The sequence below is a fragment of the Pantoea sp. CFCC18177 genome, from assembly GCF_059412425.1.
This window is the reverse complement of sequence record NZ_JBNBPL010000006.1, coordinates 115,344-173,014: the sequence shown is the minus strand read 5'-3', so window position 1 is coordinate 173,014 and position 57,671 is coordinate 115,344. Positions and strand designations below refer to the sequence as shown.

Below are 57,671 nucleotides of genomic sequence, written 5' to 3'. Positions count from 1 at the left end.
TTAATGCATTGGGGCTGTTTAAGTTGGCGGTGAGTCTGGGCGGCACTGAATCGCTCGCCAGCCATCCGGGCAGCACCACCCACTCAGGAGTGCCGCAGGAGGTGCGGCAGCGCATTGGCATTACGGATGCCACGGTACGTTTGTCGATTGGTATCGAGCACGCCGAGGATCTGATCGAGGATATCCGGCTGGCGCTGGAGGCGGCTCAATCAGCGTAATGTTTTCCAGTGCGCATAAATGCGCACCCTACGGTAAATCACACCGATTTTCGTAGGGTCGCCATTTATGGCGACCGAGACGTGCGCAATGATGAAACGGTGTTAGTTAACTGACCGTAAACCCGAGCATCATGCCGGTATCTTCATGCTCCAACAGATGACAGTGGGCCATATAGGCATTATCGGCATTAGCGACATAGTTGAACTGCACCAGCACTTCGCTGCGCCAGCCGTTGACGCTGACCATATCTTTCCAGCCGGCACGATGCGCTGCAGGCGGCTTGCCGTTTTCTGACAGAATGCGGAACTGTGCGCCGTGAATATGGAAAGGATGTAGCATCGCATCGCCTTCACCGGAAATCGTCCACTTCTCCAGCTTGCCCAGTTCGGCATTAAACATCGGCTTGGTCATGTTGAATGCCTGGCCGTTGATTTTATTGCCGTTGTGGAAATCGTATCCGGCGGTTTTGCTCTCGCTGCCGTGGTCCATCGGCTTACTGCCATGGTCCATCTTCATCGCGCCGTCACCCATGTCCATGCTGCCATGGTCCATTTTCGTACCATGATCCATCTTCATGTCGCCCATGGCTTTATGACCGTAACGATCCATCAACGCCTGCATCCCTTGTTGATCCAGTTGCGGGTCCATCATCAGCTGCAGCCAGCGGTTTTGCACCCCTTCGGCTGAAGGTAATGGCGGCAGATTCACCAGCTTATCCGGCAGGGAACCGCTCGCCATCACGCGCAGTGGCAAGATCTGCACCAGCGGTAACGGCTGGTCAAACGGGGCCAGCGTCATGCCCATCTGCGTCACCGGCAGCGTCACCATATCGAAGGTTTTGCCATCGGAAGTATCAATCATCACTTCAAAGCGCTCACCCGGCAGCAGCGGCAGGTGATCAACCTTCACCGGCTCGGCCAGTAGCCCACCATCGCTGGCAATCACATACATCGCACGGCGATCGCTGGTGGCGATATCCAGTGAACGCGCATTACATCCATTGAGCAAACGCAGACGTAACCAGCCGCGCGGCACCGCCTGCTGCGGATACTGCACGCCGTTGGTCAGCATCATGTCGCCAAACCAGCCCACCGCCGCACGCATGATATCGAGTTGATAATCGATGCGGGTGCCATCTTTGGTCAATTGTTTGTCCTGGAAAATCAACGGGACATCGTCTTCGCCCCACTGCATCGGCAGGCGCAATTTGCCGGAGTCTTCATCCTCCAGCAGCACCAACCCCGCTAATCCTTGCGCCACCTGATTGCCGGTTTTGCCATGCTGATGGGGATGGAACCAGCACGTTGCGGCGGGCTGGTCTGGAGTAAAAGTCACTTGTCGTGATGCACCAGGCGCGATCACCGCCTGCGGGCCGCCATCCACGTCGCCGGGTATTTCCAGCCCATGCCAGTGCACCGTGGTGCCTTCAGCCAGACGGTTATGAATATTGACGGTCACCGCTTTCTCACGCTGCAAGCGCAGTGCTGGACCAAGCAGATTACCGTTGTAGCCCCAGGTGGGGACCGCTTTGCCGTTCCATTGGCTGGTGCCGCTCATCGCCGTGAGCGTGTACTGCCCGTGGGCATCAGGCTGTAAAATAGAGGGAATCGGTAAGAGCGGGCGCGTAGCCGCCATTAGCGAGCGACTCCACAGCGGCAGCGCACCCGCAGCGCTGAGCGCAGCGGTCAACTTTAGAAAATGACGACGTTGCATATTCTTATCCTTGTCGTGAATAAGGGCACAGCGTAAACCTTTCCCCTGTGGGAGGGTCAAGCCCTGAAACAGAATGCACTGATAAAAACCGTGGGAATGGCCCATTTCGGCAAATTTAGCGGAATCCCTGCAATAACTGTGCTAACGTCAATAAATTGTCCCTTGTTGAGAATGATTATGACGAAAAGCATCAAGATCCTGCTGCTGGCGGGACTCCTTGGCTTCTCCTCCACCAGTTTTGCGCTGAGCGAATCCGAAGCAGAAGATCTGGCTGACCTCACCGCGGTGTTTGTCTACCTGAAGAATGATTGCGGTTATCAGGATTTACCGGATGCGCAGATTCGTAAAGCACTGGTGTTTTTCGCCCAGCAGAACCGTTGGGATCTGAGCAACTACAGTAACTACAATATGAAATCCCTCGGCGAAGAGAGCTATAAAGATTTGAGCGGTATCGCCATCACCAACGACAAGAAATGTAAGTCGCTGGCGCGTGATTCGCTGAGTCTGCTCGCTTACGTCAAATAGCCCGCTACACCGCTCTCCTGCTGAAGATTTGACCGTGCAACCACGGTCATAATTCGCTATCCTTTTTTGTTCCATTTTCATGGCGATGACATTAGAGGAGAGCCCCATCATGGCCCAAAATGAAATGTGGTATGAGACGCTTCATGCCGGATTTGGACAGTATTTCACGGTAGATAAACTGCTTTATCGCGATAAGACCGCGCATCAAGATCTGGTGATCTTTGAAAATGCCGCCTTTGGGCGAGTGATGGCGCTGGATGGCGTGGTGCAAACCACCGAACGCGATGAGTTCATCTACCACGAAATGATGACCCACGTGCCGATTCTGGCGCACGGCAAAGCAAAACGTGTGCTGATTATTGGCGGTGGCGACGGTGCTATGCTGCGTGAAGTTTCACGCCACTCATCGGTTGAACAGATCACCATGGTGGAAATCGATGCGGGCGTGGTGAGTTTCTGCAAAGAGTACCTGCCGAATCACAGCGCAGGGGCTTTTGACGATACGCGATTGAACCTGGTGATTGATGATGGCGTCAATTTCGTTAATCAGACCGAAGAGAAGTTCGACGTCATTATCTCTGACTGCACCGATCCTATTGGGCCAGGTGAGAGTCTGTTCACCTCCGAGTTCTATGCGGGCTGTAAAAATGCCTTAAATCCAGGCGGCATCTTCGTCGCGCAAAATGGGGTCTGCTTCCTGCAACAAGAAGAAGCCATTAACAGCCATCGTAAACTCAGCCACTACTTCTCAGACGTCAGTTTTTATCAGGCGGCGATCCCTACTTATTATGGCGGCATCATGACCTTCGCCTGGGCCACGGACAACGAAACCCTGCGCCAGTGGGATGCAGCCACTTTGCAATCGCGCTTGGACGATGCGGACCTGCGCTGCCGTTACTACAATCCTGCGATTCATGTCGGTAGCTTCGCCCTGCCGCAGTACCTGCTGAATGCTTTGTCGTGTGAGGAGTGACGAAATTGCAAAAGCTGAAACTACACGGCTTCAATAATCTGACGAAAAGCCTGAGTTTTTGTATTTACGATATTTGCTACGCCAACAGCGAAGCCGAGCGTGATGGTTATATCGCGTATATTGATGAGCAATACAATGCCAACCGCCTCACGGAAATCCTGACGGAGACCTGTTCGATTATTGGTGCCAACGTGTTGAATATTGCGCGTCAGGATTATGAACCTCAGGGAGCCAGCGTCACGATTTTGGTGAGTGAGGAGCCGATCAACCCGCAGGATATTGATCAATCAGAAATCCCAGGTCCGTTGCCCAATTCGGTGGTAGCGCACTTAGATAAAAGCCATATATGCGTACACACCTATCCGGAAAGTCATCCTGAAGGGGGTTTATGTACTTTCCGCGCCGATATCGAAGTCTCCACTTGTGGCGTGATTTCACCGCTCAAAGCGTTGAATTACCTGATACACCAGCTGGAATCTGACATCGTCACCATTGATTATCGCGTACGCGGTTTTACCCGCGATGTGAACGGCGTTAAGCACTTCATCGACCATGAGATCAATTCGATTCAGAACTTTATGTCCGAAGATATGAAGGCAATGTACGACATGGTGGATGTGAACGTTTATCAGGAAAATATCTTCCACACCAAGATGTTGCTGAAGGAATTTGACCTGAAATATTATCTGTTCAACACCAAGCCTGAAGAGCTGAGTCCGCAGGAACACAAGCGGATTACCAATCTGCTGTGGAAAGAGATGCGCGAGATTTATTACGGCCGCAATATTCCGGCGACGGGGTTGAAGCTGTTGTAGTTCGGTGGGTGCTAATACCCTCACCCCGCCCTCTCTCAATGGGAGAGGGAGTAAAACGTGTGAAATTTGGCATGTTCTGCGGGCGGTCCCCTCGCCCGCTTGCGGGAGAGGGTTAGGGTGAGGGAAATAGTCAGGCAGTCAGTTGCAGCCCTATCCCGCGCTCGCGCAGATCGCGGCATACCACTTCATCCAGACGGGCATCGGTCACCACATCGGTCAGGCTATCAATCGGCGCGGCGCAATACAGCGACCAGGAGCCATACTTACTGCTATCGGCCAGCAAAATCCGGCGACGTGCATTGGCCAACAGATCCATCTTCAGCCCGGCTTTATCTTCCGTCGGCGTGGTAATACCGCGTTCGATACTCCACGAGTTACAGCTGACAAAAGCGATATCCGGATTGATACTGCGTAACAGACGGCGACCGTGTTCCCCAATGCAAGACTGGCTGGAATCATCAATACGGCCACCAATAATGGTGGTTTCAATCTGCTTAAATTCAGACAGGAATAACGCGATATGCAGGTCTGCGGTGATGACGCGCAACTGCAGATGGGTCAATTGACGCGCCAGCTCCAGCATGGTGGTGCCCGCATCCAGCACCACAGAATCGCCCGTCTTGACATAGCTGGCGGCAAACTGCGCGATGGCTTGCTTCTCAGCCAGATTACGCTGCATCTTCTCCAGCGTGGTGGGCTGGGCAGGAATGAAGCGATTAAGCGTCACACCGCCATGGCTGCGGCTAATGACGCCTTCCTTGTCGAGCTTGATCAGATCGCGGCGGATCGTCGCAGGCGAGGCAGAAATCGCACTCACCAGCTGTTCTACAGTGACCAGATTATGACTTTTCAAATAGTCCATAATCTGGTCGAGACGGCTTTGTCCCTTCATATTTCCCTATGCTAGCTGCATCGCGAGTTTAATGGAGATCGCCATGCTCGCAGAGTTCGCTTTACCTGTCCAGGCGATATCAAACGCCGTGCCATGGTCCGCCGAAGTACGGATAAAAGGCAATCCCGCAGTGATGTTGACGCCGTCATAAAAGCCTAATAGTTTCAGTGGGATATGACCTTGATCGTGATACATCGCCACCACCATATCGTACTGCCCCTGCTGACACTGCAGGAACACGGTATCCGGCGGGCAAGGGCCATAGACATCAATCCCCTTCTCTTTCATCACTTTGATTGCCGGCGCGACGGTAGTGATCTCTTCATCACCAAACAGACCGTTCTCACCTGCATGCGGATTCACACCGGCCACGGCAATACGAGGATTGTCAAAGCCGACGCGGCGCAGGAAACTATCCGCCATACCAATTACCGTCTGAATACGTTCGCCATTCAGGGTGTCGAGGAACTTACGCAGCGCAATGTGGGTGGTCACGTGAATCACCTTGAGGTGATCGGTGTACAGCACCATCGCGTAATTTTTGGTGTTGGTGAGTTGCGCCAACAGCTCAGTGTGCCCCGGATAAATATGCCCTGCTGAGTGCAGCGCTTCTTTATTCAGCGGTGCTGTGGCAATCGCATGGACGTCACCCGCCAGCGCCAGTTCAGTGGCACGCTTCACACATCGCCAGGCCAAATCGCCCGCTTCTTTCTGCACGACACCTGGCTTAAGGGCTTCAGGATTTGCCAGAGGTTCGTCAATCACGTTAATAATGCCGGGTGCAAAATGCGCATCTTTCACTTGATCCAGCACGCGCAGTTCAGCCTGCGGCGTAATATTCAATCCCATCACCCGACGCAGCGTGCTGGCGCAGCCGATCACCACCGCGGGAATACCCGCCAGCTCGCCTTCTGCTAACGCTTTAATGATGATCTCCGGGCTGATGCCCGCCGGATCGCCCATGGTCACCGCAATAATTTTATTCACTCGACTTCTCCTCAATGAAACGGATGGCTTCTACCAGGGTGTTTACGTCGCCAAAGCCACCCGCTTTGGTCATCACCGGCAGGTGTAATTCGCTATTAAGCAGAACCCCGTGCGGCACACAGCCTGCCACCAAGCCCTGAATCTGGAAACCGCTGGCACCTAGCGCCTGTGCTACGGCAATCGCAACGTCGCCGCCAGAGAGGTACAACCCGGCGGGCAATGCGTGACGACAAACTTTGCTGGTTAACTGCGCCAGGAGCTGGCAAATGCGTTCACCTAATTCCTGGCGTGAAACCTGATGCTGCTGGCAGAGCTGTTCAATATCGTGACGCTGATCGGCATGCTGTGTGGTGCGCACTACACAATGCGCCCCGGCACTTATTGCTTGTTGCATGGCCTGTTGCCACACGTTAGCTTGCGGCCATGCGGGCTGCGCAAACAGCTGGCGAATATCGATGTCGATAATGCGGATCTCTCGCTGAGTAGCGAGACGGGCAATCTGCTGCTGGGCAATCGCGCTCATCGACCCCACCACCGCTAACACCGGCCGTGCCGGACGTGCAGCCATATACTCTCCCAGCGCGTCGCCCAGTCCCGATGCCCCCGCCAGTAGCGGTCGAACGGGCAAGGTCGCTGCTGCCGCCATCAGTAACGCGATGTCCGCATCCTGTTCGGCATCCACCACCACCAGGCCCTGTTTTGTGGCGAGAATCTGTGCCAGTTGACCACTGCGTACGGTGTCCAGATCGAGCGTTTCGCCCGCCATTGCACTCTGCATTTGTAGCCGGGTTAGCACATGGCTGCTGGTGACGGGCGTTTTAGGATCGCTGGCAAATTCGGTATCGGTCAGACGCTGCTGATTGATCCACACCTCTCCCTGGCGGGTGGTGCGTCCCAACCTGGGTACCGCAGGCACCACCAACGCCAGGGTTTTCCCGCTGGCTGTTAATGCCGCTTCAATTTCAGCGCCTGGATTGCCGCGCAGTGTGGAATCGATCTTTTTAAACAGCCAACCATCCTGGGCAATCGCCTGATGCTGCTGTACGGCAAGCGTTGTACGATGCGCAGCATCTGCGGCGCTCACCGCTCGGCTATCGGTGCTGATCACCAGTACATCCGCACTGTTGGCATCATGTGGCGTGCTGCTATCAAACAGCACATGCACTTTTGCGCCCGCTCGCGCCAATCCGCTACCGGCATCATTGGCCCCGGTAAAATCATCGGCGATCACTAAGACTGGCGTTTTCCATGGCTGTGAAGTCATTCTCTTTCCTCTACCGGCAGCTCGCCGTGTTGAGATTGATTATATTCAATCATGATTGATTATATGTGAGCAAGATCAAATTATTTGAAATCAATTTGCCCTATAAATTTAGGCACTGTAGTGACAGAACCTGCACTGATTGAGCAAAGTTAATCATTCAGTACGAAAAAACCGCAATAAGGGTATGAAATGAATATCAACAGCACCGTGATCAGTGGCTTTCAGGCGCTTAATGACCTTAGCTATTTGCTGCAAGGTAAAGAAAAAGCGCTTCTGGTAACCGATAAGAATATTGAAGGCATTCCAGCGGTTCAGACGCTGATCGCGCAGCTGAAGCAGCAGATCAGCAGTTTAAGCATTGTAAACAGCGTCCCACCAGAACCGAGCCAGCATGATGTTGCTGCCATTGTTGCTGCGTTGCCCTCTACAGATGTGGACCTGGTGATCGGCGTCGGCGGAGGCAGCGTACTGGATGTCGCAAAGCTGCTGTCGATCCTGTGCGTTGACGGCGCACCCACGCTGGATGCGCTGCTGGCCGGTGAAAAACCACAAACCCGTACCACATCCCTGTTGATCCCGACCACTGCGGGTACAGGATCGGAAGCCACGCCTAATGCGATCCTGGCGATCCCTGAGAAAGAGACTAAGGTGGGCATTATCACACCGGTGATGCTGCCAGATTATGTCGCACTGGTCCCCGAGCTGACCACCAGCATGCCGCCTCACATCGCTTCTTCAACCGGTATCGATGCGTTGTGCCATCTGATCGAGTGCTTTACCGCCACCGTGTCCAACCCGGTAAGCGATAACTATGCACTGATCGGCATGAAAAAGTTGTTCGCCAGTCTTGAGACCACCATTGCCGAGCCGGGCAACCTTGAGGCGCGCCTCAATATGCTGTGGGCCTCCTATTATGGCGGCGCGTCCATTGCTCATGCCGGGACGCATCTGGTCCATGCAATGTCTTATCCTCTGGGCGGCAAATATCACCTGCCACACGGCGTGGCGAATGCCATTCTGCTGGCCCCTTGCATGCGCTTCGTCCGCCCTGCTGCGGTGAGCAAATTCGCGCAAGCCTACGATTTACTGCCAGATGCCGATACCACACTGGATGAAGAAGCCAAATCTCACGCGCTGGTGGAGTATTTCGCCGCGCTGGTGAAGCGTCTCAAATTACCGGCCAGTCTGGAAGAACTGGGCATTGGCCCAGATCATCTGCCGTATCTGGTTGAAGCCGCGCTCGACGTGCAGCGTCTGATGAAGAATGTGCCGATGAAAGTCAGCGCCGATGACGTGAGAAACGTCTACCTGACGCTGTTTCCGGCTTTGAATCACTAAGGATTAATGAGGGAATCATGAGCAAGAAAATTCAGGGCGTATTAACCGCCATCGTCACCACTTTTGATAGCGAAGGTGCATTCAACCCAGCCGCGCAACGCGTGCAGGTACAACGCCAGCTGAGCGCAGGCAACGGTATTTTCTGCGGCGGCACCAACGGTGAATTCTTCGTGCTGAACGAGCAGGAGAAACTGGCGGTGACGGAAACCTGTGTCGAAGAAGTGAACGGTGCGGCACCGGTTGTGGCGCACATTGGTGAGATCTCCACCCGTGAAACTATCCGTCTGGGCAAGCAGATTGCCAAACTGGGCGTCGATGCCGTTTCGGTGATCACACCCTATTTCGTGCCGCTGAAGCAGGAAGAGCTGATTGCTCACTACCGCGCGGTAGCCGACGCGATTGATGTGCCGCTTTATCTGTACAACATCCCTGCGCGTACCGGCAACACCCTGCAGCCGGAGACTGTGCGCACGCTGGCCGCGCACCCGAACATCATCGGCATTAAAGACAGTGCGGGCAGCTACGAAAGCCTGAGCGGCTTCCTGCAAGCAGCAGAAGGCATGGAAAACTTTAACGTGCTGACTGGCCCAGACTCGCTGATCCATCGCGGCTTTGTCGAAGGTTGCACCGCCTGTATTTCTGGTCTGGCCAACGTGGCACCGAAAGAGATCAACGCCATCTGGGCACGTTTCCACGCGGGCGATATTGAAGGTTCACGCCAGGCGCAAGAGAACATCACCGGTCTGCGTACCGATCTCTACAGCGTCGGTTTCCCACCGGCCACCGTGAAACGTGCGGTTTCACTGCTGGGTTCTGATGTAGGCAACAGCCGCTATGCAGTGAGCTTCTCTGCCGAAGAAGAGCAGAAGATCCGCCAGATCGTGAATCAGTATTTGCAGTAATGATTTTGGGCAGTCTTTTTGCCTTTTTACCACCTAAATACCCTAAATAATTCGAGCTGCAGGACAAATATGCCGCAGGCTTATTTGAACAGCGCTAGCGCTGGCCCGCAGGGTGAGGCTTTAGCCGAATCACGCGGCAAGTGAGTTAATCCCCAGGAGCTTACTGAAGTAAGTGACTGGGGTTAGCTCACGCAGCCAACGCACCTGCAGCTTGAAGTATGACGGGTATTAACACCGGGAAGAATCATGAAAGTCATCTGTACCTCACCTTCATTCGCCAAATACGACGCTGCCCCCATCGACACCCTGCAGCAGCACGGTTTTGAGCTGATTACCCTGCCCGCTGATGCACCGCTCAGCGCGCTGGAACCGCATCTGGCCGATACCGTGGCGATGATCGTTGCGTTCACTGACGTCAACGAAGCACTGCTGGAGAAAGCGCCACATCTGAAGATCGTGTGTAAGCACGGCGTTGGCGTTGACAACATCAATCTGGATGCCACCCGCGCGCGCGGCATTTATGTCACCAACGTGCCGGATGCCAATAAACATGCGGTGGCTGATTTTGCCTTTGCGCTGATCCTCAACAGCGCGCGCCAGATTACTCAGGCGGCGATTGAAACCCGGGCGGGCAACTGGCCACGCATCTTTGCCACCGACGTGTATGGCAAGACGTTGGGCATTATCGGCCTTGGCAATATTGGCAAGCAGGTGGCGTTGCGCGCCAAAGGTTTCAACATGCGCGTTATCGCTTTTGATTTTTATCCGGATGAGAAATTCGCCGCAGAACACGGTATCGAATTTGTCAGTCTCGACCAACTGACTGAAAGCAGTGATTTTATCACGCTGCATAAGCCGCTCACCGATAAAACCCAAAACCTGTTTGATGCTGCGCGCATCAAGCGCATGAAGAAAAGCGCTTTCCTGATCAACGCGTCACGCGGTGGCATCGTTAATGAGCAGGACCTCTATCAGGCGTTGCTGGATAACGTGATTGCCGGCGCGGCTGCCGATGTGTTCGAACAGGAGCCGCTGGTGGAGCATCCGCTGTTTACGCTGAGCAACTTTATCCCGACCTCGCATATCGCGGGATATACCGACGGTGCCATCAGCGCTATTGGTGAACGCTGCGTGATGCAAATAGTGCAGTGCATTAAACAGGGCGAACGCCCAGTAAATATCATGAACGGGCTGGATTAACTTTTTCAAACCCCTATTTAATCCATTTTATATCCCAAGTCATTGGTGTTGTAGCAAGGCGGTAAATTCATTCATCCTCAGGAGCTTATTCCAGGGGGGAATGAATGCAGCCAACGCCGCTACAGCGCGAAGGACGCCGGGAAGGTGAAAATAATATGAATAACACCTCTCGCTCTACCCGTATTCGCTGGTGGATTGCAGGCCTGATGTGGCTGGCAATCGCCATTAACTATATTGACCGAACTGTACTCTCTGCGGCCGCTCCGCACCTGATTAAAGAACTTGATATAAACCCAGAGATGATGGGTTTTATTATGGCGGCATTTTTCTGGTCCTATGCACTCTTGCAGATCCCGGCCGGCTGGTTCGCCGATCGCTTTGGACAGAAAAAAGGTCTGGGTATTGCTGTTGCCTGGTGGTCGATTGCCACCATGGCGATGGGCCTGGCGACCGGCTTTAAATCCCTACTGGCGCTGCGTTTAGCGCTGGGTGTCGGTGAAGCCGCAGCTTACCCGAGCAACGCCGGTATTACCGCGCGCTGGTTCCCGGATCGCGAACGTGCCACGGTTTCAGGCCTGTTCGACAGCGCGTCGAAGTTTGGTGGTGCCGTTGCCATGCCGTTGATCGTGTTTATGATCGCCATGTTCGACTGGCGCATCACCTTCCTGGTGATTGGCTCACTCGGTGTGTTCTGGGTGATCGCCTGGTACTTCATCTATTCCGAGAACCCGGAAGATCATAAATCGATCAGCCAGGATGAAGTGCGATTCATTCGTGATGGCCAGGCGCAGAAACACGGCGATAAAAGCGTGAAACCGATGAAGTGGTATAAGCTGCTGCGCTACCGCAATATCTGGGCGATGTGCATTGGCTTCTTCACCATCAACTACACCTCCTACTTCTTTATCACCTGGCTGCCAACTTACCTGGTGAAAGATAAAGGCATGGATTTCCTCAAAATGGGGATGGTCGCTGCACTGCCACTGATTTGCGGCATGGTGATTGAAGTGCTGGCGGGTTGGGCATCCGATCGCATGGTACACAATAAAGTGCTGTCACTGACCGCCACCCGTAAGCTGTTCCTGACCATCGGTCTGCTGATGGCACTGTGTATCGGTTTTGCGCCGTTCACGGATTCCGTATTTATGACCGTGCTGCTGCTGTGTATCGCCAAATCCGGTACCACGGTAGCGGCCTCTCAGGTCTGGGCTCTGCCGGGTGATGTGGCACCACAAAACAGCGTGTCGATTGTGGCGGGCCTGCAGAATACCGTCTCAAACATGGGCGGCGCAGTCGGCCCAATTATTACCGGCGCTATCGTTGGCGCAACCGGCCACTTTACCTGGGCACTGGTGTTTTCTGCCGTGCTGGTGGTGATTGGTATTCTTAACTACCTGTTCCTGATGGGCAAAGTTGAACCTATCGTGGATGAGGAGCAGGTGCATCATTCACATTCCGTTGTGAGCGGCGCGTAAGTGCCAAACCCGCCGCATCGTCCTGATGCGGCGTTTCCCCTACAGAAAATAAAAAACAATTGGAGGCGACATGTCGCTGAATTCCAATGGATCACCTGCTGCAATTGAGGCAAGTAAAGCGAAAGGGAAATTTCGTTTCGTCATTCTCACGGTGCTGTCCGTCGGCATCGCCATTAACTATATCGATCGCGCCGCCATGAGTGTCGCCATGCCGTTTATGAGCCAGGAGTTGCACTTCTCGCCCACTGACAGCGGCTTGTTACTCTCGGCGTTTTTCTGGAGCTATGTGCTGTTCCAACTGCCCGGCGGCTGGTTAGTCGATAAGCTGGGACCCCGCATCACTTTTGCAGTCAGCAGCCTCGGATGGGGATTAGCCACCGCGGCTTGCGGCCTCGCCAGTTCGATTGCGGCGCTGGTGGGTTTCCGGTTTGTGCTGGGCGCAGTGGAAGCCCCCAGCTATCCCGCCAGCTCCTCAACGGTGACGCGTTGGTTCCCGCGCCAAGAGCGCAGCTTTGCCGCTGCCACCTTTAACAACGGCAGCAAAATCGGTGGCACGCTGGCGATTCCGATCATCTCCTTCCTGATTGCCTTGGTCGGCTGGCGCATGACGTTTGTCATTTCGGGTGTGGTGGCGGTGGTTTGGGCGCTGGCCTGGTATCTGTGGTATCGCGATCCACGCGATCATAAAACCGTTTCGCGTGAAGAAGTCGAATTCATTGAAGCGAATCAGGATCCGCAAACCGGAGAACCGATGAGCGTGCGACAGTTGCTGGGCCAGCGCGCCGTGCAGGCGATGATGGCGGGCTTCTTCTGCATCAACTTTGTTTCTTACTTCTTCTTCACCTGGTTCCCCACCTATTTAGTGGAAACCTTCCATCTGTCACTGATGAAGTTTGGCTTACTGGGCATGCTGCCAGGACTGGCGGCGATTGTCGGCGGCTGGTGCGGCGGGTTGCTATCCGATTCCCTGGTGCGTCGCGGTTATTCCCTCAGCGTGGCCCGCAAGATCCCCTTGGTGGGCGGCATGCTGGGCAGTGCGACCATCGGCCTGGCGGCGTTTTCACCGACGGTGGGATTAGCGCTGGCGGCACTCTGTTTTGCGAATTTCGCCGCCACCTTTGCCTCCGCAGCCTTGTGGGCGTTGCCTTCTGATGTCGCGCCGAACCGCGCTAATGTGGCCACCATTGGCGGTATTCAGAACATGGCCGCCAATCTGGCAGGCATCATTTCGCCGGTGATGATCGGCGTGATCATGCAGTACACCCACTCCTTTGTCATCCCGCTGGAGATTGCCGGTGTGATTGGTGTGGTCGGTGCATTGATTTATGCCTTCTGGTTACCGCGTGTGCAGCCGATGGGCATGGACACCGCTACCGCATTGGATGGAAATTTAAGGAGAGAGGTATGAATCCTCGCTGGAAGCAACGCCCGACACATTCAACCTGGGGCGATTTTGGCCCGGACGATCAACTGGGTCGGCTGAATCTGCTGACTGCGCAGAAGGTGCTGGAAGGGGTGACGGAAGTCAAAACCGGACAAACTTTCTGCCTGAGTTTGCCGCTTGATTTGCCAGGAGGGACGGCGATGAATCCACGCCGTCCACCACCGCAACTCAATGCCACACGGCGCGGCGAACACGCCAACATGACCTATCCGTTATCGCGTGATAATCCGTTGCTCACCGATGTGATCTGCGATGATACCGTGACCCTGGCGCTGCAATATTCGACCCAGTGGGACAGTCTGGCGCACATGGGGCAGTGGTTTGACGTTAACGGCAACGGCGAACCGGAGATGGTGTTCTACAACGGCTATAAAGCGAATGTGGATATCGTCGGTGAAACCGATTATCGCGGTGGTTGTGGCTGCAATCACGGCAGTCATTTAGGGGCCAGGAAACTCGGTATTGAGAATGTGGCGCAACATGGCATGCAGGGCCGCGCGGTGATGATTGATATCAAACGCCATTTCGGTACTGAGCGGTTTGCCTTTGGTTATCAGCATCTGCAACAGATTCTGCAAGCGGATGCGATTGAAGTCCGTCCTGGCGACATGGTCTGTTTCCGCACTGGCATGGATGAAGCAATTCTGGCCATGCAGGGTGAGCCGGATATGACCTTCCTCAATAGCCATTTTGCCGGACTGGATGGCAGTGATGAGCAGTTGCGCAATTGGGTGGTGGAGAGTGGTGTGGTGGCATTGATTGCCGATAATCCGGCGGTAGAAATTCTACCGGCGCGCCCGATGAACGATGATTTTTATCCGTCTCATCCACTGCATGATTTGTGCCTGTTCCGTTTAGGCGTATATCTCGGCGAGCTGATGTTGCTAAGCCCGCTGGCCGACTGGCTGGCACAGCATCAACGCCATGCGTTTCTGCTCACGGCACCGCCGCTGCGTTTACCTGGCGCGGTAGGATCGCCCGCCACGCCGATTGCCACNGTTGCTAAGCCCGCTGGCCGACTGGCTGGCACAGCATCAACGCCATGCGTTTCTGCTCACGGCACCGCCGCTGCGTTTACCTGGCGCGGTAGGATCGCCCGCCACGCCGATTGCCACGGTGTAAACCGCCACATACCGTAGCGGCGCGATTTATTGCGCGGATGTTTAAACATGCGCAATTAATTGCGCCGCTACGGGACCTGCGATAAAGGCGGCTATTTGCCCGCCATAAATTGCCGGTACGCTGCGATCACCGCGAGAAAATCTTCCACCCCGCAAAAGGAGAGGCTCTCTTCGTCGTAATAAGTCATCCCTTCTTCGAGACCGTCATCTTCCAGCGCCAGCTGATTGGCGCGGATCATCACCTCTTCCTCATCCAGCCAGATCGTGTACTCGTGCCCGACACGCTGCCACTGGTTGATGGTGCCCTTCACCTCGCGAGCAGCGACCTCGACCTCATCCAACAGGGCCAAATTATCTTTCACTTCTTCGTTGAACCAGTGCCCCACCGCTTCGTGGTCCATCGACATACGGACTTTGACCTGACCCGTCAAATCACGCAGAAATTCATACTCCATGGGGTTCGCCTCGTGTAGCTAATGGCGCAACTTACAGCACCGAATAAGTGCATTTTGTGCGTAGCGCGCTGAATAAAGTGGGATCACGCTCGCATTATGCCAGAAGCTACCGCTCAATAGGTGACGGTGACCGTCACAGTATCGCTATAACTGCCCGCAGGCTGGTTGGTCTGATCCGGATTTACCTTGGCGGTGTAATTGATGCTTTGCGTTGCCCCCGTGCCGGTTTCGCTCAAGTCATTACTGGCGGTCCAGGCTGAGCCATCAGGCTGATAAAGCTGATATTGCAACAGCGAGGTGCCATTGATCATTTGTCGCCAGTCACCGCTGGTGGCATTACTGCTGGCAAGATTGACGCTGTAGGCCGCATTCAAGGTGCAGCGTATGCCCAGTGTCGAGGAGATCGTGCCAAAACTGGCTGGCAGTGAGGCACTGCCAAAATCCACATCGGGCGCGCTGTCGATGGCACAGTCATTAGTAACTGCAAACTGTAGCTGGATAGTCGAGGTTACCGTGCCCGTGGTGTAAGAACATATCCCCAATACGCCGACAAAACAGATACTGTAGTTCCAGGTGATCGTCAGTGTGTCGGTGTAGGTTCCCGCAGGCACATTGGTGCCGGTGGTGGTTTTTAAGTAGAGCGGCAGTGTGCCGTCGCTGGCGTTGAACAATCCCAGCAGCCCCAGCAATGAAGTCGAACTCCAGGTTTTGCTGCTACCAATGCTGTAGACCGTACTACAGCCACTGTCACCGCAAATGCTGTAAGGCACATAACTGCCCGTGCTGCTGTTATAAAATTGTGGCGTGGTCCCCGACGCATTGGCTGAACGGGTCATGGTGCCTGTCACCGTATTGGTGCTGAGAAGTGATAGCGCACTGCCCGAACAGGTGAAGCCGGTACCGGTTTCCACCACCTGAGCGGTGCTGGCCAGCGTAAACGAACTCAGACTGCCAAAGTCCGTGCTGCTGGAACTGGCAGTGCACGCTGCCCACAGCGAACTGCTCCAGCCTGCCAGCAGTACCACCAGGCTAATCAGTATCCTTTTCATTGCTGCCTCTCCTGTTTATCACGCATCGCACATACCAGCGGTCCAACGAGGTACTGGGCTTGCTTACCGTCCAGGACTAGCGCGTGACGACACTGGCCACCGGGGAGCGAAACCGCGATATCACTGTGCTCCGGCACATCGTCAAACCACGCCTGACCGCCATAGCCCATCTGCGTGGTTTGACCGCTGTGAATTTCCGTCACCAGGGTGCCGGGGGGTAAAGGATGATATTGGCCATCGACCAACGTCAGTAGCAGCGGCCGGGTTTTACGCAGTGGAAAATTCACCAGTGCGCCGCTGGCCTCGCGCACCGCCACCCGTTGCTCCACTTGGGGTGTATTAATATCCGCCGGTAAATTCAGGGGATCGATAGTCAGTTTGGCGGGATACCATGCGCTCACCCACGGCACCAAAATGTGGCCTCCGCTGTCCGTCTCACCCAATAACTGATTTTCATAACGTACAGGCACGCCGCTGTAACCCGAGGTGCTGACCACGATAAAGGCATCATTGATTTTGCTGCTGGCAAACAAGGCATTATCCATCCACACCAAGGCACCACTGGCATCAAACCATTGGCTACGATCGCCGGATGATCCATAGATACCGCCACTCAACACGCTATAGCGATTCTTCCAGGTCAGATCGGCCTGACGATAGCCTTCAGCGTTAGGGGATGCCGCCAGATTCCAGCCCAGTCCCCCCCCGGCGGGCGCGGCGCGGCTGTAACTCATTGTCTGTGTCGTCTCGCCGTTGCTATCCCGCTGGCTGGAGAGGGAGAGCGATCCAGACTGATCAAAAGGAATGAGCAACTGGATTTGCGCCGCCATTCCCCGATCTCCCAGGGTGTTATTCAGTGTCAGATGCAGGCTGCTGTTCGCCCACAAGCCATGGCTCCAGGAGAGATTGGCTAACCGGGTGCGCGTGCCATCATGCGCGGTGATATCAAAATAACCCACGCCAAAGGTACCCGCCCAGCGACCAAAAGGGGCCAGGCTGAGGGTGGCTTGTTCAGCACGGCGGCTCAGCGTGGCACTGGTGTGATAGACCGACAGATCGCTAAACCCCGCAGTGCGTTGTACATGGCTGACACTGAGGCTGAAGCTGGGTGCATACCAAGAGTAACCGGCGGAATATTGCTGCCCGCTCTGCCCGGATTGAGACTGACTGGCGCTTAGCGAAAGTGTGCCTAAACGTGCAACGGCCATATCCGCACCCGCGCCCATACGCGCCAGGCCGCCACGGCCCTCGCCTTGCAGCGCCAACGTCAGATGATCATTAAAGCCATAGCGATAAAACCCGCTGACCGCTGCTGCGTCATAATCCGCACTGCGTATGCCATAGTTTTGCCGCAACGCCCCCGCACTGAAATCAAAATCACTCAATCCGCTGCGCAACAGTTGATTCGAGACATAAAACGGAATGCTGGTCTCGGCCTGCCGGCCCAAAGCATCCGTGGTCACCAGCGTGGCTTCACCTGCACCGTTGATATAGGGCGTACTGGTGAGTGTCCAGGGACCGGCATTCAGGCTGTTGCTGCTGGCTTTATAGCCATTAATAAACACGTCCACGCTGCCGGGAACGGCTGCGGTCCCCGACCAGTTCAGCATCGGATAGGTCACCAGGTCGGGACGCACCGCAAAACTGCGGCTGATACGCAGGCCACCTAATCGCACCGAATTACTCCAGCTGAGCGAGTTGCTGATCACATCGCCCATCTGATAACTCACCATGCGATCAACATCACTGTATTTCCAGGTGGTGTCGTAACGCAGATAGCCCTCACGGCTATCGCTGTCACCTTTCGACTGCCAGTCTTGTCGCCAGGTGCCGGTATTGGAGAGATAGCCCGAAGCCGAAAACACACGCTGTTCCAGCCAGACCGCGCTGTAGCCGCTGCTATTCGCGCTTTTTACGCTGTAAGCGTCGTAATTGAGCAGCATTCCGGGGGAACTGGTCGCCCGGAATGCCGCATTTTTCTGCTCGCCGAGCACTTGCCGGGGTAACCAACTGTCCGGCACCTGCAACTGCAATATCTGATGCACGCTGTCATAGCGGGCAGTGATCTGCGCCAGAGCACTCACATCCTGCATGCCGCTGGCGGTGTCGGCTAACCGGATGTGATTGCGCCTCAGTACTGCCGCATCCAACAGATAGTGCGTACCCTGCACCGTCACCGGCACCACGCTGCCGTCATTACGACCATTGACACTCAGCGTCAGCCACAGCATGTATTCCGTCGGCGCACTCTGTAACGCACGTGGCGGAGGCAAACCATCGTAAACTTCCGCGTTAGCCTCCATCACGCCGCACAACAGCAGGCCAGGCAGCAGCGCCAGCCTTCGCGTTGGCGCTGAAATCATTGGCTGATGGCTACCGCTGGGCCATTATCGGTGAGTTTGGTATACAGCGAGATCCCCATTGGCACCGTTTTCCCCGGCGGCAGAGGGAACTGCATACTCTGACCCGCTAGCACATAGCCGAGAAAACCTTTTGCCAGCGTGAACGACGCTGTATTGATATCCGCATCGCGGCCCCAAAATACCTGGCTCAAACGTGCATGCACTTTGCCGGTGTTGCGAATGCGCAGCACGGTTTTACCCTGCACATTGATCAGCTGCCAGCTTAGATTTGGCTGACTTGCCGAGGCGGGATCGCGCCGAATATCACTGCGTGTCTGGGTCCAGACGCCTTGGCTATCGAGAAACAGAGGCAGTACATATCGCATCTGCAAACGCAGGCCTGCGCTGTTTTTCACCACGGGAACATTCGCATCTGGGATCTCATCCAGAATGATACGGTAGGCTTTTTCACCCTCAGCTGGCGCTGGGCCAGTGCGAATTAAGCGCACCAGTTGTCGCTGTTGCGGCGGCACAGTGGCAAACGGTGGACTGGCGATAACGTCACTTTGATCGGCGTAGCGGTCGCGATAATCCTGTTGTTGCCAACTTAACAGACGAATTTGCAAACGCACCGGCTGGCTTCCCCGATTCTCCAGCCACAAGGCACTGCCGTGTTGGTCAGCTTCAATGACCTGGAAAATCGGCCAGACTAACACCGAGCTTGCTGCATGGGACACACAACTCTGTAACGCCAGCAACGCGATAACGATCAGTTTTTTCATGATTCAGTAGGTCAAGGTGACAGTTACGGTATCGCTGTAAGTGCCAGAAGCGGGCAAGCCCGACGTGGCAAACAGGCGTCCATAAATGGTGTAAGTTTGTGTGCTATCAGGAAACGACGACACGCTATACGCCAGCGCATCGCTGCCCCACACCGTGGTGTGTGCCGCATCCTGATACAGTTGATAAGCCAGAGTGGCGCTGCCATTGCTCAGGTAGCGTGTACTGGCACTGCCGCCATGTTCGCCGTAGTCCAAAGCCAGCGTAATGGCAGTGCCCGGCGTGCAGGTCACCACTATCGATCCCGCCCCACTGCTGCTCGACACATCAACAGGCGTGCTGATGGCAGACATCGTGCCAAAATCCAGCGTGCCGAAGTCTGCACTGGCGCTGCTATTGCTGCCAAAAGCGCAGCCGCTGGTGATGGCAGCCATCACCTGGAAACTATCAGTGGTGCTGCTGGCAAAGCAGGGCCACGAACTCCATAAGCAGAGGCATGCGATAAGGTGCCGTCCCATGGCGCTCGCCGTGTTACCAGGCTAACGTCGCCGTGACCGTATCAACATAGGTGCCGGAAGCCGGTGAAGTGGTGCTTTGGTCCGAAGGCAAAATGCGGCCGTAAATCGGTACATCCTGTTCGGTACCGTCGGCAGTTAATGACACGCTGCCGTTCACAGCAATTTCAGTGCTGCGTGAGGAGTCAGAATAGAGGCGATAAGGAATTAACGTGGTGCCCGATGTCATATTACGCAGGGTACTGCTGCCGTTGAGGCCGCCATCCAGCGTTAATGTCGGAGATAATCCACTGGTACAGGTGACCGTCACGCTGCTGCTGCCGTCAGACCCTAATACACTGCCATCAATAATATTGGCGAGATCGGCATAGGTGCCAAAATTAATTGAGCCCCAGTTGTTGGTTGACCCGCTTGAGTCATTATTCCCGACGGTACAACCGTCGCTAATCACCACTTGAATCCCCACCTGGCCCGTGAGCGTACCGGCGGCACTGGCCGCCAAGGGTGTTGTTAATACAGTTGCGATAGTAAGTGCATAGATGGCGGTTTTGAATTCCATTTTGACCCCACACAATGACAGCATTGTTGTTGAGCCCGCGATATCTGGAAACAATTAAACAATCTTAAACATGACCCAATCGCAACCGATCGAGCTTTAAACAAGCATTAAGATTTGATTATTGAATATCGGGACGTTATGCAAGTGAAGCGTGCATAAGCCAAATGGCCGCTGTCACTTTTTTTAAACATAACCGTGTGATGAAAAATAAGATAGCGAGGAGATAGGAATATTCTTAAAACGCATTTATACCCTTAATTTGATCTTATCCATGGCATTTAATCTGCGCTAAATCGATTTTAAGTAGAATTTTTCTTTGTTAATTCGATTCATTAAAAAAAAGCCCTTTGCACCCAACCAATAAAACTTAACAATAAACAAGCAATATCCTTAATTAAAACTGCTTACATTGATAAATTATAACGGAAATGACGAAACCAATTAATGAAATAACACAATAAAACTAATCATGATGAGTTATTATTAATCATTCGAAAAAGTATGATGAAATTGACGTTTTCGGAAAATTATCCAGAAAAGAACCAATAAAAAAGGGACGATTCACATCGCCCCTTTTTCTCATTCCTGCCGCTGATTAAACTGCGGTCTGGAAGATCACACCATCAGCTTTCTCAGTGTACTGACCGAGTTGGTCAAAGTTGAGGTAGCGGTAGGTATCAGCCGCCGTCTTATCAACCTGCACCATGAACTGCTGGTATTCGTCTGGCGTTGGCAGTTTGCCGAGCAGTGAAGCCACTGCCGCCAGTTCTGCTGACGCCAGGAAGACGTTCGCGCCGGTACCCAAACGGTTCGGGAAGTTACGGGTTGAGGTGGAAACCACCGTTGCACCGTCTTTCACGCGCGCCTGGTTACCCATGCACAGTGAACAACCTGGGATTTCGATACGCGCACCACTTTTACCAAAGACGCTGTAGTAGCCCTCTTCAGTCAGCTGTGCGGCATCCATCTTGGTCGGTGGCGCAACCCACAGGCGAGTTGGCAACTGACCTTTGTGCGCATCCAGCAGTTTACCTGCTGCACGGAAGTGACCGATGTTGGTCATGCAAGAACCGATAAACACTTCATCGATCTTCTCGCCCTGCACATCAGACAACCAGCGCGCATCATCTGGGTCGTTCGGCGCACATAGAATTGGCTCTTTGATTTCTGCCAGATCGATCTCGATCACCGCAGCGTATTCCGCATCCGCATCGCCTTCCAGCAATTGCGGATCCGCCAACCATTTCTGCATGCCTTCAACGCGGCGCTCTAGCGTACGACGATCGCCGTAACCTTCAGAGATCATCCACTTCAGCAGCACGATGTTTGAGTTCAGATACTCAATAATCGGCTCCTGATCCAGCTTGATGGTACAACCTGCAGCAGAACGCTCTGCAGACGCATCGGTCAGTTCGAAAGCCTGCTCAACTTTGAGTTTTGGCAGACCTTCAATTTCCAGCACGCGGCCAGAGAAGATGTTTTTCTTCCCTTTCTTCTCAACGGTCAGCAAGCCCGCTTTAATCGCATACAGTGGAATTGCATGCACCAGATCACGCAGAGTGATACCTGGCTGCATTTCACCCTTAAAGCGCACCAATACTGATTCTGGCATATCCAGTGGCATCACGCCGGTGGCAGCAGCAAACGCCACCAGACCTGAACCCGCCGGGAAGGAGATACCGATTGGGAAACGGGTATGTGAGTCACCACCGGTACCAACGGTATCTGGCAGCAGCATCCGGTTCAGCCAGCTGTGGATAACGCCATCGCCCGGACGCAGTGAGACACCGCCACGGTTCATGATGAAGTCAGGCAGCGTATGGTGAGTGGTCACATCCACTGGCTTCGGATAAGCAGCGGTATGGCAGAATGACTGCATTACCAGATCAGAAGAGAAGCCCAGGCACGCCAGGTCTTTCAGTTCATCACGGGTCATTGGACCGGTGGTATCCTGAGAACCCACCGAGGTCATTTTCGGCTCGCAGTATGCGCCAGGACGAATCCCTTCTACGCCGCACGCACGGCCAACCATTTTCTGCGCCAGCGAGTAACCGCGGGTGCTTTCCGCCACATCTTTGGCTTTTACAAACACATCGCTGTGCGGCAGACCCAGCGACTCACGCGCTTTGGTGGTCAGGCCACGGCCGATGATCAGGGGAATACGGCCACCGGCACGCACTTCATCCAGCAGGACTTCGGTCTTCAGCTCGAAGCTCGCCAGCAGTTCGTTGGTTTCATGATTGCGCACTTCACCTTTGTACGGGTAAACGTCAATCACATCGCCCATTTCCAGACGATCAACGTCGACTTCGATCGGCAGCGCGCCAGCATCTTCCATGGTGTTGAAGAAGATAGGTGCAATTTTACCGCCGAGACACAGACCGCCGCCTTTTTTGTTTGGCACGTACGGAATGTCATCGCCCATGAACCACAACACCGAGTTGGTCGCGGATTTACGGGAAGAACCGGTGCCGACCACGTCACCAACGTACGTCAGCGGGAAGCCTTTTTTCTGCAATGCTTCGATCTGTTTGATCGGCCCAATGTTGCCAGCATCGTCGGGTTCGATACCATCACGTGGGTTTTTCAACATCGCCAGTGCGTGCAGTGGAATATCCGGGCGAGACCATGCATCCGGTGCCGGAGAGAGGTCATCGGTGTTGGTTTCGCCGGTCACTTTAAACACGGTGGTGGTGATTTTTTCTGCCAGCTTAGGACGCTTAAGGAACCACTCTGCATCAGCCCATGACTGGATGATTTTTTTCGCGTGTGGGTTGCCTGCTTTGGCTTTCTCTTCGACGTCGTAGAAGTTATCGAACATCAGCAGCGTGTGGGACAGGGCTTCTGCGGCAATTGGGGCCAGCGCTTCGTCATCCAGTGCTTCAATCAACGCATGGATGTTATAGCCGCCTTGCATGGTACCCAGCAGTTCAACTGCTTTTTCACGAGTTACCAGAGGAGAGAGGGCTTCGCCCTTAACTACTGCGGCCAGGAATCCGGCTTTGACATACGCCGCTTCATCAACACCTGGCGGGACACGGTTGACCAATAAGTCGGTCAGGAATTCTTCTTCACCCGCTGGCGGGTTTTTCAGCAGTTCAACCAGCGCGGCCATTTGGGATGCATCTAACGGCTTAGGTACGATTCCCTGGGCAGCACGCTCGGCAACGTGCTTACGGTATTCTTCTAGCACGACGTTCTCCTCGCTCTCATTGTATAGCTTTCCGGTGCACCCCTTGAGCTGTCAAACAGTAGGGTGAGGTGCCCGGTTCCGCGTCGGCCAGCATAGCAGCATTTCGGCTGATTGTTAATCTGTTTACAAAAAAGCAACATCCGCGCGTTAATTAGCAGATTTATCTGCCTGTTGAGCGGGATCACATAAAAAAAGCAGGCAACCGGTGCCTGCTTTTGATCAGTGCAGAGAGAAAGATTAGCGATCGACCATGCTGAATTCGTTGGCGGTGTAGCGCTCGCCTTGAATATTTTTCGCATCAAACAGCGCATCCAGCGCCGTGATATCCGTTGCTTGCAACACCAATGACGCCGCAGCACAGTTTTGTTCCAGGTTGACAATTTTGCTGGCACCTGGAATCGGCACAATATCATCACCTTTCGCCAGTACCCATGCCAGCGCCAACTGTGCCGCCGTAGCGTCATAACCTGCAGCCATCTCTGATAACTGGTTCACCAACTTTTGGTTATGTGCCTGTGCATCCTGCTGGAAACGCGGTAATCCGCGACGAAAATCATCCTCTGCCAACGTGGCTGCGGCCGGGAATTTTCCGGTGAGGAAGCCACGACCCAGCGGGCTATAAGGTACAAATCCAATATTGAGTTCACGGCAGGTGGCGAGGATCTCTTCTTCCGGATCGCGTGTCCACAGCGAATATTCACTCTGCAAAGCCGAAATAGGATGCACTGACTGTGCCCGACGCAACGTGGCAGAGGAGACTTCGGACAATCCGAGATATTTCACTTTGCCTTCCCGCACCAAATCGGCCATCACACCGACAACGTCTTCAATCGGCACGGCGGGATCGATACGATGCTGATAGAGCAGTTCAATGGTTTCAACGCCCAGTCGCTGTAGTGAACCTTCAACGGCACGGCGAATATGCGCCGGTTCGCTGTTTGCACCGGTAATGCGCTCCCAGCCCTCGCCATGTTCAGTAATGCGAAAACCAAATTTGGTCGCCACTTTAATATCGTGACGTCCCTTAATCGCTTTCGCCAGCAGTGTCTCATTGGTGAAAGGACCGTAAACTTCTGCGGTATCGAGGAAATTCACCCCCAACTCAAACGCCCTTGCCAAGGTATCCAGCGCCTGTTTTTCGTCATTTTGCCCATAGGCGAAACTCATGCCCATGCATCCCAAACCCAGTGCTGAAACCATTAATCCCTGACTGCCCAATTGACGCTGTTGCATTGTTCCATCCTCTTTGCTTTCGGTGTTAATGTTATAAACCTCAGCAATTACCACAACAATTGCGCTATTTTCGTTGATTTAGTGAGTAAAACTCAGCAATGAATAAATACCGAGCCACCCTGCAGGAACTGGAGATGTTTGCCGCAATTGCACAGCATCTCAGCTTTCGCAAAGCCGCCGAGGAGCGCAACGTCACGCCCTCCAGCTTGAGCCATGCCATGCGCCATTTTGAAGCGCGCCTGGGCGTCCGCTTACTCACGCGCACCACGCGCAAAGTCGCGCTGACAACAGCAGGCGAGCGCTTTTTGCTGCGCATTCAGCCCGCGTTAGCCGATTTGTCGCAGGCGGTGGATGAGTTGAATGACTGGCGTGAAGAACCGGGCGGGATACTGCGTATCAGTATGCCACGATCAGCAGAAGCACTGTTCTTCCCGTCTTTGATACTGCCGTTTGTGCAACGCTATCCCGAGATTACGCTGGAGATCGACAGCAATGACGCGTTGGTCGATATCGTGGAAGCGGGCTTTGATGCCGGTGTACGCTATGGTGATGTGCTGGCGCAGGACATGATCGCCGTGCCCTTTGGCCACCCCATGCGCGCGCTGGCCGTCGCCAGCCCGGATTTCCTTGCTCAGCATGGCATCCCCCAATCCCCTGCCGAGTTATTACACTTCCCCTGCATTGAGCGACGCTTTCCCAGCGGGCGGCGTTATCGTTGGGAATTTTGGCAGGACGGCCGTAAACAGGAAGTCGCGGTAAAAGGCTCGCTGGTACTGGATAATAATGATCGCATTCTACAAGCAGCACGGGCTGGATTGGGCATCGCTTTTATACATCAGGATGCCGTCAATAATGCGCTGGCGAGTGGAGAGTTAATTGAGATTCTCACTGAATATACGCAAGTTGAAGAGGGATTCTGGCTTTACTACCCCAGCAGGAAATATATTTCAGCGCCACTCAGGCATTTTATAGACTGGATAAAAAACAACGAAAACATATTAAGATAAATATTTAAAAAAACAAATAACAGAAACCACTAACAATGAAGTAATAAATTAAAAATAAACAAAATGGATGCGTGAAATATAAATAAAATCGCGTAGACTGCCTGCGGGCGCTTGAGGCAATCTGCCTTAAGCATAGTTATTTAGAGGTAGGTTGTGGAGAGTTTGCTCGCAGAGTCAATGTTAATTAACCCTGCGAGCGAGCCGACTACCCTACACGTAAGAAATGTCAGGTTAGTCGCTCGCTCGTGCTAATGCAAGAGGTAAGTGACTATGAAGTCGATATTCAAAATACATTGTTCTTATAATAAAAAACGGCTCCTAAAAGGAGCCGTTTTTCTATTTACCGCAAAAACTTATTTCTTTTTCGCTTTAGGGTTTGGCAGGTCAGTAATGCTACCTTCAAACACTTCAGCCGCCAGGCCAACAGACTCATGCAGCGTTGGGTGGGCATGAATGGTCAGTGCGATGTCTTCTGCATCACAGCCCATTTCGATCGCCAGACCGATCTCACCCAACAGCTCGCCGCCGTTGGTGCCGACAATTGCACCACCGATCACACGGTGAGTCTCTTTGTCGAAGATCAGTTTGGTCATGCCATCTGCACAGTCAGAAGCAATCGCACGGCCAGAGGCTGCCCACGGGAAGGTGGACACTTCGTAGCTGATGCCTTTCTCTTTAGCTTCTTTCTCGGTCAAACCTACCCATGCAACTTCTGGCTCGGTGTACGCGATAGAAGGAATCACTTTCGGGTCGAAGTAGTGCTTCAGACCAGAGATAACTTCTGCCGCCACGTGGCCTTCGTGCACACCTTTGTGCGCCAGCATTGGCTGACCAACGATATCGCCGATTGCAAAGATGTGAGGCACGTTAGTGCGCAGCTGCTTGTCGACACGGATGAAACCGCGATCGTCCACTTCAACGCCCGCTTTACCCGCATCCAGGCCTTTACCGTTTGGTACACGGCCAATGGCCACCAGCACGGCGTCGTAACGCTGCGCTTCTGCAGGGGCTTTTTTACCTTCCATTGATACGTAGATACCATCATCTTTCGCTTCAACAGCGGTGACTTTGGTCTCCAGCATCAGGTTGAATTTCTTGCTGATACGTTTGGTGAACACTTTCACTACGTCTTTATCAGCAGCAGGGATAACCTGGTCAAACATCTCAACCACGTCGATCTCTGAACCCAGCGCATGGTAAACGGTACCCATCTCCAGGCCGATAATCCCACCACCCATCACCAGCAGGCGCTTAGGCACTTCTTTCAGTTCCAGCGCGTCAGTTGAATCCCATACACGTGGATCATGGTGTGGGATGAATGGCAGTTCGATTGGGCGAGAACCCGCCGCGATAATCGCGTTGTCGAAGTTGATGGTGGTTGCGCCACCCTCACCTTCCACCACCAGCGTATTCGCACCGGTGAATTTACCCAGACCGGTAACCACTTTCACTTTACGGCCTTTGGCCATACCGGCCAGACCGCCAGTCAGTTGGGTGATAACCTTCTCTTTCCAGGAACGAATTTTGTTGATGTCAGTTTGCGGCTGGCCAAACACGATACCGTGCTCTTCCAGCGCTTTCGCTTCTTCAATCACTTTCGCAACGTGCAGCAGCGCTTTTGACGGGATACAGCCCACGTTCAGACAAACACCACCGAGGGTGCTGTAACGCTCAACGATTACGGTTTCCAGACCTAAATCAGCGCAACGGAAGGCTGCAGAGTAACCTGCAGGACCTGCCCCAAGTACCACGACTTGAGTTTTAATCTCTGTACTCATCATGACCTCTTATTAGATTGCCGGCGGTCAAAAGCGAGCCCGTCCCAGGCTCCGCATGCCCTTTATCCACCGGGACATTTCACCGCAAGAGTTTACAGAATTGTTAATAAACTGCCAACCGCGGCAACTCTGAATGCTTACAACAAGGCCGGCATTTGCCGGCCTTGGTTAACTTCACATCACCAGACGGCGAATGTCGGACAGTGTGTTATTGATGATGGTGATAAAGCGCGCACCATCTGCACCGTCGATCACGCGGTGGTCGAAGGAGAGTGAGATTGGCATCATCAGACGCGGTTCAAACTCTTTACCGTTCCACACCGGCTCCATCGCTGACTTGGAAACACCGAGGATAGCCACTTCCGGCGCATTAACAATTGGCGCAAAGTGCGTGGTACCCAAGCCACCCAGGCTGGAGATGGTGAAGCAACCGCCCTGCATATCGCTGGCGGTCAGCTTGCCATCACGCGCTTTCTTAGAAATCGCCATCAGTTCACGCGACAGTTCAGTGATGCCTTTCTTATTCACATCTTTGAACACTGGAACCACCAGACCGTTTGGCGTATCCACCGCCACACCGATGTTGATGTATTTCTTCAGCGTCAGTTTCTGTGCATCTTCAGACAGAGAACTGTTGAAACGTGGCATCTGCTCCAGCGCGGCCGCAACAGCTTTCATGATGAACACCACCGGGGTGAACTTCACATCCAGCTTACGTTTTTCCGCTTCAGCGTTCTGCTGCTTACGGAATGCTTCCAGATCGGTGATATCGGTCTTATCGAAGTGCGTAACGTGTGGGATAACCACCCAGTTACGGCTCAGGTTGGCACCCGAGATTTTCTGGATACGGCCCAGTTCCACTTCTTCAACTTCACCAAACTTGCTGAAGTCTACTTTCGGCCAAGGCAGCAAGCCTGGCAGGCTTCCGCCGCTTGCCGCAGCAGCCGGTGCTGCTTCCGCACGTTTCACCGCATCTTTCACGTAAGACTGCACGTCTTCTTTCAGAATACGACCTTTACGGCCAGTGCCTTTGACTTTCGCCAGGTTGACACCGAACTCGCGTGCCAGACGACGAATCACTGGCGTGGCGTGCACGTAAGCATCGTTCTCAGCAAACTCGCCTTTCGCGTCCGCTTTAGCCGCTGGAGCAGCCGCAGGTTTCGCCGCTGCCGGTGCTGGAGCCGCTTCCTGTTTCGCCGCAGGTGCCGCAGCAGCAGGCGCAGCGCCTTCGACTTCAAACACCATGATCAGTGAACCGGTGCTGACTTTGTCGCCCGTGGACACTTTCAGTTCTTTTACAGTACCGGCGAATGGCGCAGGCACTTCCATCGATGCTTTGTCGCCTTCAACCACGATCAGTGACTGTTCAGCGGTGACTTTGTCGCCCACTTTTACCAGCACTTCAGTGACTTCAACTTCATCGCCGCCGATGTCAGGCACATTCACGTCTTTCGCACCACCCGCAGCTGCAGGGGCTGCAGCTGGAGCCGCTTCCTGCTTCGCTGCTGGAGCGGCAGCCGGAGCGGCTCCTTCCGCTTCGAAGATCATGATCAGCGAACCGGTATTCACTTTATCGCCAGTGGTGATTTTGATCTCTTTCACCACGCCCGCGAACGGTGCAGGCACTTCCATTGAAGCCTTGTCGCCTTCAACGGTGATCAGTGATTGTTCCGCTTCAACTTTGTCGCCAACTTTCACCAGGATCTCAGTGACTTCAACTTCATCACCGCCGATGTCAGGCACGTTGACTTCTTTGCTGACCGCAGCCGCCGCTGGGGCTGGCGCCGCTTCGGCTTTTTTCTCTTCTGCTGCCGGTGCAGCCGCCGCGCCTTCTGCGTCGAAGATCATGATCAGTGAACCGGTATTCACTTTGTCACCGGTGGCGATCTTGATCTCTTTCACTACGCCAGCCTTCGGCGAAGGGACTTCCATTGAGGCTTTATCGCCTTCCACGGTGATGAGCGACTGTTCAGCTTCAACTTTGTCGCCTACCTTCACCAGGATTTCGGTGACTTCAACTTCGTCTGACCCGATATCTGGTACGTTAATTTCGATAGCCATTACTCTCTTACCTCTTAAGCCAGACGCGGGTTAACTTTATCGGCATCGATATTGAACTTAGTGATCGCATCCGCCACCACTTTCTTATCGATTTCGCCGCGTTTAGCCAGTTCACCCAGTGCAGCAACAACCACGTATGATGCATCCACTTCGAAGTGGTGACGCAGGTTTTCACGGCTGTCAGAACGACCGAAGCCATCCGTACCCAGTACGCGATAGTCGCTGGCTGGAACGTAGCTGCGAACCTGTTCAGCGAACAGCTTCATGTAGTCGGTTGAGGCCACTGCAGGCGCTTCGTTCATCACCTGAGCGATGTAAGGAACGCGCGGTGCTTCAGTCGGATGCAGCATGTTCCAGCGCTCACAATCCTGGCCATCACGTGCCAGTTCAGTGAACGAGGTGACGCTATACACATCAGAACCGATGCCGTAGTCGTTAGCCAGAATCTGTGCCGCTTCACGCACGTGACGCAGGATAGAACCTGAACCCAGCAGCTGCACTTTACCTTTGCTACCTGCTACCGTTTCCAGCTTGTAGATACCCTTACGGATACCCTCTTCCGCACCCTGCGGCATCGCAGGCATGTGGTAGTTTTCGTTCAGCGTGGTGATGTAGTAGTAGATGTTTTCCTGCGCTTCGCCATACATACGCACCAGGCCATCCTGCATGATGACAGCCACTTCGTACGCGTAAGACGGATCGTAAGAGATACAGTTCGGGATAGTCAGCGACTGAATGTGGCTGTGACCATCTTCATGCTGCAGACCTTCGCCGTTCAGCGTCGTACGACCAGAGGTACCGCCGACCAGGAAGCCGCGTGCCTGTTGGTCGCCCGCCAGCCACATCAGATCGCCGATACGCTGGAAGCCGAACATTGAGTAATAGATGTAGAACGGAATCATCGGCAGGTTGTTGGTGCTGTAAGAGGTCGCCGCCGCCAGCCAGGATGAACCTGCGCCCAGCTCGTTGATCCCTTCCTGCAGAATCTGGCCTTTCTCGTCTTCTTTATAGTAAGCAACCTGCTCACGGTCCTGCGGGGTGTATTGCTGGCCGTTCGGGCTGTAGATACCAATCTGACGGAACAGACCTTCCATACCGAAGGTACGTGCTTCATCCGCAAGGATTGGCACCAGACGATCTTTGATCGACTTGTTCTTCAGCATCACGTTCAACGCACGCACGAAGGCAATGGTGGTCGAGATCTCTTTGTTCTGCTCTTCCAGCAGCGGCTTGAACTCTTCCAGCGTCGGCATTTCCAGCTTCTCGCTGAATTCCGCCTGACGCGTTGGCAGATAGCCACCCAGCTTCTCGCGCTGACCGTGCAGATAGTTGTACTCGTCGGAACCTTTCTCGAAGGTGACGTAAGGCAGGGATTCGATCTTATCGTCAGCCACTGGCACATTGAAGCGATCGCGGATGTAGCGAACGCCATCCATGTTCATCTTCTTCACCTGGTGCGCGATGTTTTTACCTTCCGCGGTGTCACCCATACCATAACCTTTGATGGTATGTGCCAGGATCAGAGTCGGCTGACCTTTGGTGTCCTGCGCTTTTTTCAGTGCCGCGTAGATTTTCTTCGGATCGTGACCGCCACGGTTCAGGGCGAAGATCTCTTCGTCTGACCAGTCTTTTACCAGCGCAGCCGTTTCCGGATATTTACCGAAGAAGTGTTCACGCACGTATGCGCCATCACGGGATTTGAAGGTCTGGTAATCGCCATCAACGGTTTCGTTCATCAGCTGGATCAGCTTGCCGCTGGTGTCCTGCTTCAGCAGTTCATCCCAACGCGCGCCCCAGATCACTTTGATCACGTTCCAGCCTGCACCCGCGAAGATGCCTTCCAGCTCGTTGATGATCTTACCGTTACCGGTGACCGGACCATCCAGACGCTGCAGGTTACAGTTGATGATGAACACCAGGTTGTCCAGCTTCTCACGGGTGGCGATGGTGATCGCACCTTTAGATTCTGGCTCATCCATTTCACCGTCACCCAGGAAGGCATAAACGGTCTGGTTTGAGGTGTCTTTCAGGCCACGGTGTTCCAGATACTTCAGGAACTTCGCCTGATAGATCGCATTCAACGGACCCAGACCCATTGATACGGTCGGGAACTGCCAGAAATCTGGCATCAGTTTCGGGTGCGGGTAAGAAGACAGACCTTTACCGTGAACTTCCTGACGGAAGTTGTTCATCTGCTCTTCAGTCAGACGGCCTTCAAGGAAAGCACGTGAGTAGATGCCCGGAGAAATGTGACCCTGGAAGTAAACCAGATCGCCGCCGTCTTTATCACTGCGCGCACGGAAGAAGTGGTTAAAACACACTTCATAAATGGTGGCAGAAGACTGGAAAGATGAGAGGTGACCGCCCAGCTCCAGATCTTTCTTCGACGCACGCAGCACCGACATGATGGCGTTCCAGCGAATTGCGGAACGGATACGACGTTCAAGAGAGGTGTTGCCCGGATAGTCCGGTTCATCTTCAACAGCAATAGAGTTAATGTAGTTGCTGATTGCAGAAGCACCGCCAGCGACTTTAACGCCACCTTTGCGTGCTGTGTTCAATACCTGATCAAGCAGATACTGCGCACGCTCAACACCTTCTTCACGGATGACCGATTCGATCGCCTGTAGCCAGTCACGAGTTTCGATCGGATCCACGTCATTCTGTAAACGTTCTGACATGGGGTGTGTTCCTTATCTGTGTCTAATACGTTGAATTATCAGGAGCCTGTCTGCTTGTGCTTTGCTTCTTATTCACAGCACAAGAAGACAGGTCCGTCGTTTGTTTTCCGCACGTTCGTTGCCGTGCGTTATTCCTTACGTTGCTGTAAACGACGCAGGGAGCGTTCACGACGACTCTGCTCCCGACTTCTGTCCAGCAAGATTTCCTCAATGAACGCCAGGTGACGATGAGATGCCTCGCGCGCTTGTTCTGGCTCACGAGCCACAATCGCCTCAAAAATACTGGCGCGGTGACCACTCACTTTCGCCAGCATTTCCCGGCGAGCGTAGAGCAATTCAAAATTCTGGCGAACGTTTTGTTCCAGCATAGGGCCCATAGAGCGCAGCAAATGCAACAGCACCACATTATGAGCGGCTTCTGTGACAGCGATCTGATACTTCATCACTGCATCGGCCTCGGCATCCAGATCGCCACTGTCCTGTGCCTGCTGAATATGAACATGGCAGTCACGGATACGCTGCAAATCTTCATCTGTGCCACGCAGCGCGGCGTAATACGCAGCCACACCTTCCAGTGCGTGACGGGTTTCCAACAGGTCAAACTGAGATTCTGGATGCTCAGCAAGCAGACTGACCAGCGGGTCACTCATGCTCTGCCAGAGATTCGTTTGCACGAAGGTACCACCGCCCTGACGGCGCAGCAGCAGGCCTTTGGCTTCAAGGCTCTGGATCGCTTCGCGCAGGGATGGACGTGAGACATCGAACTGTTTCGCCAGTTCGCGTTCGGGGAGCAGCTTTTCACCCGGCTGAAGTGTCCCCTCCATAATGAGGGACTCCAGCTGTTGCTCAATCGCATCGGAGAGCTTGGGTTGGCGAATTTTACTGTAAGCCATCTTCCCTTCTTATCAGCCAAACGTCCGGAGTAAATTGGTAATACCAATTGAAAAATAGTGCCCGTAAAGTAACAAAGTATTCACCTTGTGTCTATATGGCCCCCATCACACTTCAAGGGTATATCGCTGTTGCCGCACGCTAACTCACCGTGTTAAAGGCATAAATTTGCCGGCAAAGTGAATTGTTAACAGATTTCACTTTTACTAAACCTTACACAGGGTTAGCCGTTGCAGCGTCGCTAAACCATAAGGCAAAGCTATTCGTGTTTATTGTTTATTCATGTCAGAAATATCTTGGGTGCTCCACAGAGGATACTGCTGCTTTTTCAGCCATCTCTCAGCACAAAAAGCAAAAGCAGGTGCAAAGCGGCGCGCTTATCACTATTCTGGACGCCATGGTAGCCGGGACATGCACACAGCACGCCAGATACCGTAAAGAAAAGAATACATTAGGTAAAAACAGCCTTACAGTGCGCGCACTGCAGGTGCACAATAACAACATCACGAGGTTTGTATGGAACAACAGCATGGCGAGTCGCTGCATCGCGGCCTGAAAAATCGCCATATTCAGCTTATTGCGCTGGGCGGTGCCGTGGGTACCGGTCTGTTTCTGGGCAGCGCATCAGTGATTAAATCGGCCGGCCCGGCCGTGATTCTGGGTTATGCCATTGCCGGTTTTATTGCCTTTCTGATTATGCGTCAGCTGGGCGAAATGGTCGTAGAAGAGCCGGTTGCCGGTAGCTTCAGCCACTTCGCTTATAAGTACTGGGGCAACTTCGCCGGTTTCGCCTCTGGCTGGAACTACTGGGTGCTGTATGTGCTGGTTGCCATGGCCGAATTAAGCGCCGTCGGTAAATACATTCAGTTCTGGTATCCCGAATTTCCCACCTGGGCCAGTGCCGCCATCTTCTTCGTGGTGATTAACGCCATTAACCTGACCAACGTTAAAGTGTTTGGTGAGATGGAGTTCTGGTTCGCCATTATTAAAGTAGTGGCGGTTGTCGGCATGATCCTGTTCGGTGCCTGGTTACTGTTTGGCGGTCACGCCGGTCCACAAGCCACCGTTCGCAACCTGTGGGAACAGGGCGGCTTTATGCCCAATGGCTGGTCTGGACTGGTGATGATGATGGCCATCATCATGTTCTCCTTCGGTGGTCTTGAACTGGTCGGTATCACGGCGGCAGAAGCGGATAATCCTCATGAGAGCATTCCTAAAGCCACCAACCAAGTGCTGTGGCGTATTCTGATCTTCTACATCGGTTCACTGGCTGTTTTGCTTTCACTGCTGCCATGGACGCGTGTAACGGCAGACACCAGCCCGTTCGTGCTGATCTTCCATGAACTGGGTGATGCGCTGGTCGCCAACGCGCTGAACGTGGTGATTCTGACGGCTGCGCTGTCGGTCTATAACAGCTGCGTATACTGCAACAGCCGAATGTTGTTCGGCTTAGCACAGCAGGGTAACGCCCCGAAAGCGCTGTTAAACGTTGACCGTCGCGGCGTACCGGTAGCCACTATTATGGTCTCCGCGGTGGCAACCGCTTTGTGTGTACTGATCAACTACCTGATGCCAGGTGAAGCCTTTGGCCTGTTGATGTCGCTGGTGGTGTCTGCGCTGGTGATCAACTGGGCAATGATCAGCCTCGCTCATATGAAATTCCGTAAGAAGAAAGACCAACAAGGTGTGACCACGCGCTTTAAAGCGGTGCTCTATCCGCTGGGGAACTGGATCTGCTTGCTGTTTTTGGCGGCAGTACTGGTCATCATGGTCATGACCCCAGGTATGGCGATCTCTGTCTGGCTGATTCCGGTCTGGCTGGTGATCCTGGCTGTGGGTTACGCCATCAAGAATAAAGTACAAAAAGCCTAATGTTTGTCTCTGCCCGGTGTCCCGTCACCGGGCAGTTCTTCTGATCTGCCTCACACTTTTCTCCGCCCACCTGTTTTGTCCATCTACGTAACCAAATCCTCCCCACCATGTTACTGATTTAACGCTAATAATTTCGTCTCACCTTGCAGATGGAGACGAAAAATGAAAGGAGCCGCCCTCTCGTTCAGGGAGAAACTGGGATATGGCATGGGCGATGCCGGATGCAACATGATCGGCGGTGCCATCATGCTGTTCCTTAACTATTTCTACACCGACGTGTTTGGCCTCGCCCCGGCGCTGGTCGGCACCCTTCTGCTTTCTGTGCGCGTGCTGGATGCGGTGACCGACCCCATCATGGGTGCGATAGCGGACCGCACACAAAGCCGCTGGGGCCGTTTCCGCCCGTGGCTGTTATGGGTGTCAGTACCCTATGTCCTGTTCAGCGTCCTGATGTTCACCACACCGGACTGGAGCTACGAAAATAAAGTCATCTGGGCATTTGTCACCTACTTCCTGATGTCGCTCACCTACACGGCAATCAACATCCCCTACTGCTCTCTGGGCGGGGTAATCACTAACGATCCGCGTGAACGCGTCTCTTGTCAGTCCTATCGGTTTGTCATGGTGGGTGTGGCCACACTGATCCTGTCACTCTCCATTTTGCCCATGGCCGAGTGGTTCGGAGGGGACAACAAAGCGCGCGGCTATCAAATGGCGATGAGCGTGCTGGCACTGATTGGCCTGGCCATGTTCCTGTTCTGTTTTGCCACCGTGCGCGAGCGTATTCGCCCGGCAGTGCCGAATAATGATGACCTGAAAAAAGATCTGCGCGACGTATGGAAGAACGACCAATGGGTACGCATTTTGCTGCTGACCTTCTGTAACGTTTGCCCCGGTTTTATCCGCATGGCGGCCACCATGTACTACGTCATTTGGGTGATGGGACAATCCACACACTTCGCTACGCTGTTTATCAGCCTGGGCGTGGTGGGCATGATGTTAGGCAGTACGCTGGCAAAAATCCTTACCGACCGCTGGTGCAAACTGAAGGTGTTTTTTTGGATCAATATCGCGCTGGCGCTGTTTTCCTGTGGCTTTTATTGGATTGATCCACTGGCAACCGTTGCGGTGGTCATCGCCTACTTCCTGCTGAATATCCTGCATCAGATCCCATCTCCGCTGCACTGGTCATTGATGGCGGACGTTGATGATTATGGCGAATGGAAAACCGGTAAACGCATCACGGGCATGAGTTTCTCTGGCAACCTCTTTTTCCTGAAAGTGGGGCTGGCGGTGGCAGGTGCGATGGTCGGTTTCTTGCTCTCCATTTATGGCTATGACGCTGGGGCGAAGCAGCAATCACCGACCGCCATTAACGGCATTGTGTTGCTGTTCACTGTGATTCCCGGTGTCGGCTATCTCATCACCGCAGGAGTTGTGCGCTTGCTGAAAGTTGATCGTCAACTGATGCGCACAATTCAGGATGACCTTGCACTTCGGCGTGCCAGCCATCGTGAACCGTCTCCTGGCACCCCTTCTGCCACCTCACTTCCAGGAGAGATCAAATGAACTGGCCAAATCCCTTTATTACCCAACGCGCCGATCCCTTTATTCTGCGTCATGGTCAAGGCTACTATTTTGTCGCCTCGGTGCCGCAGTATGACCGCCTGGAAATTCGCTATGCAGAGACGTTAGCGGACCTGATTGAGGCAGAAGCGGTAACGGTATGGCACAAACCCGATACCGGGCCTTTTAGTGCACTGATCTGGGCGCCTGAGCTCCATCATATTAATGGGCAGTGGGTGATCTATTTTGCCGCAGCTCCCACACGCGACATTAAAGACGGGTTGTTTCAACATCGTATGTACGCGCTGGTGTGTGATGACAGCGATCCGCTCTCGGGCCGCTGGCAGCCCGCGCGTCGCGTGTTTACTCCCCTCGACTCCTTCTCTCTTGATGCCACACATTTCGTGCATCAAGGCAAAAACTGGTATCTGTGGGCGCAAAAAGATCCCGCGATCCCCGGTAATTCCAACCTCTATCTGGCGGAATTACTCAACCCCTGGACCTTAAAAAGCGCCCCCGTGATGCTAAGCCGGCCAGAGTATCAGTGGGAGTGCGCAGGATTTAGCGTCAATGAAGGCCCAGCAGCTATCCGCCATGGCGATCGCTTGTTTGTGACCTACTCTGCCAGCGCGACCGATGAAAATTACTGTCTTGGCATGTTGAGTATTGATGCGCTGGCCGATCCGCTCGACAACAGCGCATGGCAGAAATCAGCGCGTCCAGTCTTCACCACCAGCTGGGAAAATCAGCAATATGGACCGGGGCATAATAGTTTTACAGTTGATGAGCAAGGAAGAGATGTGTTGGTGTATCACGCACGGAACTACACCGAAATTGAGGGCGATCCGTTATGGGATCCGAACCGCCATACGCGTTTGAAGTACCTGGAATGGCGCGAAGACGGCACACCGGACTTTGGCGTGCCGCCAGCCGATCACACCAGCGTGCCGTAAATCGTCAACAGTGCCACGACCACAACCAGTACCAGAGAAATACGCTTTGCCAACGCCACGGCGACACGTGGCGTTTCAACTTTGTCCATGTGCGGATCGCGTGCCAGTGAGAACTGCGCCAGGCTGGTCAGCACTTGATATTGCGAGCGATGGCGATCGCTCAACGAAGCGAACCACGCTGGCAATGCCCGTTCACCATGACCGAGTAACGCATAAGCCACGCCTGCCAGGCGTACCGGGATCCAGTCCAGCACATGCAGGACGCGATCGACGCCTGACTGCGCGCGCTCAAGTGGCGAGTGATGTTTCGCCAGCCAGGTCTGCCAGGCGCGCAGAAAAGCATATCCCACCAGCAGAACCGGGCCGTATGGCCCACCGACCACAAACCAAAACAGCGGAGCAAGGTAGAAACGGAAGTTAATCCAGATCAACGCATTCTGCAGTTCACGCAAGAATTCACGCTCACTGCACTCAACAGGCACACCATGAATCAGCGTCAGTTCGGCAGCCATGGCCTGATGCGCCGCTTCATCGTCATGGCTCGCCGCTTTCAGGTAGCTGTGATAATGCAAACGCACCGAGCCCGCGCCGATGCACAGCAGCCCCACCACAATCCAGAAAGCCAGTTGCGCCACGCCAAACAGAATGCCTTTGAGGCTCCAGACCAACAGCCAGACAATCAGCATGGCGACGAGGGTCATCAATAACGTGCGCAACAGCGAGAAGCGCTGGCGTCCACGGAACAGCGGTTCCAACCGATGATCCAGTTGCCAGTGCTCACCCAATTTAAAAAGGCGCTCCCAACCTAAAACTAATAACAAGCTAAACAACGTCATACCTGCTCCTGCGGTTTCAAGGATTCTCCTGCCTGATAGCATCTTTATAGCGCATCCAGTCAAAAGCGGGACCGGGATCGGTTTTACGCTGCGGTGCGATATCACTGTGACCGGTAATACGATCCATCGTCAGCGGATAATGCTGAAGCAGCAAGGCACTAACCTGCTGCAAAGTCTCATATTGTGCATCGGTATAGGGCAGCGTATCAGTCCCTTCAAGCTCTATACCCATCGAAAAATCATTACAGTTTTCTCGACCTTCAAACTGCGAAACGCCAGCATGCCAGGCGCGCTGGTCAAAAGAAACGTACTGCACCAGTTCGCCATCACGGCGAATCAGGCAGTGTGCCGCCACGCGTAAATGGGCGATATCGGCAAAATAGGGGTGAGCATCCGGGGGTAAGGTCCCGGTAAACAATTGATCAATCCACGGACCGCCAAATTCGCCTGGCGGCAAACTGATATTATGGATGATTAACAGCGACGGAATTTCGCATTCCGGACGCTGATTGAAGTGCGGTGAGGGCACTTTGCGCGCGCTGGTGATCCAGCCATCTTCCAGTTTCATGCCTTCAATCCTTAGCCAAACTTTGCCGAGAATACCATGATTCCCCCTGCGCGCTTGCGACTTAATGCGCAGGCGACCTCGTGTTAAGGATACTAAACATTTCATTCAGCGGTGTCTGGCAATCGTCAATAAATCAGGCTAAGGTGGGCGCACAAAATTCCGACTAGTGGAGTGGCATCACCATGGCATCGCGTCGTTACGACCCCGATCATCGTCGTCAGGAACTGATTAAACGCATTGAACAGGATATCCCAGAAGCCGTGTCCCGCGCGCTTCAGGAGGACTTAGGTGGCGAAGTCGATGCCGATCGCGACATCACCGCCTTGCTCTTGCCTGAAGACAAGCAGGCTGAAGCGCAGATCATTACGCGCGAAGCAGGTGTTTTCTGTGGTAAACGTTGGGTCGAGGAAGTCTTTATCCAGCTGGGTAATAAAGTCACTCCCATCTGGCATGTCGAGGACGGTCAAAATGTGGTCGCTGACCAACTGCTGTTTGAATTACACGGCCCGGCGCGTTTGCTGTTAACCGCAGAGCGTACCGCACTGAATTTCGTGCAAACCCTGTCCGGCGTGGCGACAGAGGTCAGTCGTTATGTTGCGCTACTGGACGGTAGCGAAACCCAGTTGCTGGATACGCGCAAAACCTTGCCAGGCCTGCGCACTGCATTGAAATATGCCGTGCTCTGCGGTGGTGGCAACAATCACCGCCTCGGCCTTTCTGATGCATTCCTGATCAAAGAAAATCACATTATTGCCAGCGGCTCTGTGCGCAAAGCGGTTGAGAAAGCGCTGTGGCTGGAGCCCGATGTGCCGGTGGAGGTGGAAGTAGAGAGCCTGCAGGAATTACAGGATGCGCTTGATGCCGGAGCCGATATTATCATGCTCGATAACTTCAGCTTTGAGATGATGCATGATGCCGTGGCACTTACCGCGAAACGGGCTTTGCTTGAGGTTTCTGGCAATGTCACTGAAACCTCCCTGCCGCAGATTGCCAAAACAGGCGTTGATTTCGTCTCTGTGGGCGCGCTGACCAAACATGTTCGCGCCCTTGACCTCTCCATGCGCTTCCGCGAACACGGATAACATCGCGGCCGCCGCCGTACTTTAGTGCGGCGGTTTGTGCACTCTCCCCGATTAATAGCGAAACCTTGTGCAACAACCTCGATTTAACGCGTAACGTTTTCCACTTCGTCACAGTCCTGCTTTCGCTGCCCACTGACGTTGCCTACCTTAGCCGCTCCACAACAAGGAGCCTGACGATGGAAAGACAACGGGGTTTTACCCTAATCGAATTAATGATTGTGATTGGCATTGTGGCCATTCTTAGCGCAATCGGCCTGCCCAGCTATCAAAACTACCTGCAACGTGCGGCGCTCACCGACATGCTGCAAACCATGGTGCCCTATAAAACCGCGGTGGAACTCTGCGCCATTGAGCGTGGCGATCCGGCACAGTGCCAGGCGGGGACAGGAGGTATTCCTGCGGCCAAAGGCTCGCGTTATGTCGCAACATTGAGCGTGGCTAATGGAGTGATTTCCTTAGCCGGTCAGGAGAGTCTCAGCGGGTTGCAGGTGGAGATGACGCCGACCTGGAATGCCACAGAAGGCACAATTGACTGGCAACGCAGTTGCACCAGCACCAACGCCAGCCTACGCGATAGCTGCCTGGAACAGTTTCGTTTTGCCGATAAGGACAGCTAACAATGGAGCATTCTAATCCGGCATTGCAGAGCTTGTGCGCGCGCTATCAAGCCGTGATGCTGCAACATGACGCGACATTACTGCGCGTCGCCGTTGCAGAGACCCCCGACCCACTTCTGCTTGAGGCGCTGCAATTCGCCAGCCAGTGCAAGGTTGAAGTCGAGTGTTGGCCCGCCGCGCGATTGGAGCAGTTACTGCATAATCCCGACGCCGCTGCTGTGACACGTGAACCTGCTACGTCAGAGTCTGCGATCAATGCCGTCGAAAACATTCTTCGTCAGGCGAGTCATCGGCGCGCTTCGGATGTGCATTTTGAACCGCAACGCCATGGCTTACGCATCCGTCTGCGCATTGATGGCGTGCTGCATAAATTGTCACAACTGCCTGATGCACAACCTGCTGCAGTGCTGGCTCGGCTCAAAATTCTGGGTGGTCTGGATATTGCCGAACGCCGTCTGCCACAGGATGGTCAATTTACGTTGCCGATCGATGAGCAGATGATGGCCTTTCGCCTCTCCACGCTCCCTACCAGCCACGGCGAAAAAGCGGTGGTCAGGCTGCTGCAGAGTGAAAACAGCGCCATCACGCTGGATAAGCTCGGTATGCCGCTCGCGCAATTGCGTCTGTTGAAAAATGCCCTGGCTAAACCTCAAGGGCTGATTCTGGTCACCGGACCGACAGGCAGTGGAAAAACCTTCACGCTTTACAGTGGATTGAGCGCGCTGAACGTGCCGGATAAGAATGTATGCAGTGTTGAGGATCCGGTCGAGATCCCACTCGATGGCATCAATCAGACTCAGATCCATCCACGCAGCGGCCTCGATTTTAACCGCGTGCTGCGCGCACTATTACGGCAGGATCCTGATGTCATCATGGTGGGAGAGATCCGCGATGCCGAAACCGCCAGCATTGCCGTGAAAGCGGCACAGACTGGGCATTTAGTCCTCTCGACCCTACACACAAACTCTACCGCAGAAACCCTCACACGCCTGCGGCAGATGGATATTCCCGGCTATCTGCTCGGCCCGGCATTGCAGTTGGTCGTGGCGCAGCGTCTAGTCAGGCGCCTGTGTACACATTGCCGCCAGCCAGCACAGGCGATTGCCCACTTACCCCATGAAATGTGGCCGGGCACATTGCAAACCTGGCGCGCACCGGGATGTGACCACTGTTTTTCCGGCTATTACGGTCGTGTTGCGCTGTTCGAAATTCTCCCGATGAGTAATAAGTTGCAAAACGCGATATCCGCCGATATGCCGCTGGAGCACGTTATCGCGCTAGCCAATGAGCTGGGGATGAAAACCTTGCTCACCGCTGGGTTGGATGCGGTAAGTCGGGGAGAAACGTCTTTCGAGGAGATGCAGCGCGTCGTGGGATTGGGTGATGGCTAATCTCTATTCTTACCGCTGGCAGGCGCTCGACACTATGGGGTTGTTACTGGACGGCACCTCGCTAGTGGCAAACCAGGATTCGCTGCTTAATCAGCTCTCGGACCGCGGAATGCTGCCGGTCAACTGGCATCGCGGCCGATGCTGGCGTGCTCGGGACTGGAAATGGCAACAGAAAATCGACCTGGTTCGCCAGTTGGCCACTTTGCTGAAGGCAGGCTTGCCGCTGGCGGAAAGCCTGACCTTGCTGGCAGAGGGCCATCCGCATGCGGGATGGCGCGTGTTGCTGGGTGAATTACACCGCCGGGTTATAGCGGGAGACACTTTCTCGCAGGCACTGCGTGCCTGGCCGCAGATATTTCCGCCGCTCTTTCCAGCATTAATGGAGGTGGGGGAACTGACAGGCCAACTCGATGAGTGCTGCAGACAGTTGGCGCTCCAGCAAAGTAAGCAACAGCATCTGCGCCAGAAAGTGATTAAAGCGCTGCGTTATCCGTTGTTTATTCTGCTGGTTGCGATGGCGGTCAGTGCCGGTATGCTGCTGTTTGTCCTGCCAGAATTCGTCTCCGTGTATGCCAGCTTTAATGCCCCACTTCCCGCTTTCACTGCGGCAGTCATCGCGCTGTCGGAAGGGTTACAGCAGGCTGCCGTTCCCCTTTCGCTGCTCATCGCCGCGCTGATATTGATCGGCAAGTGGCTTTATCGTCGCTCAGTGCCATGGCAACGGCGTGTGCAGCGTGGGTTATTGCGCCTGCCGCTGTTATCTCCACTGTGGCGCGGAGGGCAACTGAGTCAGATCTACGCCATTATGCACCTGACACAGCAGGCCGGTTTAACCCTGCTGCATAGCCTGCAGGCGGTAGAAGTCACCTTGTCTTCATGTCTGTGGCGTGAGGATATTGTCGCACTGCAACAGCATATCGCCGCTGGCGCACCGCTGCATCAGGCACTGCAACAACATGCACTCTTCACCCCGCTGTGTGCTCAACTTATTCGCGTCGGAGAGGAAGCGGGAGCGCTGGATGTGATGCTGGCGCGTCTGGCTGAATGGCATGAAGCTCAAACGCTGTCTCGTGCGGATACCCTTGCGGCATCGCTGGAGCCACTGATGATGGTGGTGATAGGCGGCATCGTTGGAACGTTGGTGATTGCAATGTACTTGCCGGTATTTGGCCTGGGAGAGGCTATCCGTTAGCAGGTGCGCACCGCGCACCTGTTTCCGGCACTAGCGTGTGAACACCCGGTTTTCCTGTTCTGCTACACGGATGAAGGTGGTGCGTTTTGTCAGCTCTTTCAGCCGTTCTGCCCCAACGTAGGTGCAGGCAGAGCGTAATCCGCCGAGGATATCTTTCACCGTCTCTTCAACCGGGCCACGCAGCGGCAGCCGCACGGTTTTACCTTCTGCTGCGCGATATTGGGCAACGCCGCCCACGTGGCGTTTCATCGCCGACTCCGAACTCATGCCATAGAACAGCATAAATTGCTCGCCATTCTCTTCAACGATGGAACCTTCGCACTCATCATGCGCCGCCAACATTCCGCCGAGCATGACGAAATCGGCTCCGCCGCCAAAGGCTTTCGCAATATCACCAGGCACAGAACAGCCACCATCACTGACAATCTGTCCACCGAGTCCATGTGCGGCATCAGCGCACTCAATTACCGCGGATAACTGTGGATAGCCGACGCCGGTTTTGACGCGGGTGGTGCACACAGAACCAGGCCCAATGCCAACCTTGACGATATCCGCACCAGAGAGAATCAACTCTTCAACCATCTCACCGGTTACTACGTTCCCCGCACAGATAGTCTTACCGGGGAAACTTTCCCGCACTCGCTGCAGGAATTCAACAAAGTGCTCTGAATAACCGTTAGCGACATCGATGCAGATAAAATTGAGTTGCGGCGTCAATGCCAGGATCGCGCCCAGCTTGGTGAAGTCAGATTCTGAAGTGCCGGAAGAGACCATCACATGGCGCAGTACCGTTGGTGAGACACGCTGAATGAATGCCTGCCAGGCGTCAACGCTGTAGTGCTTATGCACCGCCGTCAACACGTTGAAACTCGCCAAGGCCTCGGCCATGGTAAAGGTACCAACGGTGTCCATATTGGCGGCAATTATCGGCACGCCCGTCCAGTTCAGGCCAGAGTGTTTGAAGGTGTAGGTGCGTTCAAGTTCAACCTCAGAACGGCTTTTTAAGGTAGAGCGCTTGGGCCGGATTAAAACATCTTTAAAGCCCAGCTTTAAATCTTCTTCAATACGCATAGCAGGATGTCCTGGTTAGTGACGACGAACCGCAGTTCGGGTAGCGCTCACGGCTCCAGTCTCGTTATCATACGCGCCATTACTGACGTGACAAGACTGCGAATTTCACTTTATTTAGGCTACAATCCCTTAAATTTAGCTGAGAAAATTGATTGTGATCATGCTCTCATCTTGCTGCGACCTGTGGTCGCCGATGAGACACATTCCGAGAGAACGCGATGCCTTTTACCGTTGCGCTCACCGGAGGTATTGGCAGCGGTAAAAGCACCATTGCCAACGCTTTCGCGGCGCTGAGCGTTGATATCATTGACGCCGATGTGATTGCCAGAGAAGTGGTTGAGCCCGGCACCCCGGCCTTATCGGCGATAGTTAAGCGCCATGGTGAGTCGATCCTGACGGCAGAAGGAACGCTGTATCGCGCTCGGTTGCGAGAAATTATTTTCCAGCAGCCAAAGGAGAAAAACTGGCTTAATCAGTTACTTCATCCGCTCATCAATGCGCGAACACATCAGTTAAAATTACTCGCGACTTCACCCTATGTATTGTGGGTAGTGCCACTGCTGGTGGAGAACGGCTTACAACATCAGGCCGATCGCATTCTGGTCGTCGACGTGGATGAGGCAACGCAACTTCAGCGAACGCAGTCTCGGGATGGCATTACGCTCAGCCAGGCGAAAAATATTCTTGCCGCGCAGGCCAGTCGCGAACAGCGCTTAGCCTGTGCGGATGACATCATTGATAATAGCGGTACACCCGAGCAGGCGTTACCGCGCGTTGCTGAACTTCACCAGTGCTATTTACGCCTGGCAGCAACCCGACAGGATTAACATCATGAGCACAGTTGTTCTATTTGAGCACCCACTGAATGAGAAGATGCGCACCTGGTTGCGTGTCGAGTTTCTGCTGAACCAGTTACATGAAACGGTCCCTGTTAGCGGCTCGGTATCTGCCCTGGCAGTGTTTCGTATTATGGGTGATTTGCTGGATATCTTCGAACGCGGGGATATGCGCACCGAGTTACTCAAAGAACTGGAGCGCCAGCAGCAAAAGCTTCGTGCCTGGCTGGATGTGCCCGGTGTCGACGAACAAACCATTGTCAGTTTGCGCGATCGTTTAAAACGCCAATCCACTGAATTAATGGCTGCCCCACGCATGGGACAACAGTTACGTGAAGATCGCCTCATCGCGCTGGTGCGCCAACGCTTGAGCATACCCGGCGGTTGCTGCAGTTTTGATTTGCCCAGCCTGCATATCTGGCTCCATCAGGAACAGTCACTGCGGGATACTCAGGTGAACGGCTGGCTGGCGTCCCTGATGCCGCTGCGCAATAGCCTGACCCTGATCCTCGATCTGATTCGCCAGTCTGGTGCCTTTCGCCATCAAACCAGCCTCAACGGTTTTTATCAGGATAATGCTGAAGGCTCTGACTTACTGCGCCTGCAACTCACGCTGGAAGATGCGCTTTACCCGCAAGTCTCAGGCCATAAGAGCCGTTACGCTATTCGCTTCCTGCCACTTGATAGCGAACGAGGGGAAGTCCCCGCTCGACTGAATTTTGAATTAGCCTGTTGCTAGAGGATGTTATGCAAGAAGAGATGATTACCGTACCCTGCCCTAACTGCGGTAAAGACGTGATGTGGGATGAGTTGAGTCCGTGGCGCCCGTTTTGCAGCAAACGTTGCCAGCTGATTGATTTGGGCGAATGGGCAGCGGAGGAGAAACGCATCCCCAGTGACAGCGATCTGACCGACAGCGATGACTGGAGTGAAGAGCAGCATTGATGCGCAAGGGGCACCGCCCCTTGGCTTAAATCTCGCCAGCGACTAACTGAGCAATCAGTTGGTGGTTTGCGGGAGGAAATTCATCCGCGACCAGATCCCGCTGCTCGACCCAGCGTTGTGGCTGACCTTCTCGACCATACGGCTCACCGTTCCATCCTTCCACCAGAAAGAAATGCAGCGTGACGCGCAGGTCATCATAGCTGTGATCGGCTAAACCGATGGCTTTGGCTGCCGTCACATCAATGCCTGTTTCTTCCATCAATTCACGCTTTAGAGCTTGTTCCGCGGTTTCATCCTGTTCAATTTTGCCGCCAGGAAACTCCCATTTATTGGCCATATATGAGCTTGCTGCGCGCTGAGCAAGAAAGATCTGGTGACTGGCATTGCGAATGATGCCCACCGCGACCTGCAGGTGTTTCATAAGCTGAATTCCGCTTTTAATAAGTGAACGCTGATTTTAAAGCAGTCGCCCAGTAATGTTAACCCGATGCCGACACTCAAATAAAAAAGGAGCCCGCAGGCTCCTTGTTCATCAGGCCAGACGGCCGTGACACTGTTTGTATTTCTTACCGGAACCGCATGGGCACAGATCGTTACGCCCGACTTTGCGCTCTCCGCCCTGTGCAGCCAGTGCAGCGGCAGCCGCCGTTTCATCATCAACATGACTCAACTGTTGCTGCTGTGCCAGACGTTCCGCTTCTTCACGACGCTGCTGCTCCATCGCTTCAACTTCTTCTGGCATGCGTACCTGTACCTTGCTCAGGGTGCTGATCACTTCATATTTCAGTGATTCCAGCATCGAAGCGAACATAGAGAAGGATTCACGCTTATATTCCTGCTTCGGATCTTTCTGCGCATAACCACGCAGATGGATACCCTGGCGCAGATAATCCATCGCCGCTAAGTGCTCTTTCCACAATGAGTCCAGCGTCTGAAGCATTACGCCTTTCTCGAAGTTACGCATCATCTCAGCGCCCACCACTTCTTCCTTGGCGGCATAGCTTTCGTGTGCATGAGTCATGATACGCTCACGCAGCGTCTCTTCATGCAGATCTGGCTCTTTGTCCAGCCACTCTGCAATCGGCAGATCGAGGTCGAAATCGTTACGCAGACGCTCTTCCAGCGCCGGAACATCCCACATTTCTTCCAGAGACTGTGGAGGAATGTAGGTATCGATGGTCGCTTTGAACACATCTTCACGGATGCTGTTGATGGTTTCGGACACATCGGACACATCCAGCAGCTCATTACGCTGACTGTAAATGGCGCGACGCTGATCGTTAGCCACGTCATCGTATTCCAGCAGCTGCTTACGAATATCGAAGTTGCGGCTTTCAACTTTACGCTGTGCGTTAGCAATCGCTTTGGTTACCCATGGGTGCTCGATCGCTTCGCCCGGCTTCATACCCAGTTTGCGCATCATATTAGAGACACGATCCGAGGCGAAAATACGCATCAGCGCATCTTCCATCGACAGGTAGAAGCGAGAGGAACCGGCATCACCCTGACGACCGGCACGGCCGCGCAGCTGGTTATCGATACGGCGAGATTCGTGACGCTCAGTACCGATAATGTGTAAACCGCCCGATGCCAGTACTGCATCGTGACGCAGTTTCCACGCCTCTTTAATTGCCTGGATTTGTTCTTCAGTTGGTGCTTCCAGCGCGGCAACTTCTGCCTGCCAGCTACCACCGAGTACGATGTCGGTACCACGACCAGCCATGTTAGTCGCGATAGTCACGGCTGCAGGCTGTCCCGCCTGAGCAACAATATCCGCTTCGCTGGCGTGGAACTTAGCGTTCAGTACGCTGTGCTTAATGCCCGCACGCGTCAATTCCTGGGAGACCACTTCTGATTTTTCAATTGAAATGGTACCGACCAGCACCGGCTGACCTTTTGCTGTGCAGTTACGGATGTCTTCAATGATGGCATCAATCTTCTCTTTCTCGGTCATGTAGACCAGATCGGCCATGTCTTTACGCACCATCGGACGGTTGGTTGGCACCACGATGGTATCGAGCTTGTAGATAGAGCTGAATTCAAACGCTTCGGTATCTGCAGTACCCGTCATACCGGCCAGTTTTTCGTAGATACGGAAATAGTTCTGGAAGGTAATGGATGCCAGCGTCTGGTTTTCGTTCTGGATCTCGACGCTTTCTTTGGCTTCAACAGCCTGATGCAGGCCGTCTGACCAGCGGCGACCCTGCATGGTACGCCCGGTGTGTTCATCAACGATGATGACCTCACCGTCTTTAACGATGTAGTCAACGTCGCGGGTAAACAGCGCGTGGGCACGCAGCGCAGCGGTAACGTGGTGCATCAACATAATATTGGTTGGGGAGTAAAGTGACTCACCCTCTTCCATGATGCCCTGGCTGACCAGCAGCTCTTCGACCTTAACCAGGCCGCGCTCGCTCATGTGAGCCTGACGTGCTTTTTCATCCACCCAGAAATCACCTTCACCCTGGAAGGTGTCAGAGTCTTCTTTCTCCTGACGCACCAGGTGCGGGATGATTTTGTTTACTTTGGTGTAAAGCTCAGAGCTGTCTTCCGCCGGTCCGGAAATGATCAGCGGTGTACGCGCTTCATCGATGAGAATGGAGTCAACTTCATCCACCAGCGCATAGTGCAGTTTGCGTTGAACGCGCTCTTCAGGGCTGAACGCCATGTTGTCACGCAGGTAGTCAAAACCGTATTCGTTATTGGTACCGTAAGTGATATCAGCGGCGTATGCGGCGCGCTTCGCCACAGCAGGCATATTCGGCAGGTTGATACCGATAGACAGGCCGAGGAACTCGAACAGTGCGCGGTTGTTTTCCGCATCACGCTGGGCCAGATAGTCGTTGACGGTAACAACGTGGACGCCTTTGCCGCTCAGCGCATTCAGATAGGCCGGTAGGGTTGCGGTCAGGGTTTTACCTTCACCGGTACGCATCTCCGCGATGCAACGCTCATTCAGCACCATACCGCCGATCAGCTGCACATCGAAGTGGCGCATGCCAAACACACGCTTACTGGCTTCACGCACGGTGGCAAAAGCTTCTGGAATCAGGCTTTCAAGGCTCTCGCCTTTTTTCAGACGCTCGCGGAACAGATCGGTTTTGGCTTTCAGCTCATCATCTGACAACTTAACGAAATCCGGTTCCATCTTGTTGATGACGTCAACAATTTTGCGCATACGGCGCAGAGTACGATCGTTACTGCTGCCAAAAACCTTGGTTAATAATTTGATTAACATGATAAATTTTTCTCAATTCAGCCGTAATTTACGGTCTGGAAAATCTAAAACAGGATGTGGAAAAAAGTTAGCAGTTAAGCGTTGAGTGGCCCAGCGCGGATGCCATGGATAGCAGCCTGCCAGTCAGCAGAAGTCGGGATTGAGAGGTCGTGATGACCTGGGGTTTTCTGCGCGTCAAGCGCCAGAGCGGGTTGTGCAGGCGATGTCAGCAGCGCCTGCAACGAATCAATTAACGCCAGCTTTTGCGCCGCCAGCGGCACAGCTTGCTCAGCCTCCGCTTCTGCGGGCGGTGTCATGCTAAATGAAAGGTGGCGAATGACGGTACGGATCGCATGCTGGTGCCAGTAATCGACGTTAAAGTTCAGTCGACGCGCACTTTCCTGCAGGCGAATCAAATGATCGAAGTGTACAGCGTTGCCGACAAACAGGCTGCTAATGGGCGAGTCAGTCGCCGTGGGCTCCGCACTTTGCGCACAGGCAGGCAAGCCCAAACTGGCCGCCACCATCCCTAACAAGAGATGAGGCCAGAAATAGCGTCTGCCTAATTGTCGCCAGCGTGAGAAAATCCCGATCACAACCTGTCCAGAGTTTAATTAAATAAGTAATGAAGCTGCCGTGGTCATCCACGACCCTACTCATACGAGCGCCAGATAATAGCACTTATGTGGGGCAACGACACCAGTGTTTAAAGGGCTTACGGGGGAATTCACGTTTTTTTGTACAGGCTTTCGCCAGTCTGAGTGAAGAATTGCGAGCGGTCTTGCAGGATTGATTATCAGGCAATAAAAAACGGCAGGCTCGGCTGACCGGAGAGGGTGTCAGCGAGACCTGCCGTTTTTACGTCTGGCTTACGCCAGCACTAAATTTGGTGCTTTGAATGCCAGCGGCAGTTCAGCTTCGTCTTCGAAGGTTGCCCATTCCCAGGCTTCCTGCTTAGCCAGAACCGCCTGCAGTAATTTATTGTTCAGCGCATGGCCCGATTTGAACGCAGAGAATGCGCCAATCACGTTATGACCACACATGAACAAATCACCGATAGCATCCAGCATTTTGTGACGAACGAATTCATCTTCAAAGCGCAGACCGTCTTCGTTAAGTACGCGGAAATCATCGAGTCCAATCGCACAGTCTAAGCTACCGCCCAGGCACAGGCCTTTAGACTGCAGATATTCAATTTCACGCATAAAGCCAAAAGTGCGCGCGCGGCTGATTTGGCGAACAAACGCCTCAGCCGAGAAGTTCAGCTGGTAACGCTGCGAGCTTGAGTCAATCGCTGGGTGTTTGAAGTCGATAGTAAAATCGAGCGAGAAACCGTTGTACGGTTTGATCTCAGCCCACTTATCGCCATCTTCCACACGCACCGTTTGCTTAACGCGGACGAATTTCTTCGCGCTGTTCAGCTCTTCGATGCCTGCATCCATCAGCAAATAGACAAAAGGCGCGGCACTGCCATCCATAATTGGAATTTCTGGCGCATCGACTTCAACGATAATGTTATCAATGCCCAGGCCAGCCAATGCTGCATTCAGGTGTTCAACCGTCGAAATACGCACGCCTTCATCATTCACCAGGCAAGTACTCAGCATGGTGTCGCGCACGTATTTTGCATCAGCCGGGAAATCAACCGGTGGATTCAAGTCAGTGCGACGATAGATGACCCCGGTATTAGCCGACGCAGGGCGTAAGGTCAGCGTGACTTTCTTGCCGGTATGTAAACCGACACCTGTCGCCTGAACAATACGTTTTAATGTCCTTTGTTTGATCATCGCTTTATCTCGCAATATTACCCATCCGACCGCCAGTATAAATTACCGGCGGGCGAACACTTTAGCACAAAGAGCGGAGAATCCCAATTATCAGGATATTCTTAGTCAGCCTGCTTACGCAGGAAGGCTGGAATATCGAGGTAATCTGGCTCTTTGTTAGATGATGCAGGCTGGTCATTGACCACTTTTGCCGCAGGTTTTTGTTCCTGAGGCAGCGGTGCCATACCGTGCTGCTGGTAACGATGGTCCATCACTGGCTGAGTGGCCGGCTTGTTGGTGACAAGGGTAATTTCTGGACGCTTGTCCATACCAATACCGGTTGCAACAACAGTCACGCGCAGCTCATCGTTCATCTCTGGATCCAGAGAAGTACCGATCACCACGGTTGCATTGTCAGAGGCGAAGGCGCGGATAGTGTTACCCACAGTTTCGAACTCATCCAAACGCAGGTCGAAGCCCGCCGTGATGTTGACCAGCACGCCGCGCGCACCTGACAGGTCGATGTCTTCCAGCAGTGGGCTGGAAATCGCCATTTCGGCCGCTTCTTCAGCACGGTCTTCACCGCATGCCACGCCTGAACCCATCATCGCGTAGCCCATTTCTGACATCACGGTGCGCACGTCAGCGAAGTCAACGTTCATCAAGCCCGGGCGAGTAATCAGCTCAGCGATACCCTGCACCGCGCCTTTCAGCACGTCGTTAGCTGCGCCGAACGCATCCAACAGAGAGATACCGCGACCCAGCACTTTCAGCAGCTTATCGTTAGGAATGGTGATCAATGAATCAACATGCTTAGACAGCTCTGCGATACCCTGCTCAGCAAAAGCCATACGCTTTTTGCCTTCAAAGTTGAATGGCTTAGTCACCACCGCAACGGTCAGGATACCCAAATCTTTTGCTACTTCAGCCACCACTGGCGCTGCACCGGTACCGGTACCGCCGCCCATGCCAGCAGCAATAAACACCATGTCTGCCCCTTCCAGCGCAGAACGCAGTGCTTCGCGATCTTCTTCCGCTGAGGTACGACCGACTTCCGGATTGGCACCCGCACCGAGACCTTTGGTGATACCGGTCCCGATCTGAATCGTCTGGCCAACCGCTGTTTTACGCAACGCTTGTGCGTCGGTGTTTACAGCGAAGAATTCTACACCTTCGATACGCTCGCGTACCATGTGCTCTACGGCGTTGCCACCGCCACCGCCGACGCCGATGACTTTAATCACCGCGTCATTGGTTAATTCCATAGGTTCAAACATGATTTCTCTCCGTTATGTGCCTGTCGCCTGGAGACCATAAACATTGCCTGCATGGTCTCCTTTTTCAAAATTAAAACTCTTTCTTCAGCCAGCTATTGATACGTTTAAACCAATTGCCCACTGAAGCACGTTTTTCCGTTTCTGCATCACCGTTCATATGTGACTCTTTGCCGTAATGCAGCAGACCGACTGCAGTTGAGTAATACGGCTCCTGCGCGTAATCCGTCAGGCCAGTGATGTTAAGTGGCTGGCCAATACGCACCTGTGTGTGGAACACACGCTGTGCGCAAGCGGCCAGGCCTTCAATCTGCGCCGCACCACCGGTCAGCACGATACCGGCCGCCAGATGATGTTTCACGCCCTGCTGGCGCAGTTGCTCCTGCAGTTGCAGAATCTCGTCATTCACCAGATTCAGCAGTTCGGTGTAACGCGGCTCAATCACTTCCGCCAGCGTTTGACGTTGAAGGCTGCGCGGTGGACGTCCACCCACACTTGGCACTTCGACGTTTTCGTCTTTGCCTACAATCGAGCCCAATGCACAACCATGACGGACTTTAATGGCTTCCGCATCAGTTGGCGGCGTACCGAAGGCATACGCGATATCACTGGTCACCACATTCCCTGCATAAGGGATCACTTTGGTGTGGCGCAGTGCGCCGCCAGTATAGACTGCGATATCCATTGTACCGCCACCGATGTCAACAACACAGACTCCCAGCTCACGTTCATCTTCTGTCAGAACTGAAAAACTGGATGCCAGTCCGGCAAAAATCAGTTGGTCAACTTTCAGGCCGCATCGTTCAACGGCTTTAACAATATTTTTTGCCATGTCGTTGTGGCAGGTGATCAAGTGCACCTTTGCCTGCATACGCACGCCAGAAAGCCCCACCGGGTTCTTGATGCCTTCCTGATAATCAATGGCATATTCCTGAGGAATGACATGCAGGATACGATGTTCATCGCGCACGCGTACGGATTTCGCCGTATGTACCACGTTCTCTACATCATCCTGAGTGACTTCCTCTTCCGAAATCGGAACCATCCCGATTTCGTTCTGACAACTGATATGTTTGCCCGATAAAGCAAGGTAAACCGACGAAATCTGACAATCAGCCATCAGTTCAGCCTGGTCGATGGCGCGCTGAACGCATTTCACCACTGACTCAAGGTCGTTTACGCCACCTTTATCCATACCACGAGACGGGCAACTGCCCACCCCAATAATGTTGACCATACCATCAGGCAGAATTTCCCCAACCAGGGCGGCAACCTTGGCGGTGCCGATTTCAAGTCCTACTACCAGTTTTCTGTCCGTTGCCTTGATCATTGTGGTTTAGCCTGTGCCTGGTTTTGTTGCTGATTACTGTCCTGTTGCTCCAACGGAGCCGCTGCCCAGCCTACTGCGGCACCCGAGTCATAGCGCAAATCGACATACGCAATGCGCTTGTTTTGACTCTGGCCCTGCTGTTGCAGCTCCGGATAGAGCTCAATAAAACGGTTAAGACGCTTCATGGTGTCGCTGCGACCCAGCTCGATGCGCACATCGTCGCTGGTCACTAACTGCCACGAGCGCCGCGCCGTCATCGACGCGACCTTCAGGGTAAACTTGCTGGCCTGGAGCACATCACGCATGGTGTGATAACCGGCCAGCACCTCTGTTTCACTGCCTTCCGGGCCATACAACATCGGCAGTGTTTCTTTACCGATGTGGCTGGCCGGGACGCTGAAGGAGACGCCATCGGCGTCTACCATGTGGGAGTCATTCCAGCGAGCCACCGGAACATACTCTACCAGGTTAATCTTCAGCTCATCAGGCCACTGCTTACGCACACTGACCTGCTTAATCCACGGTAAACGCTCAATCTGCTGCTGGATGATGTCCACGTTTTGCGACATGAACGTCCCCGGCGCGCCAAGCGACAAAATGGCCTGGCGAATATCATCGTGCGTGGTGTAGTGGGTTTCCCCCGTCACCACCAGTTTCGATAACGGCAGGCGCGAAGCATCATTCATCCACTTCAGCACCACCAAGCCGCCCGCCGCCATGATGCCCAACACCATCAGCAGGAACACGATGCCAAACAGCCGTGCACCGTTGCTACGCCCGGTGCTGCTTCGCTCCTGGGGTTCGCGATTTCTAACGCGTAGGGCCGCCTGAGACATATCAGTCAGCCAGCTCCAGAATTCGGGCGACCAACTGCGGGAAACTGTATCCCGCCTGTCGGGCCGCCATCGGCACCAGACTATGACTGGTCATGCCAGGGGAGGTGTTCACTTCCAACAACTGGAAATGACCCTCACCGTCAGCCATCACATCCACGCGGCCCCAACCGCTGCATCCCAGCGCACGCCATGCCGCCAACACTAATGTCTGCAATTCTGCTTCTTTCTCTGCGCTTAAACCGCTCGGGCAGAAGTATTCAGTATCGTCAGAAATGTATTTAGCTTCATAGTCATAGAACTCGCTGGCGGTTTTTATTCTGATGGATGGCAGAATTTCATCCCCCAGGATACCCACGGTGTATTCGGCACCGCTGAGAAAAGCTTCGATCAGCACGTCATTATCGTGACGGAATGCCTCTTCCAGCGCGGCAGGCAAGGCTTCGACGCTGTTAACACGGCTAATGCCTACGCTTGACCCTTCACAGCTTGGCTTCACAAACAACGGCATACCTAAGGCGGCGATCGACGCCTGCGTTGCCGCATCCAAACCGGCATCGTGCTGCTGACGCGTCAGCCAGACAAATTTGCCCGATGGCAGTCCCCTGCCCTGCCACAGCAGTTTGCTGCGCAGTTTATCCATGGTGATGGCCGAAGCCATTACGCCGCTACCGGTGTAAGGCATTTGCAGGAACTCCAGCACCGCTTGCAGCGTGCCGTCTTCACCGCCACGGCCATGTAATGCAATGAACGCTTTGGCAAAACCCTGCGCTTTCAGGTCGAGCACCGAGACATCACGGGTATCAACACCGTGCGCATCAATGCCCATTTCGCGCAGACCCGCTAATACCGCGCTGCCCGAATTGAGCGACACATCGCGCTCTGCCGAGGTTCCGCCCATCAGGACGGCGACTTTCTCAGCCATGACGTGCCTCCGCTTTTGCAGCAGGCTGCAATTCGATTTCAGCCAGTTTACGGGCGATTTTGCCGATATTGCCTGCGCCCTGCACGATCACCAGATCGTCGCCAGAGAGCAGCGGTGCCAGCGCATCCGGTAATGCGTCATGTTCGGACACCAGAATCGGATCAACCTTGCCACGGTTACGGATGGCGCGGCACAGTGAGCGACTGTCTGCGCCCGGAATTGGCGCTTCACCGGCCGGATAAACGTCCAGCATAAGCAGGACATCCACCTGTGACAGCACATTCGCGAAGTCATCAAACAGATCGCGCGTACGCGTGTAGCGGTGCGGCTGGAATACCATCACCAGTTTTTTATCTGGCCAGCCCGCACGGGCTGCTTTGATGGTGACGTCTACTTCGGTTGGGTGATGGCCGTAATCATCAACCAGCATCGCACTGCCAGGATTGCCGTTGACGGCAGCGGTGTCAAACTCGCCCAGCACGTCGAAGCGGCGTCCTGTGCCCTGAAAACTCTCCAGCGCCGCGAGGATGGCGTTGTCTTCAATGCCCTCTTCGCTGGCAACTGCTACGGCAGCCGCCGCATTTAATGCATTGTGGCGTCCCGGTGCATTCAGGGTCACTTTCAGCACTGGCTTATCCTGGCGAATCAGCGTGAAGTGCCCTTGCGCACCACGCTGCTCGTAGTTTTCAATGCGGACGTCAGCATCATCACTGAAGCCGTAAGTGGTGACCTGACGCCCCACGCGTGGAATCAGATCGCGAATCACCACATCATCGACACACATCACCGCACGACCGTAGAACGGCAGGTTATGCAGGAAGTTAATGAATGTCTGCTTCAGGTTTTCGAAGTCGCCCTGATAGGTGTCCATATGATCCGCTTCGATGTTAGTGACGATCGCCACCATCGGCTGCAGATGCAGGAAGGAAGCGTCGCTCTCATCGGCTTCCGCAATAAGGTAACGGCTGGTGCCCAGGCGCGCATGTGTGCCCGCCGCTTTCACTAACCCGCCGTTAACGAAGGTAGGATCTAATCCGCCTTCGGCATAAATACTGGTCACCATCGCCGTGGTGGTGGTTTTACCGTGCGTGCCGGCAATCGCGATGCCGTGACGGAAACGCATCAATTCAGCCAGCATTTCGGCACGGCGAATCACCGGGATACGCTGTTCACGTGCCGCAACCAATTCTGGGTTGTCCTGTGCAACCGCAGTTGATACCACCACAACACTCGCATCGGTCACGTTTTCAGGACGATGGTTGAAATAGATTGTCGCGCCTAGCGCGGCCAGATGCTGGGTCACCGGGTTAGGTGCCAGATCGGACCCGCTAATGTGATAGCCTTCGTTCGCCAACACTTCGGCAATACCGCCCATGCCAGCACCACCGATGCCGACAAAGTGAATGTGCCGGACGCGACGCATCTCGGGCACAATAGAACGCAGTTTTGCCAATTGTTGTGTATTCATCTGTCTCAATTACCTGTTTATCCCGTTTGTACCTGCATTCAGGTACGGGTCAGTCAAACCAACCTGTTAACTTACTTCGCGACGCGTGCGACTTCTTGCGCAACCCGATCGGTTGCATCAGGAATCGCGACCTGACGGGCTTTTTCAGCCATCACCAATAGTGTGGTGCGATCCCAATCGCGCAACGTGCCCGCGACCGCAGCGGCAGTAAATTGCGGCTGCTCGAAAATTTTGGCCGCGCCCGCTTTTTCAAGCGGCAGCGCGTTCCAGTACTGCTGACGATCTTTGTGCTGGAAAGGCACAAAAATGGCCGGTAAACCTGCGGCAGCCACTTCGCTCACCGTCAATGCGCCCGAACGGCACACCACCACATCGGCCCATGCGTAGGCTTCAGCCATGTCATCGATAAACTCGGTGACTTTATGCTGTGGCTGTCCTGCATCGCGATAAGCCTGTTGCACCGTCTCTAGCCCGCCCTTACCGGTTTGATGCCAGAGGCTGATCGCTTCACCCAGCT

The 57,671-nt window shown here is 54.0% G+C and carries 50 protein-coding genes (2 of these 50 cut by a window edge); 21 read left to right on the top strand and 29 right to left on the bottom strand.

The features are described from left to right. On the top strand, positions 1 to 218 hold the 3' end of the coding sequence (locus ACPUC8_RS08600; RefSeq protein WP_494926046.1) for a cystathionine gamma-synthase family protein. Its footprint begins 1,075 nt before the window's first position; only the last 218 of its 1,293 coding nucleotides appear in the window; the start codon falls outside the window, past its left edge; the stop codon is at positions 216 to 218. 106 nt (positions 219 to 324) lie between these two features. Here ACPUC8_RS08600 and cueO read toward each other — a convergent pair whose 3' ends face one another. Beyond that, positions 325 to 1,932, bottom strand: a complete 1,608-nt coding sequence (gene cueO / locus ACPUC8_RS08595) for a multicopper oxidase CueO (protein ID WP_494926045.1) — start codon at positions 1,930 to 1,932, stop codon at positions 325 to 327. A gap of 177 nt (positions 1,933 to 2,109) precedes the next feature. On the opposite strand from cueO, the gene ACPUC8_RS08590 reads away from it, so the two are divergent. The 3 genes from ACPUC8_RS08590 (at position 2,110) to speD (ending at position 4,245) form a co-directional block, all read left to right on the top strand. Beyond that, positions 2,110 to 2,457, top strand: a complete 348-nt coding sequence (locus tag ACPUC8_RS08590) for a YacC family pilotin-like protein (protein WP_007888732.1) — start codon at positions 2,110 to 2,112, stop codon at positions 2,455 to 2,457. A 109-nt stretch (positions 2,458 to 2,566) separates the two neighbouring features. Next, on the top strand, positions 2,567 to 3,430 hold the full coding sequence (speE, locus tag ACPUC8_RS08585; protein ID WP_494926044.1) for a polyamine aminopropyltransferase: 864 nt from the start codon (positions 2,567 to 2,569) through the stop codon (positions 3,428 to 3,430). A gap of 5 nt (positions 3,431 to 3,435) precedes the next feature. Further along, entirely contained in the window at positions 3,436 to 4,245 is an 810-nt protein-coding gene (speD, locus tag ACPUC8_RS08580; RefSeq protein WP_039331288.1) for an adenosylmethionine decarboxylase, read from the top strand. Positions 4,246 to 4,375: 130 nt separating this feature from the next. Here the strand turns inward: speD and ACPUC8_RS08575 are convergent, their stop codons facing one another. From ACPUC8_RS08575 to dtnK, 3 genes are read right to left on the bottom strand one after another with little or no spacing between them, the layout of a single operon-like run. After that, entirely contained in the window at positions 4,376 to 5,137 is a 762-nt protein-coding gene (locus ACPUC8_RS08575; RefSeq protein ID WP_039331290.1) for a DeoR/GlpR family DNA-binding transcription regulator, read from the bottom strand. A gap of 6 nt (positions 5,138 to 5,143) precedes the next feature. After that, a complete protein-coding gene (locus ACPUC8_RS08570; RefSeq protein ID WP_039331292.1) occupies positions 5,144 to 6,124 on the bottom strand; it encodes a D-threonate 4-phosphate dehydrogenase in 981 nt (326 codons plus the stop codon). Beyond that, positions 6,117 to 7,388 (bottom strand): D-threonate kinase, encoded by a 1,272-nt coding sequence (gene dtnK, locus ACPUC8_RS08565; protein WP_494926043.1) that lies wholly within the window; start codon positions 7,386 to 7,388, stop codon positions 6,117 to 6,119. Before dtnK ends, ACPUC8_RS08570 begins: the two co-directional genes overlap by 8 nt. Positions 7,389 to 7,577: 189 nt before the next feature. Here dtnK and ACPUC8_RS08560 point away from each other — a divergent pair, with 189 nt between their 5' ends. The 6 genes from ACPUC8_RS08560 (at position 7,578) to ACPUC8_RS08535 (ending at position 14,886) form a co-directional block, all read left to right on the top strand. Continuing rightward, a complete protein-coding gene (locus ACPUC8_RS08560; protein WP_039331296.1) occupies positions 7,578 to 8,726 on the top strand; it encodes an iron-containing alcohol dehydrogenase in 1,149 nt (382 codons plus the stop codon). 17 nt (positions 8,727 to 8,743) lie between these two features. Next, entirely contained in the window at positions 8,744 to 9,628 is an 885-nt protein-coding gene (locus tag ACPUC8_RS08555) for a dihydrodipicolinate synthase family protein (RefSeq protein WP_494926042.1), read from the top strand. A gap of 246 nt (positions 9,629 to 9,874) precedes the next feature. Then, a complete protein-coding gene (locus ACPUC8_RS08550) occupies positions 9,875 to 10,828 on the top strand; it encodes a phosphoglycerate dehydrogenase (RefSeq protein WP_494926041.1) in 954 nt (317 codons plus the stop codon). A 155-nt stretch (positions 10,829 to 10,983) separates the two neighbouring features. Then, positions 10,984 to 12,303, top strand: coding sequence for an MFS transporter (locus ACPUC8_RS08545; protein ID WP_039331345.1), 1,320 nt, complete (start codon positions 10,984 to 10,986; stop codon positions 12,301 to 12,303). A gap of 70 nt (positions 12,304 to 12,373) precedes the next feature. Further along, entirely contained in the window at positions 12,374 to 13,711 is a 1,338-nt protein-coding gene (locus ACPUC8_RS08540) for an MFS transporter (protein ID WP_494926040.1), read from the top strand. Beyond that, a complete protein-coding gene (locus tag ACPUC8_RS08535; protein WP_494926039.1) occupies positions 13,708 to 14,886 on the top strand; it encodes a cyclase family protein in 1,179 nt (392 codons plus the stop codon). The genes ACPUC8_RS08540 and ACPUC8_RS08535 overlap by 4 nt, the downstream gene beginning before the upstream one ends. Positions 14,887 to 14,960: 74 nt before the next feature. On the opposite strand, the gene yacL is transcribed toward ACPUC8_RS08535, so the two are convergent. From yacL to ACPUC8_RS08495, 8 genes are all read right to left on the bottom strand, one after another. Continuing rightward, positions 14,961 to 15,323, bottom strand: coding sequence for a protein YacL (yacL, locus tag ACPUC8_RS08530; RefSeq protein ID WP_494926038.1), 363 nt, complete (start codon positions 15,321 to 15,323; stop codon positions 14,961 to 14,963). Between the two features lie 113 nt (positions 15,324 to 15,436). Next, entirely contained in the window at positions 15,437 to 16,372 is a 936-nt protein-coding gene (locus ACPUC8_RS08525) for a Csu type fimbrial protein (protein WP_494926037.1), read from the bottom strand. Then, on the bottom strand, positions 16,369 to 18,735 hold the full coding sequence (locus tag ACPUC8_RS08520; RefSeq protein WP_494926036.1) for a fimbria/pilus outer membrane usher protein: 2,367 nt from the start codon (positions 18,733 to 18,735) through the stop codon (positions 16,369 to 16,371). Before ACPUC8_RS08520 ends, ACPUC8_RS08525 begins: the two co-directional genes overlap by 4 nt. Further along, positions 18,732 to 19,496, bottom strand: coding sequence for a fimbrial biogenesis chaperone (locus ACPUC8_RS08515; protein WP_494926035.1), 765 nt, complete (start codon positions 19,494 to 19,496; stop codon positions 18,732 to 18,734). Before ACPUC8_RS08515 ends, ACPUC8_RS08520 begins: the two co-directional genes overlap by 4 nt. 3 nt (positions 19,497 to 19,499) lie before the next feature. Beyond that, positions 19,500 to 20,012, bottom strand: a complete 513-nt coding sequence (locus ACPUC8_RS08510; RefSeq protein ID WP_494926034.1) for a Csu type fimbrial protein — start codon at positions 20,010 to 20,012, stop codon at positions 19,500 to 19,502. A 13-nt stretch (positions 20,013 to 20,025) separates the two neighbouring features. Next, complete coding sequence (locus ACPUC8_RS08505; RefSeq protein ID WP_039331313.1) at positions 20,026 to 20,568, bottom strand: Csu type fimbrial protein; 543 nt, start codon at positions 20,566 to 20,568, stop codon at positions 20,026 to 20,028. A 595-nt stretch (positions 20,569 to 21,163) separates the two neighbouring features. After that, positions 21,164 to 23,761, bottom strand: a complete 2,598-nt coding sequence (acnB, locus tag ACPUC8_RS08500) for a bifunctional aconitate hydratase 2/2-methylisocitrate dehydratase (RefSeq protein ID WP_494926033.1) — start codon at positions 23,759 to 23,761, stop codon at positions 21,164 to 21,166. Positions 23,762 to 23,998: 237 nt separating this feature from the next. Further along, on the bottom strand, positions 23,999 to 24,994 hold the full coding sequence (locus tag ACPUC8_RS08495; protein WP_039331317.1) for an aldo/keto reductase: 996 nt from the start codon (positions 24,992 to 24,994) through the stop codon (positions 23,999 to 24,001). 98 nt (positions 24,995 to 25,092) lie between these two features. Here ACPUC8_RS08495 and ACPUC8_RS08490 point away from each other — a divergent pair, with 98 nt between their 5' ends. Then, on the top strand, positions 25,093 to 26,001 hold the full coding sequence (locus tag ACPUC8_RS08490) for a LysR family transcriptional regulator (protein ID WP_039331319.1): 909 nt from the start codon (positions 25,093 to 25,095) through the stop codon (positions 25,999 to 26,001). Between the two features lie 353 nt (positions 26,002 to 26,354). On the opposite strand, the gene lpdA is transcribed toward ACPUC8_RS08490, so the two are convergent. The 4 genes from lpdA to pdhR form a co-directional block, all read right to left on the bottom strand. Beyond that, positions 26,355 to 27,779 carry a dihydrolipoyl dehydrogenase gene (gene lpdA / locus ACPUC8_RS08485; RefSeq protein WP_494926032.1) on the bottom strand — a complete coding sequence of 475 codons (1,425 nt, stop codon included), beginning with the start codon at positions 27,777 to 27,779 and terminating at the stop codon, positions 26,355 to 26,357. A 174-nt stretch (positions 27,780 to 27,953) separates the two neighbouring features. Continuing rightward, a complete protein-coding gene (gene aceF, locus ACPUC8_RS08480) occupies positions 27,954 to 29,840 on the bottom strand; it encodes a pyruvate dehydrogenase complex dihydrolipoyllysine-residue acetyltransferase (RefSeq protein ID WP_494926031.1) in 1,887 nt (628 codons plus the stop codon). Positions 29,841 to 29,854: 14 nt separating this feature from the next. After that, the gene (gene aceE, locus ACPUC8_RS08475; RefSeq protein ID WP_039331323.1) at positions 29,855 to 32,521 is read right to left on the bottom strand and encodes a pyruvate dehydrogenase (acetyl-transferring), homodimeric type; all 2,667 of its coding nucleotides are present in this window, start codon (positions 32,519 to 32,521) and stop codon (positions 29,855 to 29,857) included. A gap of 128 nt (positions 32,522 to 32,649) precedes the next feature. After that, on the bottom strand, positions 32,650 to 33,414 hold the full coding sequence (pdhR, locus tag ACPUC8_RS08470; protein ID WP_034829622.1) for a pyruvate dehydrogenase complex transcriptional repressor PdhR: 765 nt from the start codon (positions 33,412 to 33,414) through the stop codon (positions 32,650 to 32,652). A 514-nt stretch (positions 33,415 to 33,928) separates the two neighbouring features. Here pdhR and aroP point away from each other — a divergent pair. The 3 genes from aroP (at position 33,929) to ACPUC8_RS08455 (ending at position 37,803) form a co-directional block, all read left to right on the top strand. After that, positions 33,929 to 35,284: an aromatic amino acid transporter AroP gene (gene aroP / locus ACPUC8_RS08465; protein WP_494926030.1), complete on the top strand. Its 1,356-nt coding sequence runs from the start codon at positions 33,929 to 33,931 to the stop codon at positions 35,282 to 35,284. A gap of 162 nt (positions 35,285 to 35,446) precedes the next feature. Further along, positions 35,447 to 36,853, top strand: a complete 1,407-nt coding sequence (locus ACPUC8_RS08460) for a glycoside-pentoside-hexuronide (GPH):cation symporter (protein ID WP_494926029.1) — start codon at positions 35,447 to 35,449, stop codon at positions 36,851 to 36,853. Beyond that, positions 36,850 to 37,803, top strand: a complete 954-nt coding sequence (locus ACPUC8_RS08455; RefSeq protein WP_058970929.1) for a glycoside hydrolase family 43 protein — start codon at positions 36,850 to 36,852, stop codon at positions 37,801 to 37,803. Before ACPUC8_RS08460 ends, ACPUC8_RS08455 begins: the two co-directional genes overlap by 4 nt. Here the strand turns inward: ACPUC8_RS08455 and ampE are convergent. Both ampE and ampD read right to left on the bottom strand, forming a co-directional pair. Further along, on the bottom strand, positions 37,785 to 38,639 hold the full coding sequence (ampE, locus tag ACPUC8_RS08450; RefSeq protein WP_039329308.1) for a beta-lactamase regulator AmpE: 855 nt from the start codon (positions 38,637 to 38,639) through the stop codon (positions 37,785 to 37,787). The genes ACPUC8_RS08455 and ampE overlap by 19 nt on opposite strands. Before the next feature lie 16 nt (positions 38,640 to 38,655). Then, complete coding sequence (ampD, locus tag ACPUC8_RS08445) at positions 38,656 to 39,207, bottom strand: 1,6-anhydro-N-acetylmuramyl-L-alanine amidase AmpD (protein ID WP_494926028.1); 552 nt, start codon at positions 39,205 to 39,207, stop codon at positions 38,656 to 38,658. A gap of 182 nt (positions 39,208 to 39,389) precedes the next feature. On the opposite strand from ampD, the gene nadC reads away from it, so the two are divergent. The 4 genes from nadC to hofC all read left to right on the top strand — a co-directional run bounded on the left by nadC (position 39,390) and on the right by hofC (position 43,489). Continuing rightward, positions 39,390 to 40,289: a carboxylating nicotinate-nucleotide diphosphorylase gene (gene nadC, locus ACPUC8_RS08440; protein WP_494926027.1), complete on the top strand. Its 900-nt coding sequence runs from the start codon at positions 39,390 to 39,392 to the stop codon at positions 40,287 to 40,289. Between the two features lie 176 nt (positions 40,290 to 40,465). Then, positions 40,466 to 40,906 (top strand): prepilin peptidase-dependent pilin, encoded by a 441-nt coding sequence (gene ppdD, locus ACPUC8_RS08435; protein ID WP_039329314.1) that lies wholly within the window; start codon positions 40,466 to 40,468, stop codon positions 40,904 to 40,906. A gap of 2 nt (positions 40,907 to 40,908) precedes the next feature. Further along, positions 40,909 to 42,297, top strand: a complete 1,389-nt coding sequence (gspE, locus tag ACPUC8_RS08430; protein WP_039329315.1) for a type II secretion system protein GspE — start codon at positions 40,909 to 40,911, stop codon at positions 42,295 to 42,297. Further along, positions 42,290 to 43,489, top strand: coding sequence for a protein transport protein HofC (gene hofC, locus ACPUC8_RS08425; protein WP_039329317.1), 1,200 nt, complete (start codon positions 42,290 to 42,292; stop codon positions 43,487 to 43,489). The genes gspE and hofC overlap by 8 nt, the downstream gene beginning before the upstream one ends. 30 nt (positions 43,490 to 43,519) lie before the next feature. Here hofC and ACPUC8_RS08420 read toward each other — a convergent pair whose 3' ends face one another. Continuing rightward, entirely contained in the window at positions 43,520 to 44,560 is a 1,041-nt protein-coding gene (locus ACPUC8_RS08420; protein ID WP_039329319.1) for a GMP reductase, read from the bottom strand. Between the two features lie 218 nt (positions 44,561 to 44,778). Here ACPUC8_RS08420 and coaE point away from each other — a divergent pair, with 218 nt between their 5' ends. Genes coaE through yacG form a run of 3 tightly spaced genes read left to right on the top strand, consistent with a single transcriptional unit; the run spans position 44,779 to position 46,341 of the window. After that, a complete protein-coding gene (gene coaE / locus ACPUC8_RS08415) occupies positions 44,779 to 45,387 on the top strand; it encodes a dephospho-CoA kinase (RefSeq protein ID WP_039329320.1) in 609 nt (202 codons plus the stop codon). A 4-nt stretch (positions 45,388 to 45,391) separates the two neighbouring features. Continuing rightward, complete coding sequence (gene zapD, locus ACPUC8_RS08410; RefSeq protein WP_039329322.1) at positions 45,392 to 46,135, top strand: cell division protein ZapD; 744 nt, start codon at positions 45,392 to 45,394, stop codon at positions 46,133 to 46,135. An 8-nt stretch (positions 46,136 to 46,143) separates the two neighbouring features. Continuing rightward, positions 46,144 to 46,341, top strand: coding sequence for a DNA gyrase inhibitor YacG (yacG, locus tag ACPUC8_RS08405; protein ID WP_034829659.1), 198 nt, complete (start codon positions 46,144 to 46,146; stop codon positions 46,339 to 46,341). Positions 46,342 to 46,366: 25 nt separating this feature from the next. Here the strand turns inward: yacG and mutT are convergent, their stop codons facing one another. From mutT to murG, 10 genes are all read right to left on the bottom strand, one after another. After that, complete coding sequence (gene mutT / locus ACPUC8_RS08400; protein ID WP_039329325.1) at positions 46,367 to 46,762, bottom strand: 8-oxo-dGTP diphosphatase MutT; 396 nt, start codon at positions 46,760 to 46,762, stop codon at positions 46,367 to 46,369. Positions 46,763 to 46,873: 111 nt separating this feature from the next. After that, positions 46,874 to 49,579, bottom strand: coding sequence for a preprotein translocase subunit SecA (secA, locus tag ACPUC8_RS08395; RefSeq protein ID WP_039329327.1), 2,706 nt, complete (start codon positions 49,577 to 49,579; stop codon positions 46,874 to 46,876). Between the two features lie 74 nt (positions 49,580 to 49,653). Continuing rightward, the gene (gene secM, locus ACPUC8_RS08390; RefSeq protein ID WP_039329329.1) at positions 49,654 to 50,154 is read right to left on the bottom strand and encodes a secA translation cis-regulator SecM; all 501 of its coding nucleotides are present in this window, start codon (positions 50,152 to 50,154) and stop codon (positions 49,654 to 49,656) included. Positions 50,155 to 50,427: 273 nt separating this feature from the next. Continuing rightward, positions 50,428 to 51,345 carry a UDP-3-O-acyl-N-acetylglucosamine deacetylase gene (gene lpxC, locus ACPUC8_RS08385; RefSeq protein ID WP_039329331.1) on the bottom strand — a complete coding sequence of 306 codons (918 nt, stop codon included), beginning with the start codon at positions 51,343 to 51,345 and terminating at the stop codon, positions 50,428 to 50,430. A gap of 101 nt (positions 51,346 to 51,446) precedes the next feature. After that, positions 51,447 to 52,601 carry a cell division protein FtsZ gene (gene ftsZ, locus ACPUC8_RS08380; protein WP_039329333.1) on the bottom strand — a complete coding sequence of 385 codons (1,155 nt, stop codon included), beginning with the start codon at positions 52,599 to 52,601 and terminating at the stop codon, positions 51,447 to 51,449. A gap of 70 nt (positions 52,602 to 52,671) precedes the next feature. Beyond that, on the bottom strand, positions 52,672 to 53,928 hold the full coding sequence (ftsA, locus tag ACPUC8_RS08375) for a cell division protein FtsA (protein ID WP_013507861.1): 1,257 nt from the start codon (positions 53,926 to 53,928) through the stop codon (positions 52,672 to 52,674). Beyond that, the gene (gene ftsQ / locus ACPUC8_RS08370; RefSeq protein WP_039329338.1) at positions 53,925 to 54,764 is read right to left on the bottom strand and encodes a cell division protein FtsQ; all 840 of its coding nucleotides are present in this window, start codon (positions 54,762 to 54,764) and stop codon (positions 53,925 to 53,927) included. The genes ftsA and ftsQ overlap by 4 nt, the downstream gene beginning before the upstream one ends. A gap of 1 nt (position 54,765) precedes the next feature. Next, positions 54,766 to 55,686, bottom strand: coding sequence for a D-alanine--D-alanine ligase (locus tag ACPUC8_RS08365; protein WP_039329339.1), 921 nt, complete (start codon positions 55,684 to 55,686; stop codon positions 54,766 to 54,768). Then, a complete protein-coding gene (gene murC, locus ACPUC8_RS08360) occupies positions 55,679 to 57,154 on the bottom strand; it encodes a UDP-N-acetylmuramate--L-alanine ligase (protein WP_039329341.1) in 1,476 nt (491 codons plus the stop codon). The genes ACPUC8_RS08365 and murC overlap by 8 nt, the downstream gene beginning before the upstream one ends. A 71-nt stretch (positions 57,155 to 57,225) precedes the next feature. After that, positions 57,226 to 57,671, bottom strand: the end of a protein-coding gene (gene murG, locus ACPUC8_RS08355) for an undecaprenyldiphospho-muramoylpentapeptide beta-N-acetylglucosaminyltransferase (protein WP_039329342.1). 613 nt of this gene lie beyond the right edge of the window; only the last 446 of its 1,059 coding nucleotides appear in the window; its start codon lies beyond the right edge, outside the window; the stop codon is at positions 57,226 to 57,228.

Bases quoted from the DNA above. Each gene is read 5' to 3' on its own strand.
- cueO (WP_494926045.1), bottom strand. From the start codon at position 1,932: ATGCAACGTCGTCATTTTCTAAAGTTGACCGCTGCGCTCAGCGCTGCG.
- ACPUC8_RS08590 (WP_007888732.1), top strand. From the start codon at position 2,110: ATGACGAAAAGCATCAAGATCCTGCTGCTGGCGGGACTCCTTGGCTTC.
- speE (WP_494926044.1), top strand. From the start codon at position 2,567: ATGGCCCAAAATGAAATGTGGTATGAGACGCTTCATGCCGGATTTGGA.
- ACPUC8_RS08575 (WP_039331290.1), bottom strand. From the start codon at position 5,137: ATGAAGGGACAAAGCCGTCTCGACCAGATTATGGACTATTTGAAAAGT.
- dtnK (WP_494926043.1), bottom strand. From the start codon at position 7,388: ATGACTTCACAGCCATGGAAAACGCCAGTCTTAGTGATCGCCGATGAT.
- ACPUC8_RS08560 (WP_039331296.1), top strand. From the start codon at position 7,578: ATGAATATCAACAGCACCGTGATCAGTGGCTTTCAGGCGCTTAATGAC.
- ACPUC8_RS08555 (WP_494926042.1), top strand. From the start codon at position 8,744: ATGAGCAAGAAAATTCAGGGCGTATTAACCGCCATCGTCACCACTTTT.
- ACPUC8_RS08550 (WP_494926041.1), top strand. From the start codon at position 9,875: ATGAAAGTCATCTGTACCTCACCTTCATTCGCCAAATACGACGCTGCC.
- ACPUC8_RS08545 (WP_039331345.1), top strand. From the start codon at position 10,984: ATGAATAACACCTCTCGCTCTACCCGTATTCGCTGGTGGATTGCAGGC.
- ACPUC8_RS08540 (WP_494926040.1), top strand. From the start codon at position 12,374: ATGTCGCTGAATTCCAATGGATCACCTGCTGCAATTGAGGCAAGTAAA.
- yacL (WP_494926038.1), bottom strand. From the start codon at position 15,323: ATGGAGTATGAATTTCTGCGTGATTTGACGGGTCAGGTCAAAGTCCGT.
- ACPUC8_RS08525 (WP_494926037.1), bottom strand. From the start codon at position 16,372: ATGAAAAGGATACTGATTAGCCTGGTGGTACTGCTGGCAGGCTGGAGC.
- ACPUC8_RS08520 (WP_494926036.1), bottom strand. From the start codon at position 18,735: ATGATTTCAGCGCCAACGCGAAGGCTGGCGCTGCTGCCTGGCCTGCTG.
- ACPUC8_RS08515 (WP_494926035.1), bottom strand. From the start codon at position 19,496: ATGAAAAAACTGATCGTTATCGCGTTGCTGGCGTTACAGAGTTGTGTG.
- ACPUC8_RS08510 (WP_494926034.1), bottom strand. From the start codon at position 20,012: ATGGGACGGCACCTTATCGCATGCCTCTGCTTATGGAGTTCGTGGCCC.
- ACPUC8_RS08505 (WP_039331313.1), bottom strand. From the start codon at position 20,568: ATGGAATTCAAAACCGCCATCTATGCACTTACTATCGCAACTGTATTA.
- ACPUC8_RS08495 (WP_039331317.1), bottom strand. From the start codon at position 24,994: ATGCAACAGCGTCAATTGGGCAGTCAGGGATTAATGGTTTCAGCACTG.
- ACPUC8_RS08490 (WP_039331319.1), top strand. From the start codon at position 25,093: ATGAATAAATACCGAGCCACCCTGCAGGAACTGGAGATGTTTGCCGCA.
- lpdA (WP_494926032.1), bottom strand. From the start codon at position 27,779: ATGAGTACAGAGATTAAAACTCAAGTCGTGGTACTTGGGGCAGGTCCT.
- aceF (WP_494926031.1), bottom strand. From the start codon at position 29,840: ATGGCTATCGAAATTAACGTACCAGATATCGGGTCAGACGAAGTTGAA.
- aceE (WP_039331323.1), bottom strand. From the start codon at position 32,521: ATGTCAGAACGTTTACAGAATGACGTGGATCCGATCGAAACTCGTGAC.
- pdhR (WP_034829622.1), bottom strand. From the start codon at position 33,414: ATGGCTTACAGTAAAATTCGCCAACCCAAGCTCTCCGATGCGATTGAG.
- aroP (WP_494926030.1), top strand. From the start codon at position 33,929: ATGGAACAACAGCATGGCGAGTCGCTGCATCGCGGCCTGAAAAATCGC.
- ACPUC8_RS08460 (WP_494926029.1), top strand. From the start codon at position 35,447: ATGAAAGGAGCCGCCCTCTCGTTCAGGGAGAAACTGGGATATGGCATG.
- ACPUC8_RS08455 (WP_058970929.1), top strand. From the start codon at position 36,850: ATGAACTGGCCAAATCCCTTTATTACCCAACGCGCCGATCCCTTTATT.
- ampE (WP_039329308.1), bottom strand. From the start codon at position 38,639: ATGACGTTGTTTAGCTTGTTATTAGTTTTAGGTTGGGAGCGCCTTTTT.
- ampD (WP_494926028.1), bottom strand. From the start codon at position 39,207: ATGAAACTGGAAGATGGCTGGATCACCAGCGCGCGCAAAGTGCCCTCA.
- nadC (WP_494926027.1), top strand. From the start codon at position 39,390: ATGGCATCGCGTCGTTACGACCCCGATCATCGTCGTCAGGAACTGATT.
- ppdD (WP_039329314.1), top strand. From the start codon at position 40,466: ATGGAAAGACAACGGGGTTTTACCCTAATCGAATTAATGATTGTGATT.
- gspE (WP_039329315.1), top strand. From the start codon at position 40,909: ATGGAGCATTCTAATCCGGCATTGCAGAGCTTGTGCGCGCGCTATCAA.
- hofC (WP_039329317.1), top strand. From the start codon at position 42,290: ATGGCTAATCTCTATTCTTACCGCTGGCAGGCGCTCGACACTATGGGG.
- ACPUC8_RS08420 (WP_039329319.1), bottom strand. From the start codon at position 44,560: ATGCGTATTGAAGAAGATTTAAAGCTGGGCTTTAAAGATGTTTTAATC.
- coaE (WP_039329320.1), top strand. From the start codon at position 44,779: ATGCCTTTTACCGTTGCGCTCACCGGAGGTATTGGCAGCGGTAAAAGC.
- zapD (WP_039329322.1), top strand. From the start codon at position 45,392: ATGAGCACAGTTGTTCTATTTGAGCACCCACTGAATGAGAAGATGCGC.
- yacG (WP_034829659.1), top strand. From the start codon at position 46,144: ATGCAAGAAGAGATGATTACCGTACCCTGCCCTAACTGCGGTAAAGAC.
- mutT (WP_039329325.1), bottom strand. From the start codon at position 46,762: ATGAAACACCTGCAGGTCGCGGTGGGCATCATTCGCAATGCCAGTCAC.
- secA (WP_039329327.1), bottom strand. From the start codon at position 49,579: ATGTTAATCAAATTATTAACCAAGGTTTTTGGCAGCAGTAACGATCGT.
- lpxC (WP_039329331.1), bottom strand. From the start codon at position 51,345: ATGATCAAACAAAGGACATTAAAACGTATTGTTCAGGCGACAGGTGTC.
- ftsZ (WP_039329333.1), bottom strand. From the start codon at position 52,601: ATGTTTGAACCTATGGAATTAACCAATGACGCGGTGATTAAAGTCATC.
- ftsA (WP_013507861.1), bottom strand. From the start codon at position 53,928: ATGATCAAGGCAACGGACAGAAAACTGGTAGTAGGACTTGAAATCGGC.
- ftsQ (WP_039329338.1), bottom strand. From the start codon at position 54,764: ATGTCTCAGGCGGCCCTACGCGTTAGAAATCGCGAACCCCAGGAGCGA.
- ACPUC8_RS08365 (WP_039329339.1), bottom strand. From the start codon at position 55,686: ATGGCTGAGAAAGTCGCCGTCCTGATGGGCGGAACCTCGGCAGAGCGC.
- murC (WP_039329341.1), bottom strand. From the start codon at position 57,154: ATGAATACACAACAATTGGCAAAACTGCGTTCTATTGTGCCCGAGATG.